This window comes from Kerstersia gyiorum, from assembly GCF_048595715.1.
GTDB lineage: Bacteria > Pseudomonadota > Gammaproteobacteria > Burkholderiales > Burkholderiaceae_B > Kerstersia > Kerstersia gyiorum.
In genome coordinates this window covers 747559-805229 of sequence record NZ_CP169556.1, presented here as the reverse complement: position 1 = coordinate 805229, position 57671 = coordinate 747559, and the positions used below count along the sequence as shown (strand labels likewise).

At 62.4% G+C, this 57671-nt stretch carries 46 protein-coding genes, 2 tRNA genes and 3 rRNA genes (1 of these 51 running past the window's edge); 15 read left to right on the top strand and 36 right to left on the bottom strand.

All coding sequences use genetic code 11. The features are described 5' to 3' along the window. From ACEW7X_RS03540 to ACEW7X_RS03525, 4 genes are all read right to left on the bottom strand, one after another. On the bottom strand, positions 1–1984 hold the 5' portion of the coding sequence (locus ACEW7X_RS03540) for a PKD domain-containing protein (protein ID WP_420177609.1). The gene continues 647 nt to the left of window position 1, outside the view; only the first 1984 of its 2631 coding nucleotides appear in the window; it begins with the start codon at positions 1982–1984; its stop codon lies beyond the left edge, outside the window. A gap of 34 nt (positions 1985–2018) precedes the next feature. Beyond that, positions 2019–4802 carry a TonB-dependent receptor gene (locus ACEW7X_RS03535; RefSeq protein WP_134838088.1) on the bottom strand — a complete coding sequence of 928 codons (2784 nt, stop codon included), beginning with the start codon at positions 4800–4802 and terminating at the stop codon, positions 2019–2021. Positions 4803–5002: 200 nt separating this feature from the next. Then, positions 5003–5980 (bottom strand): DUF4880 domain-containing protein, encoded by a 978-nt coding sequence (locus ACEW7X_RS03530; RefSeq protein ID WP_134838087.1) that lies wholly within the window; start codon positions 5978–5980, stop codon positions 5003–5005. Between the two features lie 27 nt (positions 5981–6007). Further along, on the bottom strand, positions 6008–6517 hold the full coding sequence (locus ACEW7X_RS03525) for a sigma-70 family RNA polymerase sigma factor (RefSeq protein WP_134838086.1): 510 nt from the start codon (positions 6515–6517) through the stop codon (positions 6008–6010). A gap of 337 nt (positions 6518–6854) precedes the next feature. Between ACEW7X_RS03525 and ACEW7X_RS03520 the strand changes: the two genes are divergently transcribed. From ACEW7X_RS03520 to ACEW7X_RS03510, 3 genes are all read left to right on the top strand, one after another. Next, positions 6855–7142: a co-chaperone GroES gene (locus ACEW7X_RS03520; RefSeq protein WP_068374980.1), complete on the top strand. Its 288-nt coding sequence runs from the start codon at positions 6855–6857 to the stop codon at positions 7140–7142. A gap of 53 nt (positions 7143–7195) precedes the next feature. Further along, on the top strand, positions 7196–8833 hold the full coding sequence (groL, locus tag ACEW7X_RS03515; protein WP_068374984.1) for a chaperonin GroEL: 1638 nt from the start codon (positions 7196–7198) through the stop codon (positions 8831–8833). Between the two features lie 203 nt (positions 8834–9036). Further along, the gene (locus tag ACEW7X_RS03510) at positions 9037–10146 is read left to right on the top strand and encodes a class II histone deacetylase (RefSeq protein WP_130487314.1); all 1110 of its coding nucleotides are present in this window, start codon (positions 9037–9039) and stop codon (positions 10144–10146) included. Between the two features lie 52 nt (positions 10147–10198). Here ACEW7X_RS03510 and ACEW7X_RS03505 read toward each other — a convergent pair whose 3' ends face one another. Continuing rightward, complete coding sequence (locus ACEW7X_RS03505) at positions 10199–11161, bottom strand: helix-turn-helix transcriptional regulator (RefSeq protein ID WP_130487315.1); 963 nt, start codon at positions 11159–11161, stop codon at positions 10199–10201. 246 nt (positions 11162–11407) lie between these two features. Here ACEW7X_RS03505 and ACEW7X_RS03500 point away from each other — a divergent pair, with 246 nt between their 5' ends. The 3 genes from ACEW7X_RS03500 to pyrF all read left to right on the top strand — a co-directional run bounded on the left by ACEW7X_RS03500 (position 11408) and on the right by pyrF (position 14117). Beyond that, the gene (locus tag ACEW7X_RS03500) at positions 11408–11815 is read left to right on the top strand and encodes a diacylglycerol kinase (protein WP_068374990.1); all 408 of its coding nucleotides are present in this window, start codon (positions 11408–11410) and stop codon (positions 11813–11815) included. A gap of 84 nt (positions 11816–11899) precedes the next feature. Beyond that, on the top strand, positions 11900–13225 hold the full coding sequence (locus tag ACEW7X_RS03495) for an NAD(P)/FAD-dependent oxidoreductase (protein ID WP_068374994.1): 1326 nt from the start codon (positions 11900–11902) through the stop codon (positions 13223–13225). Positions 13226–13298: 73 nt separating this feature from the next. Next, positions 13299–14117, top strand: a complete 819-nt coding sequence (gene pyrF / locus ACEW7X_RS03490; RefSeq protein WP_130487316.1) for an orotidine-5'-phosphate decarboxylase — start codon at positions 13299–13301, stop codon at positions 14115–14117. A 21-nt stretch (positions 14118–14138) separates the two neighbouring features. Here pyrF and ACEW7X_RS03485 read toward each other — a convergent pair whose 3' ends face one another. The 9 genes from ACEW7X_RS03485 to ribBA form a co-directional block, all read right to left on the bottom strand. Further along, positions 14139–14765: a response regulator transcription factor gene (locus ACEW7X_RS03485; protein WP_068374998.1), complete on the bottom strand. Its 627-nt coding sequence runs from the start codon at positions 14763–14765 to the stop codon at positions 14139–14141. Then, a complete protein-coding gene (locus tag ACEW7X_RS03480) occupies positions 14765–15853 on the bottom strand; it encodes a sensor histidine kinase (protein ID WP_130487317.1) in 1089 nt (362 codons plus the stop codon). Before ACEW7X_RS03480 ends, ACEW7X_RS03485 begins: the two co-directional genes overlap by 1 nt. A 285-nt stretch (positions 15854–16138) precedes the next feature. Next, positions 16139–16396: a hypothetical protein gene (locus tag ACEW7X_RS03475; RefSeq protein WP_068375000.1), complete on the bottom strand. Its 258-nt coding sequence runs from the start codon at positions 16394–16396 to the stop codon at positions 16139–16141. 396 nt (positions 16397–16792) lie between these two features. Next, positions 16793–17320 carry a CinA family protein gene (locus ACEW7X_RS03470; RefSeq protein ID WP_238591446.1) on the bottom strand — a complete coding sequence of 176 codons (528 nt, stop codon included), beginning with the start codon at positions 17318–17320 and terminating at the stop codon, positions 16793–16795. A gap of 82 nt (positions 17321–17402) precedes the next feature. Next, a complete protein-coding gene (locus ACEW7X_RS03465) occupies positions 17403–17921 on the bottom strand; it encodes a phosphatidylglycerophosphatase A (protein ID WP_068375010.1) in 519 nt (172 codons plus the stop codon). Next, positions 17918–18883: a thiamine-phosphate kinase gene (gene thiL / locus ACEW7X_RS03460; RefSeq protein ID WP_127773244.1), complete on the bottom strand. Its 966-nt coding sequence runs from the start codon at positions 18881–18883 to the stop codon at positions 17918–17920. Before thiL ends, ACEW7X_RS03465 begins: the two co-directional genes overlap by 4 nt. Before the next feature lie 105 nt (positions 18884–18988). Next, positions 18989–19489: a transcription antitermination factor NusB gene (nusB, locus tag ACEW7X_RS03455; protein ID WP_068375015.1), complete on the bottom strand. Its 501-nt coding sequence runs from the start codon at positions 19487–19489 to the stop codon at positions 18989–18991. Beyond that, positions 19446–19964, bottom strand: a complete 519-nt coding sequence (ribH, locus tag ACEW7X_RS03450) for a 6,7-dimethyl-8-ribityllumazine synthase (RefSeq protein ID WP_068375017.1) — start codon at positions 19962–19964, stop codon at positions 19446–19448. The genes nusB and ribH overlap by 44 nt, the downstream gene beginning before the upstream one ends. A 4-nt stretch (positions 19965–19968) precedes the next feature. Continuing rightward, positions 19969–21165, bottom strand: a complete 1197-nt coding sequence (gene ribBA, locus ACEW7X_RS03445) for a bifunctional 3,4-dihydroxy-2-butanone-4-phosphate synthase/GTP cyclohydrolase II (RefSeq protein WP_127773243.1) — start codon at positions 21163–21165, stop codon at positions 19969–19971. Positions 21166–21446: 281 nt separating this feature from the next. Here ribBA and ACEW7X_RS03440 point away from each other — a divergent pair, with 281 nt between their 5' ends. Continuing rightward, complete coding sequence (locus ACEW7X_RS03440) at positions 21447–23066, top strand: CYTH and CHAD domain-containing protein (protein ID WP_068375019.1); 1620 nt, start codon at positions 21447–21449, stop codon at positions 23064–23066. Positions 23067–23265: 199 nt separating this feature from the next. Here ACEW7X_RS03440 and ftsY read toward each other — a convergent pair whose 3' ends face one another. Next, positions 23266–24531 carry a signal recognition particle-docking protein FtsY gene (gene ftsY, locus ACEW7X_RS03435; protein WP_420177906.1) on the bottom strand — a complete coding sequence of 422 codons (1266 nt, stop codon included), beginning with the start codon at positions 24529–24531 and terminating at the stop codon, positions 23266–23268. A gap of 598 nt (positions 24532–25129) precedes the next feature. Here ftsY and rsmD point away from each other — a divergent pair. The 3 genes from rsmD to ACEW7X_RS03420 all read left to right on the top strand — a co-directional run bounded on the left by rsmD (position 25130) and on the right by ACEW7X_RS03420 (position 26715). Continuing rightward, entirely contained in the window at positions 25130–25693 is a 564-nt protein-coding gene (rsmD, locus tag ACEW7X_RS03430; protein WP_068375022.1) for a 16S rRNA (guanine(966)-N(2))-methyltransferase RsmD, read from the top strand. Between the two features lie 78 nt (positions 25694–25771). Next, the gene (gene coaD, locus ACEW7X_RS03425; protein ID WP_068375024.1) at positions 25772–26272 is read left to right on the top strand and encodes a pantetheine-phosphate adenylyltransferase; all 501 of its coding nucleotides are present in this window, start codon (positions 25772–25774) and stop codon (positions 26270–26272) included. A 173-nt stretch (positions 26273–26445) separates the two neighbouring features. Continuing rightward, entirely contained in the window at positions 26446–26715 is a 270-nt protein-coding gene (locus tag ACEW7X_RS03420; RefSeq protein WP_068375027.1) for a YfhL family 4Fe-4S dicluster ferredoxin, read from the top strand. 86 nt (positions 26716–26801) lie between these two features. Here the strand turns inward: ACEW7X_RS03420 and ACEW7X_RS03415 are convergent, their stop codons facing one another. From ACEW7X_RS03415 to trpB, 6 genes are all read right to left on the bottom strand, one after another. Then, positions 26802–29285 (bottom strand): AsmA family protein, encoded by a 2484-nt coding sequence (locus tag ACEW7X_RS03415; RefSeq protein ID WP_420177608.1) that lies wholly within the window; start codon positions 29283–29285, stop codon positions 26802–26804. Positions 29286–29473: 188 nt separating this feature from the next. Further along, the gene (locus ACEW7X_RS03410) at positions 29474–30958 is read right to left on the bottom strand and encodes an NAD(P)H-hydrate dehydratase (RefSeq protein WP_130487319.1); all 1485 of its coding nucleotides are present in this window, start codon (positions 30956–30958) and stop codon (positions 29474–29476) included. A 45-nt stretch (positions 30959–31003) separates the two neighbouring features. After that, positions 31004–31903 carry a ChaN family lipoprotein gene (locus ACEW7X_RS03405; RefSeq protein ID WP_240733284.1) on the bottom strand — a complete coding sequence of 300 codons (900 nt, stop codon included), beginning with the start codon at positions 31901–31903 and terminating at the stop codon, positions 31004–31006. Positions 31904–31991: 88 nt separating this feature from the next. Continuing rightward, positions 31992–33122 (bottom strand): TIGR03364 family FAD-dependent oxidoreductase, encoded by a 1131-nt coding sequence (locus ACEW7X_RS03400; protein ID WP_420177607.1) that lies wholly within the window; start codon positions 33120–33122, stop codon positions 31992–31994. Between the two features lie 199 nt (positions 33123–33321). Beyond that, positions 33322–33906, bottom strand: coding sequence for a GNAT family N-acetyltransferase (locus ACEW7X_RS03395; RefSeq protein ID WP_253103218.1), 585 nt, complete (start codon positions 33904–33906; stop codon positions 33322–33324). 9 nt (positions 33907–33915) lie between these two features. Next, positions 33916–35127 (bottom strand): tryptophan synthase subunit beta, encoded by a 1212-nt coding sequence (gene trpB, locus ACEW7X_RS03390; RefSeq protein ID WP_068375121.1) that lies wholly within the window; start codon positions 35125–35127, stop codon positions 33916–33918. A gap of 465 nt (positions 35128–35592) precedes the next feature. Between trpB and ssuD the strand changes: the two genes are divergently transcribed. Further along, positions 35593–36750 carry an FMNH2-dependent alkanesulfonate monooxygenase gene (ssuD, locus tag ACEW7X_RS03385; RefSeq protein ID WP_127773238.1) on the top strand — a complete coding sequence of 386 codons (1158 nt, stop codon included), beginning with the start codon at positions 35593–35595 and terminating at the stop codon, positions 36748–36750. Next, positions 36747–37607 carry an amidohydrolase family protein gene (locus ACEW7X_RS03380; RefSeq protein WP_420177606.1) on the top strand — a complete coding sequence of 287 codons (861 nt, stop codon included), beginning with the start codon at positions 36747–36749 and terminating at the stop codon, positions 37605–37607. The genes ssuD and ACEW7X_RS03380 overlap by 4 nt, the downstream gene beginning before the upstream one ends. 65 nt (positions 37608–37672) lie before the next feature. On the opposite strand, the gene ACEW7X_RS03375 is transcribed toward ACEW7X_RS03380, so the two are convergent. The 9 genes from ACEW7X_RS03375 to ACEW7X_RS03335 all read right to left on the bottom strand — a co-directional run bounded on the left by ACEW7X_RS03375 (position 37673) and on the right by ACEW7X_RS03335 (position 47203). Continuing rightward, positions 37673–38488, bottom strand: coding sequence for a MetQ/NlpA family ABC transporter substrate-binding protein (locus ACEW7X_RS03375; protein ID WP_242611477.1), 816 nt, complete (start codon positions 38486–38488; stop codon positions 37673–37675). A 20-nt stretch (positions 38489–38508) separates the two neighbouring features. Beyond that, complete coding sequence (locus ACEW7X_RS03370) at positions 38509–39504, bottom strand: MetQ/NlpA family ABC transporter substrate-binding protein (protein ID WP_130487324.1); 996 nt, start codon at positions 39502–39504, stop codon at positions 38509–38511. Continuing rightward, a complete protein-coding gene (locus tag ACEW7X_RS03365; protein WP_130487325.1) occupies positions 39501–40916 on the bottom strand; it encodes an LLM class flavin-dependent oxidoreductase in 1416 nt (471 codons plus the stop codon). Before ACEW7X_RS03365 ends, ACEW7X_RS03370 begins: the two co-directional genes overlap by 4 nt. 8 nt (positions 40917–40924) lie before the next feature. Then, on the bottom strand, positions 40925–41737 hold the full coding sequence (locus ACEW7X_RS03360) for a MetQ/NlpA family ABC transporter substrate-binding protein (RefSeq protein ID WP_127775531.1): 813 nt from the start codon (positions 41735–41737) through the stop codon (positions 40925–40927). 18 nt (positions 41738–41755) lie between these two features. Further along, positions 41756–43018: an SfnB family sulfur acquisition oxidoreductase gene (locus tag ACEW7X_RS03355; protein ID WP_083969763.1), complete on the bottom strand. Its 1263-nt coding sequence runs from the start codon at positions 43016–43018 to the stop codon at positions 41756–41758. Positions 43019–43162: 144 nt separating this feature from the next. Next, positions 43163–44437, bottom strand: a complete 1275-nt coding sequence (locus tag ACEW7X_RS03350; RefSeq protein ID WP_127773232.1) for an SfnB family sulfur acquisition oxidoreductase — start codon at positions 44435–44437, stop codon at positions 43163–43165. 37 nt (positions 44438–44474) lie between these two features. Continuing rightward, a complete protein-coding gene (locus tag ACEW7X_RS03345) occupies positions 44475–45137 on the bottom strand; it encodes a methionine ABC transporter permease (protein WP_068375064.1) in 663 nt (220 codons plus the stop codon). After that, the gene (locus tag ACEW7X_RS03340) at positions 45109–46311 is read right to left on the bottom strand and encodes a methionine ABC transporter ATP-binding protein (RefSeq protein ID WP_083969764.1); all 1203 of its coding nucleotides are present in this window, start codon (positions 46309–46311) and stop codon (positions 45109–45111) included. Before ACEW7X_RS03340 ends, ACEW7X_RS03345 begins: the two co-directional genes overlap by 29 nt. Positions 46312–46390: 79 nt before the next feature. Continuing rightward, entirely contained in the window at positions 46391–47203 is an 813-nt protein-coding gene (locus ACEW7X_RS03335) for a MetQ/NlpA family ABC transporter substrate-binding protein (protein ID WP_068375067.1), read from the bottom strand. Positions 47204–47745: 542 nt separating this feature from the next. Between ACEW7X_RS03335 and ACEW7X_RS03330 the strand changes: the two genes are divergently transcribed. The 3 genes from ACEW7X_RS03330 to ACEW7X_RS03320 all read left to right on the top strand — a co-directional run bounded on the left by ACEW7X_RS03330 (position 47746) and on the right by ACEW7X_RS03320 (position 50776). Continuing rightward, positions 47746–48699: an acetaldehyde dehydrogenase (acetylating) gene (locus ACEW7X_RS03330; RefSeq protein WP_420177905.1), complete on the top strand. Its 954-nt coding sequence runs from the start codon at positions 47746–47748 to the stop codon at positions 48697–48699. A gap of 14 nt (positions 48700–48713) precedes the next feature. Further along, positions 48714–49739, top strand: a complete 1026-nt coding sequence (gene dmpG / locus ACEW7X_RS03325) for a 4-hydroxy-2-oxovalerate aldolase (RefSeq protein WP_420177605.1) — start codon at positions 48714–48716, stop codon at positions 49737–49739. Positions 49740–50008: 269 nt separating this feature from the next. Beyond that, the gene (locus ACEW7X_RS03320) at positions 50009–50776 is read left to right on the top strand and encodes an IclR family transcriptional regulator (RefSeq protein WP_068375072.1); all 768 of its coding nucleotides are present in this window, start codon (positions 50009–50011) and stop codon (positions 50774–50776) included. A 194-nt stretch (positions 50777–50970) separates the two neighbouring features. Here the strand turns inward: ACEW7X_RS03320 and ACEW7X_RS03315 are convergent, their stop codons facing one another. From ACEW7X_RS03315 to ACEW7X_RS03290, 6 genes are all read right to left on the bottom strand, one after another. Then, complete coding sequence (locus ACEW7X_RS03315) at positions 50971–51156, bottom strand: transposase (RefSeq protein ID WP_372726478.1); 186 nt, start codon at positions 51154–51156, stop codon at positions 50971–50973. Between the two features lie 143 nt (positions 51157–51299). Beyond that, positions 51300–51412, bottom strand: a 5S ribosomal RNA gene (gene rrf / locus ACEW7X_RS03310). A 199-nt stretch (positions 51413–51611) separates the two neighbouring features. Next, positions 51612–54494: ribosomal RNA gene (locus ACEW7X_RS03305) — 23S ribosomal RNA — on the bottom strand. Between the two features lie 292 nt (positions 54495–54786). Next, positions 54787–54862, bottom strand: a tRNA-Ala gene (locus ACEW7X_RS03300). A 31-nt stretch (positions 54863–54893) separates the two neighbouring features. Beyond that, a tRNA-Ile gene (locus tag ACEW7X_RS03295) sits at positions 54894–54970 on the bottom strand. A gap of 125 nt (positions 54971–55095) precedes the next feature. Beyond that, positions 55096–56630, bottom strand: a 16S ribosomal RNA gene (locus ACEW7X_RS03290). Together the 16S, 23S and 5S rRNA genes with 2 tRNA genes alongside form the textbook arrangement of a ribosomal RNA operon. Between the last annotated feature and the right edge of the window lie 1041 nt (positions 56631–57671).

The following is a 57671-nucleotide window of genomic DNA, read 5'->3' as shown; positions in this document are numbered from 1 at the left end:
TCCGAAAATCGCACAATTGCACACCAATATTGCCGCTGGCACCGACCTGGCCGGTATAGGAACGCTGAAAATCGCTGCCGGCCGGCTGCTCCAGGGTAAGGTCGTAAAACAGCGTGTCGCCGTCAGGATCGTGGGCCCGCGCCGAGACCGTGAAGTTGTCGAAACTGCCGCGCCGCGAAGCATCCATGGTCTGGCATGAACCGGTAGAGTCCTTGCCCAGCGTGTAGACATACAAGCCGGTTTCGCTATCCAGGCCTGGCGAAGTACCAGTCAGAACGTTGTAATTCACGCCCAGGAAACGCACAACCGGCTTGTTGTTGGTCTTTTTCGCCATGATGGTGCCGGTCACCGGCATGGCGCTCCATTCGGATTCCTTGCTCGGCGTCCCGTCATTGTCCGTGACGATCAATTCAGCCGTGAAGGCGCCGGCCACGTCCGGCACGAAGCTCGTGCGCGCGGCAGTCGGCGCGCTGAATTCCGCAGTGCTGCCCTTTGGCCGGGTAACCCAACGCCACTGGTATTTCAGGCCCAGCGTGCCGTCGTTGGGGTCAGAGCTGGTCGAACCGTCGAACCAGGCCTCGCTGCCCACCATGACTGCCGGGAAATCAGTCTTGACCGAGGCCGTCGGCCGCTTATTGGCCCCCGTGCGCACATGAATGGTCTGGGTCACACGCTGGCTGTCCATCTGACCGTCATTGACGGTCAGGTAAATCGTGTAATACCCCTCCACCGGTGTGCCGGTGGCCTTGCCATCGGCCGTCGGAATGAAGGAAACGCTGGCGCTGTTCGCCCGACCGCTGAGATCGGTCTTGTTGAAGCCGACAGGCGTTTCGCCCCATTCCCACTTGTAGCTCAGCTTGTCATCATCCAGGTCGTAGGAATCGCTGTAGAAATAGGCATAGCCCCAGACACTCATTTCAGCTTCGTTGAGCGGATAGTATTCACGCAGGTGTGCGACTGGCGGAGTGTTCTCCGCCCCTTCCGGCTTGGTGAGCGTGACCGTCGCGGTTCTCGCCTGGCTGCGCGCCACGCCATCAAACACGTGCAGCTGCACGGAATAGATCCCTGCACGGTCCGCATGGAAGGTCGGCGTGGCCGAATCCGCATTTTCCAGGCGCGCATTGGAGTACGGCATGTATTTGCCGTTGTTGATATCCGGATATGGCACCAGGGTCCAGGTGTAGCTCAGCGCATCGCCATCCGCATCCGAACTCTGCGATCCATCCAGCTGCACGCCCTGGCCCCGCACTCCGGCATACTTGCCGTTCTCACCGCCCACATGGGACACGGGTTGAGTATTGGCCTTGGTTACGTCGACGGAGATAACGAACTCGCTGCTGGAGCGGGCGCCATACAGCACGACCAGCTTGGCCAGGTACAGGCCATCGGTGGCAGGAATGAAGCCGGGCCGCGCGGACTTGCTGTCGAACAACTGAACTGCCGCGCCCTTGGGGTCGGTGACATTCCACTGATAGACCAGGCCGCTCGGATCGCCGCCAGCCGGCGGCTGGCTGTAACTGGCATCCAGCTGCACCCAGCCGTCCACCAGTTCGTTCATCAGGGTCGTCGGGCCATCCGCGATCGGGTCCTTGTTGCCCGCCATGACCACCACCCGGGCGTGATCGCTGCTGGCACTGCCATTGCTGACAACCAGATCCGCCTCGTAGCGGCCAACCTTGTCGGCCACGAAGCTCGGACGCGCGCTGGTCGCACCCTGCAGTTCGGCCGTGCTTTCGGCCGGCTTGTCCACCAGCGTCCACTGGTAGCCCAACGTGCCGGAAGGCGTGGTGCTCAAGCTGCCATCCAGCGTCACCGTGCTGCCTGCCGCCACGCTTTGCGTGGTCCCGGCGTTGGCCACGGGACGGCCCTGGCCCGAGTTGCCGTTGCCGCCCGTCTCCAGGCCGCCAGCATGATCGCCGCCGCAAGCGGCGACCAGCAGCGCAGACCCCAGGCCTGCAAACAGATTTCTCAATGAAATTTTCATGACATGTAGTTCCTTTTCCGCCCGACCTGAGGCGTCAGAATTGCAGGGTTCCGCTCAATCTGGCAGTGCGCCCGGGGGCAGGCACCAGGCCCAGGCTGAGCGCATCCAGGTAATAGCGATCCGTAAAGTTGTCGATATTGAAGTCCAGGCTGAAATGGTCGTTGACGCGCCAGCTCGCGAAGAAATCGAACACCTTGTATTCGTGCCACATCACCGGACGCAGGAATCCGTTCTTGGTGTCGTCATGGAAAGTGCCCATGTTGCGCTGGCCCATGAAGGTGCCGCGAACCCCCATCGTCAGGCGCCGGTCGAACAGCCGCGTACCCACCTTGGCCGACGCGTGCCAGCGCGGCGGAATCATGTTGTTGAAATAACTGTTGGCCACCCCGTAATTGGTGCAGTCGTAGCGGCGCAGGCTGCCGTGGTGGCACACCTCGATCTTCTGGTACTTGGTGCCGCCCAGCTCCATGAAATACGGGCCGGTGTCGTACTCCAACAGCAATTCCGTGCCATGCACGCTGACACTGTCGATATTGCGCAGGCGGAAGAAGTCGTTGCTGTTGCCGGAAGGCTGCTCCCAAAGATTGACCGAGGTACGAGTGAGGTAATCCTTGGTGTGATTGCGGAAGTACGCCAGCTTCACCCGGAACTTGTCCTTGTCGGTCAGCAGACCGTCATGCAGGATGTTCAGCCCGATTTCCCGATTTTTGGCATGTTCGGGCTGCAGTTCGATATCCAGCGTTGGCGACACCGACAGGCCCTGGGTGCTTTCGAACAGGCTAGGCATACGGAAGGCCTCGGCATAGCGAGCGTACAGTTGCAAGCCGTCCAGCGGTTCCCAGGTCAGGCTGGCCAGCGGCGCCGTGCCATGGTTGCGCGACCGGTTGTAGACCGGATCGCACTGGCCGTCGCCGTTCGTGTCCACGCACAAGGGGTTATCCTGCTTGAGCGCCTGCGGCTTGTGGTCTTCTGCCTTGTAGCGGGTATGCCGCAAACCCGCATCCATCGTCACCTGCGGCAGCACCTTCCATTTGAACGCGACGAAGGCGCTGTACTCGTGCCGCTCCCCGTCTCGTACATCCTCAGGGCGGGTATTGGTCCAACCACCTGAAGAATTGCCTACCGGTTTAACATCCTCGCGCTGCAAAGAAAAACCGTAGCGCAATTCTGGCTCACCCCAGGCGGCAAAACGCGAGGTATTGGTAAGATCCAGGCCGGTACGCTTGTACAGCTCTGCAACGTCGCTGCTGCCTTCGGTGTAGCTCTGGTCGCCAATTTCGAAGTAGTAGAAGGTATTGGCGCTGTTGGTACGGGTATGCCAGAGATTGGCGCGCAGGTCGATGAGCGCATTGTCGACCGGCTGCCAGCGGTAGCGCGTGGTATAGGTATTGGCCGTCACATGGCTGTTATCGGTCTGGCGCACGCTGCCGAACCAAAGTAATTGCGACGGCATCAATTCACCGTAATCGCTCTGGTAGCGCATCCAGCTCATTTCCAGTTCCTGGTCTGCCGGCAGAAAGACCTTGGCCTTCACCAGCGCAGAGCGGCTGTCATAGTTGCTGTTGACGATGCGTTCGCCCGCCCGAAACCGGGTGGCGCCCTCGCGCGAGGGCCGGACTTCGGTATAGAACGGTTTCTTGACCGTGTCCGACAGGTCCATATAGGGCGTGGGGCCATGGGTGCCCGCGTAGTAATTGCCCTGGGTACGCTTGGCGACTGCCGCCACGAGGTCCACCTTGTCGAAACGCTGGGCGATGGCCAGGCTGCCCGCCCAGCTTTTCGGCATGTACCAGGATGGCCGGTTCATGCCGACATCCGGCGCAAAGCTGTCCGGCAGCTCATAGGTACGAGGCTGACCGGGATGCTGCTGGCTGCAGATATCGGGCCGGGCGCAATCCGTGCGGTAAACGCCATCGTCACCGAAATTCCCCAGGTGATAGCCGGCAGGCGTGCCCGGCGGTGGCGCCGAACCGCTGTTGTTGCCGATGGCCTGGCCCCGCACACGGATACCAAAGCTGTTGTCATCCATGACAATATCGTCGGCATTGATGGTCCGCATGCTCACCAGCCCACCAATTGCGCCAGTGCCGCCAGCGTCCATCGTCGGCCCCTTGTCTATCTGGATGCCACCGATGAGGTCGGGGTCGATATAGGTGCGTGACGAGACCCCGGCATAGCCCCGGTACACCGTGGTTTCCTGGCGCGAACCGTCCAGCAGCACCGGTACGCGGCCCTGCCCCTGCATCCCGCGGATATTGATGTCCAGGCCGCCTGAGTTGCGGTTTTCCCCGACCAGCACGCCGGGAATGCCCTGGAAAATATCGCCTACCGAAGTGCCACGGAACAGTTCGATATCTTCACGCGTCAGGTAATTGACCGAACCAGCCGTGCGATACACCTCATCCTTGGGCGAAGGCGCATCAGCGGTCACTTCCACGGTATCGAGGACGACTGGCCGGCTCGCTGAGGTTGGAACCGGTTCCAGCAACCAGCCGCCGCGTTCCAGCCGCCTGGCCTGCAAGCCGGTGCCGCGCAGCAATTGCGCCAGCCCCCGCTCCAAGCTGTAGCTGCCTTGCAGACCGGAAGTACTTTTCCCTGCAGCCAGCCTGGCATCGTAGGAAATCAAGCCGCCGGAAATGCGGCCGAAAGTTGCCAGCGCCTGATCCAGCGGCCCGGCGCCAATCTGGAAATCATGCAGACTGTCCGCCTGCGCGGCAGCTGCGGGCTGTGCGCTGGCGCCTGCGCTGTGCCCCAGCGCAGCGGCGCAGCACAACAGCGTGGCAAGCACCACGCCCGGGCGCATTGCTGGCGCTGGCATTTGTCTGAAACTCCGTTTTTTCATGCTGCAACGGGACAGGCCCGCCCCTGGAAAGTGTCGTATTACCTAACCTGACACGCGACACGAAAAAACAGCTCACTTTTTTATCCCAGGCCCGCTACCACCGGAGCCGGCCAGGACATCCCGCCTGGCCTGCGTCTGGCGGCCACATCCAGCCTTGGCAACACCGCGCCTGACGTTCAGCGGGCTTCGACGGTAACCCAGTAATCCGTACGTTTTTTCACGACAACGGGTAACGCCCGGACCAGCGCCGCCAGCGCGCGCTCGGTATCTGCCACAGGGTAGGAGCCGGAAATTCGCCAGTCGGCGATCTCCGGCGCGCAGCGCAGAATGCCATGGCGATAACGGCCCAGCTCGGCCAGGAAACGTGACAAGGGCATATCCACTGCAATCAGCATGCCGTCGGTCCAGGCACTGGCATGAGGCGGCAAGGCCTCCAGACCGGCCGCCGCCGCCCTGGAAAAACGAGTCTGCTGCCCAGCCTGCACCAGATAGCTCGCCTGCAGGTCATCGGCCGGACTGATCTCCACACTGCCCGTGAGCACGCCGGCCCGGCAGGCTGTCGATTCATCCCGGACAAGAAAACTCGCCGCTGGGGTACGCAGGGCTCCGTAGGCCGTACGCAACCTGAAGGGCGCCACGAGGCCCGCCGCAGTGGTAATCATGATTTCCCCACGGCGCAGCACCAGGATATAGCCCTGCTCATCGGCCAACAGGTCCACCGCAGAATCGGTATTGAGCAGCAGGCGCGAACCATCAGGCAGCGTCGCAGCCTGCAGCTCGCCGATGCCACTGATATAGGCGCCGCCGAAACGCCAGTTGAAAATCTCGCGCCCGCCCAGCGCCACCAGGCCCAGCCCCGCCATGCCACCCAGCAACTTGAGGTTGCGGCGCCTGACACGCCCGGAAGCATCCAGGGCATGCATGGCAACCGGTGCAGAATCCAGCACACCCAGCCGGCGGTTGACCTGTTCAATACGCTGCCAGGCGGATTCATGCGTCGGGCTGGCGGCGCGCCAGCGTTGCCATGCCAGCCGCTGGCGTGCAGGAAAATCACCGGACTGCATGCGCAGCAGCCAGTTCAAGGCCTCGCGCGCGGCCCCCGGAGTGACCTGCCCGGCGGTTTCGCTTTCATTCAGTATCTGTTTTTCCGCCATGCCCGCTCCCTTGCCTCGTACCGAATGTCAGTCCAGCAGGTCCGCAAAATAGCAGCGCTGCGCAGCAACCAGAATGCGGCGTTTTACTGTCGCAATCGAAATATCCAGGGCTTGCGCAATTTCGGCGTGCGTCATGCCATCAACCTGGGCCATCAGGAAAGCCTGGCGCGCCTGGCGCGGCACGCCGGCCAGCAGCCTGTCCACCTCCTGCAGGGTTTCGAGCGCGATGGCGCGGGTTTCGACTGAGGGCGCCATGGCTTCCGGCAGGCTGGCCAGGGCTTCCAGATATGCCCTTTCCAGAGCCTGGCGGCGGAAATAATTGGCCAGCAGGTTCTGCGCGATGGTTGTGAGGTAGGCCCGCGGTTCCTTGATCCTGTCCAGTTCGCGCGATGTCAGCACCTGCACGAACGTGTTCTGCACCAGATCTGCCGCCTCTTCGTTATTGCCCAGCTTATTGCGCAGGCGCACCAGCAGCCAGCGGTGATGCGCCACATACATGGTTTCGGCGATGGCCGCCGCGTCCGCCGGTTGACTCATGAAGCACGCTCCAAGCGCATAGACTGAAAATCAGGATTGAGAATTATACTCATCCATATTTTCCAATGCAGCCGGAATCCACTTGCTCTTGGGGTTGGCACTGCATTCTGTTGCATCAATGCAATCGAGGGCGAGAAGCACAAAACGTCTGCGCCCCCAGCGCATGCCGTCCGGTGGCGCCGGGCAGACCTCGGATCATTCCCCCTTGAAAAATGCAAAGCCGTCCTTATAATTAGCACTCAAGGCCGTCGAGTGCTAACAAGCCTTTCGGCCCCTGCATTACCAAATTGGTTTTGTTACCTCATTCAAACCTTAGCTAGATATACAGGAGTTCTTCATGGCCCTGCGTCCCCTGCATGATCGTGTGATCATCAAGCGTCTGGACAACGAACGCAAGACTGCCTCCGGCATCGTTATCCCCGAAAGCGCCGCTGAGAAGCCCGACCAAGGCGAAGTCCTGGCCGTCGGCCCCGGCAAGAAGACCGAAGACGGCAAGGTGCTGCCGGTCGACCTGAAGGTCGGCGACAAGGTGCTGTTCGGCAAGTATGCCGGCCAGGCCGTCAAGGTCGATGGCGAAGAGCTGCTGGTCATCCGCGAGGACGAAGTCCTTGCCGTGATTCAGTAAGCTGATTCCAAGCCTGATCCACCCTACACAGATCTCTAGTAAGGAATAACACAATGGCTGCCAAGCAAGTTCTGTTCGGTGATGACGCCCGCGTGCGCATCGTCCGTGGCGTCAATATCCTCGCCAACGCCGTTAAGACCACCCTGGGCCCGAAAGGCCGCAACGTTGTGCTGGAACGCTCCTTCGGCGCCCCGCTGGTGACCAAGGACGGCGTTTCCGTCGCCAAGGAAATCGAACTGAAGGACAAGTTCGAAAACATCGGCGCACAGCTCGTCAAAGATGTCGCTTCGCGTACCAACGACAACGCCGGTGACGGCACCACCACCGCCACCGTGCTGGCCCAGGCCGTCGTTCAAGAAGGCCTGAAGTACGTTGCCGCCGGCTTCAACCCCATCGACCTGAAGCGCGGTATCGACAAGGCTGTTGTCGCCATCGTCGAGCAACTGAAGAGCCAGAGCAAGGCCATCACGACCAGCAAGGAAATTGCCCAGGTCGGTTCCATCTCGGCCAACAGCGACGCTTCCGTCGGTCAGATCATTGCTGACGCCATGGACAAGGTCGGCAAGGAAGGCGTCATCACCGTCGAAGACGGCAAGTCGCTGGAAAACGAGCTGGACGTCGTCGAAGGCATGCAATTCGACCGCGGCTACCTGTCGCCCTACTTCATCAACAACCAGGAAAAGCAAGTTGCCGCCCTGGATGACCCCTTCATCCTGATCTACGACAAGAAGATCAGCAACATCCGTGACCTGCTGCCGGTGCTGGAGCAAGTTGCCAAATCCAGCCGTCCGCTGCTGATCATCGCCGAAGACGTCGAAGGCGAAGCCCTGGCGACCCTGGTGGTCAACAACATCCGTGGCATCCTGAAGACCACCGCCGTCAAGGCGCCTGGCTTCGGCGACCGCCGCAAGGCCATGCTGGAAGACATCGCCATCCTGACGGGCGGCACGGTGATCTCCGAAGAAACCGGCATGTCGCTGGAAAAGGCCACGCTGGAAGAGCTGGGCCAGGCCAAGCGCATCGAAGTGGGCAAGGAAAACACCACCATCATCGACGGCGCCGGTGCTGCTGCCAGCATCGAAGCCCGCGTCAAGCAAATCCGCCTGCAAGTCGAGGAAGCTTCCTCCGACTACGACCGCGAGAAGCTGCAAGAGCGCGTCGCCAAGCTGGCTGGTGGTGTGGCCGTGATCCGCGTCGGTGCTGCCACCGAAGTGGAAATGAAGGAAAAGAAGGCCCGCGTTGAAGACGCCCTGCACGCTACCCGCGCTGCTGTGGAAGAAGGCGTGGTGGCTGGCGGCGGCGTGGCGCTGCTGCGTGCCAAGCAAGCGGTTGCCGACCTGAAGGGCGATACGCCTGACCAGAACGCCGGTATCCAGCTGATCCTGCGCGCTATCGAAGCGCCGCTGCGCACCATCGTCGAAAACGCTGGCGAAGAGTCCAGCGTGGTCGTCAACACCGTGCTGAACAGCAAGGGCAACTACGGCTACAACGCTGCCACCGGCGAGTACGCCGACCTGGTCGAGCAAGGCGTGCTGGATCCCACCAAGGTGACCCGCAATGCCCTGCAAAACGCTGCTTCCATCGCCAGCCTGCTGCTGACCGCTGAAGCCGCTGTCGTCGAAATCGTCGAAGACAAGCCGGCCGCGCCGGCCATGCCCGACATGGGCGGCATGGGCGGCATGGGCTTCTAAGCCTACGCCTGCCTCTGCCGGGGAGAGCCTCACCCTCCCCGGCCGTTGCGACAAACGCCCCGCCAGGAGTCATCCTGGCGGGGCGTTTCACGTGATGCCCCCAGGCAAACCCTGGCCTGCGGCTCCGCAAATCTACGGAGGCGCATTCAAGCCATCCTGCCTACCATGAGCCTGCCATCCCCAACGACAACAAGGAGACACGCATGGCCATCGGATACGTCTGGAACACGCTTTACGGCTGGGTCGATACTGGCACCGGCAGCCTCGCGGCAGCCAATCTGGCCGCACGCATGCAACCCATCAGCCATCACCTGGCGCACCCTGATACCAAGCGTCGTTTCCATGAGCTGGTGTGCGCTTCCGGCCAGATAGAGCACCTGACGCCGGTTGCTGCGATAGAAGCCAGCGATGCCGACATCCTGCGCGCCCACAGCGCCGCGCATCTGGAAAACATGAAGCGCGTCAGCAACCTGCCCACTGGCGGCGATACGGGCGATGGCATCACCATGATGGGCAATGGCGGCCTGGAGATCGCCCGCCTGTCTGCTGGCGGCGCCATTGAACTGACCCGTAAGGTAGCCAGCGGCGACCTGTCCTCGGGCTATGCACTGGTCAATCCGCCCGGCCACCACGCCCCCCACGATGCGGCCATGGGCTTCTGCATCTTCAACAACACTTCGGTCGCGGCCGGCTACGCCCGCGAGGTACTGGGCATGGACAGGGTCGCCATCCTCGACTGGGACGTACACCACGGCAACGGCACACAGGACATCTGGTGGCGCGACGCTTCCGTGCTGACTATTTCGCTGCACCAGCATCTATGCTTCCCCGCCGATTCCGGCTATCGCTCCGAACGCGGCGAAGGCCCTGGCCACGGCTACAACATCAATGTCCCGCTGCCGCCCGGTGGCGGCAACGCCGCCTATCTGTACGCCATGGATCAGGTGGTGCTGCCGGCGCTGCGCACCTACCGGCCGCAACTCATCATCGTCGGCGCCGGATTCGATGCCAGCATGCTTGACCCGCTGGCGCGCATGATGGTCACCGCCACTGGTTTCCGGCAAATGGCGCGCCGGGCCATAGATTGCGCCACGGAGATCTGCGACGGACGCATCGTGTTTGTCCAGGAAGGCGGTTACAGCCCTCACTACCTGCCTTTCTGCGGCCTGGCCGTCATCGAGGAACTGACCGGCGTACGCTCGCTGGCCGATCCTTACGGAGACTTCCTGGCCGGCATGGGTGGCGACACCCTGCAACCCGCCGAGCGCGCCGCCGTCGATGAAGTCGTTCCGCTGCTGTCCGATATCCGCTAGCGCACCGGTCGGGCGGCGCCTGCCTTGCTGCTGCCCGGCAGCACTTCACCGTTCAGGAGCCTGAAGCCCCCAATGTCCCCAACGCCGCCAGTATCCGGCCTTGCCGGTCCGGCAAATACCAACCGTTCACGGCTGCCTGCACAGCTGCCTGAACACGCCGTTCCAGCCCCAGCTTGACCAGCAGCCCGGCCACATGCGTATGCACGGTACGCTCGCCCACGCCCATGCAAGCCGCGATTTCCCGGTCCGGCAGACCGGCCATCAGCCAACTCAGAACTTGCAGTTCACGCAGACTGATCCCATGCGGCGGCAGTGCAGGATACAGGCTGGCAAGCACCCCACCCTGTTGCAACCACCTGGCGGCAAGCCGCATGCTGCGCCGGCCCATCAGCCAGAAGCAATGCAAGGGCTGCGCCGCAGTCGGCCATGCCTGCAGAACCTGAGCCAACGCTTGCGCATCCAGCTCCGCCGGAACCCTGCCCGCCAAGGCCAGCGCACCGCCCTCCCCTGGCTCGAAACGCAGCAACAGGGTTTCCTGCTGCCCGGCCACTGGCGGCAGATGCTCGCGCACTGAATTTTCCAGCAGGCCCTGCACGCCGCGCGCCTGCTCCCGCGCACGACGGTCGAAGATTCCCGCCTTGCGTGAGGAAAAATGCGCCAGGCCGCAGTAGCCGCCCTGAATGCCCAGTTCCAGCGTCATGCCATCCTCGAAACCATAGGCATGCAGCGCACCGGTATAAAGCCGCGTGGTCCGAAAAGGTGGATACATGCCTTCGGAAGACTCTGAAATGGATGGCGGCAAGAGTTCCACCGGCGAGAAGCGACGGGTGAAGCCTGGCGGGTACAGGCGCGGGAAATCCACCGCCAGCGCCGTCGCACACAGCGTGTTGTAGCCATGCCGCCATACCTCGACATGCCTGTCGCTACCCGGCGCATGGGCCAGCAGTTGCACGGCGTCGAATTCGAACAGGCCGCGCAGCGCGGCAATGCGCTCATGCAGGTTCAGTGTATTCATCAGCGGCACAGGATTTGAAGGCCCATGGTGCGCCAGACGCACCGTACCCGTTCATGCTAATGCCGGGTACCGGCCCCGGCATAGCCGGACTATCACCTAGAAAGCCACGAGTCACAGGGTTCACGTAAAATCACGTCCGCACAGGGACATGCCCCGCCTGGCTGACGCATGCTTCCCGGCAGGCCAGCCGGGCGCCACCGCTGCGCTCCCCGCCTGTTCTCCGCCACCTGATGAGGCCGCCACACCGTGACGCAAACTCCCCCCTCCCCCCAGCAGCATTCGCCGTTCAAAAGCCGTGGCGGACTGCGCCGCATTTTCAATGCGCTGCGCTACTCGCTGCAGGGCTTCGGCGCCGCGATCAAATACGAAGCCGCTTTCCGCCAAGAGCTGGCGCTGGCCATCCTGCTGATTCCCGCCGCCTTCTTCCTGGGCCGCAATACCGGCGAAGTCTTCATGCTGATCGGTGTGGTACTGCTCGTCCTGGTCGTCGAGCTGCTGAATTCGGCCATCGAAGCGCTGGCCGATGCGCTCAGTGTGGAACGCCACCCCTTGCTGGGGCGCGCCAAGGACCTGGGCAGTGCGGCGGTCATGCTGAGCCTGATCTTCACCGCCGTGGTTTGGCTGACCATCCTGGCAGCGCGCTTCCTGCAATAAGCGTGCCCGGCCGATGCCGCGCCGCCCGCCCAGTCCGGCCCCCGCATGCCTTAGAATTACCCTTTCACCTACACGCCACGCACCATGACAGCACATCGCCACAGTGCCACTTCCCCCACTCCCCGCGTTGTCATCGTCGGCGGCGGCGCGGGCGGACTGGAACTGGCCGCCCGCCTGGGACGGCGTCACGGCCCTCAAGCCGTCACGCTGATCGACTCGCTGCCCTATCACATCTGGAAGCCCTCGCTGCATGAAGTGGCAGCCGGCACGCTGGATATCCACCAGGAAGGCCTGTCCTATCTGGTGCTGGCGCACATCTGCCATTTTTCCTTCATTCTTGGCCCGATGCTGGACATCGACCGCGAACGCAAGGTACTGAAAATCGGCGCCATTGCCGGCCCCGGCAACCGTGAGCTGATCCCGCCACGCGAGGTGCCCTACGACATCCTCGTCATGGCAATCGGCAGCAAGGCCAACTTCTTCGGCACGCCTGGCGCGCAGGAGCACGCCGTCACACTGGATAACGTCGAGGCTGCCGAGGCCTTTCGGCTGCAGATCCTCGAAGCCATGCTGCGCGTCGACCAAGCCAAGGCCACCGATCCGGAAGCGCGCCTGCACCTGGTTATCGTCGGCGGCGGCGCCACCGGCGTGGAGCTGGCCGTGGAGTTGCGCGAAGCCAGCCACGTAGTGAGCGCCTACAGCCTGTCCGCCTTCAACCCCAGGCTGGACCTGGCTATCACCCTGATCGAAGGCGCACCACGCATCCTGGCCGCCTTGCCGGAACGCATTTCCAAGGCTGCCCAGGACCGCCTGGAAAGCCTGGATATCCGCGTCGAAACCGGTTGCGCGGTTGCCAGTGTCACGGAAGACCACGTCACGACCCGCGACGGCCGCCGCTTCCATGCCGACATGTGCCTGTGGGCAGCCGGCATCAGCGCGCCCGACCTGCTGCAAAAGCTTGAGCTGCCGCTGCATCGCAATGGCCAGGTGATGGTCGACGAGCAATTGCGCACGCCCGACCCCGACATCTATGCCATGGGCGACTGCGCTGCCGCCCCCTGGACCGAAGGACGCCTGGTGCCTGCGCGCGCCCAGGCGGCACACCAGCAGGCCAGCTACCTGGCGCGCCAGTTGGGCGCCCGCCTGAAAGGCGAAGCCCCGGAAGACAAGCCCTATGTCTATGAAGACCATGGTTCGCTGGTATCGCTGGGCCAGGATGCCGGCGTCGGCAGCCTCATGGGCAAGCTGACCGGTCGCGGCCTGTTCCTGAGCGGCATGCTGGCACGCATGATGTACATGAGCCTGCACCTGATGCACCACCGCGCCATCCTTGGCGTCAGCCGTACGGCCTCGCTGGCGCTGGCCCGCCTGCTGGTGCGGCGCACCCACTCGCGCGTCAAGCTGCACTGACGCGCCCTGCGCGGCAGTCCGGCTGCTTGCCGCGCGGCTGCTTCTTCAACCCTAACGGATTTCTACGCCTGATATGTCTTTCATCCAGAAACTGGAAAAAGCCTGGACCAGCTCCAACTCCCTGCTGATGGTCGGACTGGACCCCCTGCCCGAGCGCTTCCCGGATTCCCTGGGCGCCCAGCCCGACGCCATTTTCCGTTTCTGCCGGGATATTGCCGACGCGGTCGCCCCCTATGTCTGTGGTTTCAAGCCGCAGATTGCGCACTTCGCCGCACATGGCGCCGAAACCCAGCTCGAAGCCTTGTGCGCGCACCTGCGCAGCCATCATCCCGATAAGGTGCTGGTCCTGGATGCCAAGCGCGGCGATATCGGCTCCACCGCCGAGCACTACGCGCTGGAAGCTTTCGAACGTTACCAGGCCGATGCCGTGACGGTCAGCCCGTACATGGGTTCGGATTCAGTCGAGCCCTACCTGCGCTGGAAGGATCGCGGCATCATCGTGCTGTGCCGCACTTCCAATTCCGGTGGCGCGGACTTCCAGGAACTGCTGATCGGCGACGGCGACCCGCTTTACCTGCGTGTTGCAGATGTCGTCCGCCAGCAATGGAACCAGGACAAGCAATGCGGCCTGGTGGTCGGTGCAACCCGGCCCGAAGAACTGGCACGCGTCCGCCAACGCATTGGCGACGACATCCCCCTGCTGGTGCCCGGCATCGGCGCCCAGGGCGGCGATATTCCCAAGACAGTCAGGGCAGGCATCAACAGCCGCGGCACCGGCATGATGATCAATTCCTCGCGTGCGGTACTATACGCCAGCAGCGATGAAGACTGGCGTGAAGCCGCCGCCCGTGCGGCGCAGGAAACCCGCGACGCCATCAACGCCTGCCGCTGAAAGATGGCCCCCGGCTGAAGGCTACGGCGCCAGCCGGTCCGCCATGCGTATCAGGTCCGCCAGGGTGCGGGCCTGCATTTTCTTCATCACGTTGCCGCGCCGGACCTTGACCGTCACTTCGCTCAGGCCCAGTTCGTCGGCAATCTGCTTGTTCAGCAAGCCACGCGCCACGCCCTGCATCACGGCCTGCTCTCCGACCGTCAGTGTGTCCCAGTGGCGACGCAACACAGCCATCTCCGCTTCCCGCGCCCGGCGCGCCTGGTCCAGCCCCAGGCCGCGCTGGATCGCATCCAGCAAGTCCTGGTCACGGAAAGGCTTGGGCAGGAATTCGATGGCGCCATTTTTCATGGCCTCCACCCCCATGGCGATATCGCCATGGCCGGTGATGAAAATCACTGGCAGGCGCAGGCCTAGACTTTCCATCTGGCGATGAAAATCCATGCCGCTCTGCCCTGGCATGCGAATGTCCAGGATCATGCAGCCAGGCGCATCCGGCCGTTCGCAGGCCAGGAACGCCGCCACCGAGGCATGGCTGCTGACCTGCAGGCCCACTGAGGCCAGCAGGTCTTCCAGCGCCAGGCGCATGGAGGCGTCGTCATCGACGACGTAAATGATGGGTGACACGCCGGTATCGGATACTCGTTGCACTACACGTTCTCCTGTGGCGCCAACGCCAGGGTAAAACGGCAGACCAGGCCCCCGCCAGGCCGTGCCAGGGCTTCTATGCGGCCGCCATTGGCCTCGACGATAGAACGGCTGATCGCCAGCCCCAGTCCCAGACCGTTTTCCTTGCTGCTCCAGAAAGCATCGAAAATCTGCGCCAGTTCGGCAGGCGCCAGGCCCGGCCCCTGGTCGGCCACGGCAACCTCTGCCTGGCCGTCGGGCGCCAGCCCGGTGCTGAGGGTCACTGCCCCCGCCCGGATACCGGCCTGGTCCATAACCTCGGCAGCATTGAGCAACAGATTGCCGAGCACCTGCTGCACCTGGACCTGGTCTGCCAGGACCGCCGGCATCTCATCGGCCAGCTTCAGGATCAGTTCGACACCATGCCGCTCGAATTCGGCATGCATCAGCAAGGCCGCCTCGATCACGGCAGCATTCAGGTCGAAAGGTTCGCGGGCCGGCGCTTCGCCGCGCGTCAGCGCCCGCACCCGTTCAATGACGGCGCTGGCGCGGTGGGCATCCTCGACGATGCGCCCGGCTGCCTGACGCGCCTTTTCCAGATTGGGTGGCGCCATATCCAGCCAGCGCTGGCAGGCATGGGCGCTGGTGCTGATGGCCGCCAGCGGCTGGTTGACTTCATGGGCGATGGAAGTGGTCAGCTCCCCCATGCTGCTGGAGCGCGCCATACGCTCCAGGCGCGCTTGCGCGGCATGCGCCAGGCGCTGCGCGGAAGCCATTTTCAAGGCCAGCCAGGTGGTAACGCCTATTGCCACAATACTCAGCGCAGAATTGATCAGTCCGATTTCATAGGCGCCGCTGCGCGTCAGCAGAAAGCTCAGGACGGTCAGCACCACGCAGGCCGAAGACAGCGCCACGACGGTGCGGCTGCCATAAATACGCATGGCGGCCAGAATGACTGCACAATAGAACACGGGAAACGCAATGGCGTAATCGGTGACGGTATCTGCGACAAACACCAGGGCCATCGCCAGCAGGAGCAAGGCCGTCCACAACGCCCGGCGCAGGCCCGGCCGCAGACGGGTCTCGCGCGTGATAGACAGCTTGTCCTTCATGTTGCGGGCGGCTCCCTGCCTCTTGCCTGTTCGAAGCGATCTTACCATCGGCCGCCGCAGTCGCCTCATACCTTGAATTCCATCATCAATCGTCCCTTGCGTTCTGCCTGTCACGCAGAAAACAGGGAAGCGCAAATGCCGCCCTGCCTGGCTGTGCCGCCGAACGGCAGCGCAGCCAGGCAGCAGGCTCAGAACATGCGAAACAGGGGATGCCGTGCCGGCACGCGTATCACTTCGCTCACGGTGAATCCGCCGGTTCCAGCCGCGCCATTCCCCGGCACGCTTTCAGGCACCGATTCTGGCATAGGCAGACCGGCGCCTGGGACGCCCCTGGGCGCCATCATCGGCCACCCAACGGCACTCCAGGCCACCAGTGGGGGTAGTACGCCAAACCGCCTTGCGGCCGCCCACACACTTGGCCATGGCCGGATGATTCACAGCCGTGCTGCGCTGCCTGGCAGCGGCAGCACCGGCGGCGTTGGCAAACAGGGTGTGGATGGCAATCTGATGCCGGGACAGGAAAGCCACGTTCAGGAATTTCATTTCTTACCTCTGCGGATCGTCGGAATGACCTGGCCGCCGCGGGCAAGACGAAACCCCGGATCAATCAGTGCGGCGCAGGCGCAATAAGAAGGAACTACAACTGTCTTCTGGCATTTTTTTTGTGGAATCATGGCTGCGCCGGCATGGCGGGCCAATTTTGCAGGACTTCGGCCTGGCGGCCGAAGCATGTTCTCGTCCAGGCGCGGGCCTGGCCTGTGCGCCGGACACCGAGCAGGCCACGGGAAGCCGGGCCGATGCGCCACAGGGATGCGGAACAGTACGGATTATGCGCGCCAGCCGGCGCGCAGGCCAGTGCATCTTTGGGTGGCGCGGCGATACCTTGGTATATGGCAGTGCAGTGGCAGCACAGGCCTGGGCAGCAGGCTGCCCGCCGCATCAGCGGGTAGTGCAGGGCGCGCTGACCAGCGGCAGCGCCGCCCTCAGGGCATACAGCACAGCCGCACGCCGAACGGCGGCGCGATCCCCATCGAACAGGCGGGTCTGGGCGGCAACCACCACGCCGTCATCGCACAGCCGTGCAAACCCAAAGCACACCATGCCGACCGGCTTGCCCGGCGTCGCGCCACCAGGGCCGGCAATACCGGTCGTGGAAATGGCGAACTGCGTTTCCCGCGTGACGGCCAGAACACCAGTCGCCATCTGGCTGGCGACCTGTTCGCTGACCGCACCATGCATGTCCAGGGACACTTCGGCAACGCCCAGCTGGCGAATTTTCTCGGCGTTACTGTAGGTGACGAAACCGCCATGGTACCAATCGCTGGAGCCTGCCACGGCAGTCAGCGCCCCGGCCAACAGGCCGCCCGTGCAGGACTCTGCCGTGCCCAGCCGCCAACCGCGCTGCGTCAATGCGGCCGCCAATGCCTGCACGGCCTCCAGGATTTCCTTATCAGACTCCATTTCCATTGAGCACTCTCCGTTCATTTGCTGCCTGTGCCGCACCATCCCTGCCCCCTTGCGAAGCCCCGCAAGGCGCTCTGCCCAGTCCTCAGCCGAACAGGCCAATCCAGCCCAACAACAGCATGACTATCAAGGTATAACCCGCCGCCAGCAGGTCGTCCAGCATGACGCCAAAGCCATTCTTGAAATGGGCGTCGAGCTGCCGGATGGGGGCAGGTTTCACGATATCGAACAGGCGAAACAGCAGGAAGGCGCACAACTGGGCCCACCAGCCTGCCGGCGACAGCCAGAGCACCAGCCAGAAGGCCACCATTTCATCCCACACCATGGCGCCATGGTCAGGTACGCCCAGATCCATGCCGGTGCGCTGGCAGATCCAGCAGCCATAGATGAAGCACAGCAACAGGATCACGCCGATGCCGATACTCGACGAGCCCAGCGGCACCAGCAGCCACAGCAGCCAGGCCGCAAGCGTGCCCCAGGTTCCCGGAGCCGGCCGCAACAGGCCGCTGCCCAGGCCCACCGCGAGGAACCGCGCAGGCGAACGCAATGCCCAGGCCAGGGTAGGCTGCACCGGCGCGCCATTACCATACTTGCTGCTATTCATGACTGTCCTTCAAAATGATCGAAACCAGCACGCCGCACGTGCAGCGGTGCGCCCTGGTTGTCCAGCAGCAAGCCGGCAGGCCCGGCTTCCAGCACGCCAATACGACTGACCGCAACACCAGCGGCCGCTGCCGCCTGCGCCACCTGCTCCCGCTGTTGCGGCGCTGCCGTAAAACACAGTTGGTAGACGTCGCCGCCCCCCAGCAAGGCATCCAGCAGGATATCCTCATCCATCCCGGCCAGACCGGGATGCGCGGGCAAGGCGCGGACATCCAGCCGCGCCGCGCATGCACTGGCTGCCAGAATATGGCCCAGGTCCTGCAACAACCCGTCGGAGATATCTATCGCCGCGTGCGCAATGCCACGCAAGCGGCGCCCCAGCGCCAGTTGCGGCGCCGGACATTCCAGCGCACCACGCAGCCCAGGCAGCCGCCAGGCTTCCCCGGGCAGTTTGCCTTGCAGCAGTTGCAGGGCGATGTCCGCCCCGCCCAGCGTGCCAGAGACCCAGATATCATCCCCTGGCCGGCCGGCATCCCGGCGCAGCGCCTGAGCTGCCGGGACGGCACCGAAAACCGTCACACTGATGCATACCTGCGGTCCGCGGGTGGTATCCCCGCCGACCAGCGGGCATCCGTACTCCCGCGCCAGCGCCAAGAAGCCGCGCGAAAATCCATCCAGCCAAACGGCATCGACCGCTGGCAGACTCAGCCCCAGCACACACGCCAGCGGCTCCGCCCCCATGGCGGCCAGATCGGAAAGGTTGACGGCCAGCGCCTTGTGCCCCAGCAAAACCGGATCGACATCCGGAAAGAAATGGCGCCCCTCGACCAGCAAGTCCGTACTCACGGCGCAGGTCTGCCCGGCAGGCACGGGAAACAGCGCACAATCGTCGCCCACGCCCAGCATGCCCTGCGGGGCCGGCTGCGTGAAATATTTCCGGATGAGATCGAACTCTGCTGCCATCGTGTTCCCTGGAAAGAAAACGGGCTCGTCACCTTACGGCACGAACCCGCCTACGCACATCAACTATGAACCCGCCGCAGCAATGCCCGGACAGGCAAGCGCTGGTCAGCGACGCGGTGCAGCGCGCAGCTCCTGGGGCCGGACGACGGCGGCCAGCTTGTCGAGCACACCATTGACGAACTTGAAACCATCGGTACCGCCAAAGGACTTGGCCAGCTCCACGGCTTCGTTGATCGCCACTTTGTACGGCACTTCGGGATGACGCGTCAGCTCGAAGGTACCGATCAGCAGGATGCCATGCTCCACCGGCGACAACTCGGCCAGCGGACGGTCGATGAAGGGCTGGAATTTCTCGCGCAGGTCCGCCGCATCGGTAAACACACCGTTGAGCAAAGTACGGTACCAATCGAAATCCGCTTCGCCGAACTCGGGGTCCGAACGCAGGTGGGCGTCGATGGAACCGGTGTCCTTGTCGCCCTGGTCGCCACGAACCAGCCAGGCGTAAATACCCTGCAATGCAAATTCGCGCGCACGGCGGCGCGCACTACGTCCAGACGCCTGCTCAGCCACGATCGTCCTCGGATTCGTCAAAATCTTCTTCCTCATCTTCATCACCTTCCTCGGGCTGCAAGGCCACGAGGAGGTTCACCATTTCCACCGCTGCACGGGCGCAATCACGGCCCTTGTCGGCTGCGCGGACTTCCGCCTGCTCTTCGTTCTCGGTGGTCAGCACGCCATTGGCCACCGGCACGCCGGTTTCCAGGGCAACGCGAGAGATCGCGGCAGCGCTTTCATTGCTGACGATCTCGAAATGGTAGGTTTCACCGCGAATCACGGCACCCAGGGCGATCAGGGCATCGAATTCGCCGGTATCGGCCATCTGCACCAGGACCGGGCCGAGTTCCAGCGCGCCGGGCACGCTGGTGACCATCACGTCGCGCGGATCGACGCCCAGGCTTTCCAGCTCTTCCAGGCAGCTTTCGAGCTCAGCCAGGCCGATGGATTCGTTGAAGCGGGCGCGCACGATACCAATGTGCAGGCCTTCGCCGTTCAGGTCGGGTTCAATGACGTAGGGATTCATGATTTCAGCCTTGTTCAGACTTGGAAGAGGAAGCGGGATCGCTATCGTAGCCCGTGATGTCCAGGCCAAAACCCGCCATCATACTCGGCATCTTGCGCGGGCGTGCCAGCAGGCGCATGCGCGAGACACCAAGGTCGCGCAAAATTCGTGCGCCTATGCCATAGGTGCGCAAATCGAAGCGATCGCCCGAGGGAGCGCTGGGTGCCGTTTCTTCGTCCGACTGCCATGAGGCGGCATGGGCAAAAAAGGCATCGGCGGAATCCGCGCAGTTGAGCAACACGAGCACACCGGCCTTGGCGTGCCGCAAGGTTTCCAGCGCGCTGGGCACCGTCCAGCTGTGCGCGCCGCCCTCGCCGTCGAGCACGTCGAGCACGGAGGCCGGCTCATGCACACGCACCAGGGTTTCGGTACCGGCTTCGATATCGCCATGTACCAGCGCCAGGTGCGGCGCACCGGCTGCCGTATCGCGATAGGCCACTGCGCGGAAGCGCCCCCAGGGGGTACTGACTTCGCGTTCGGCCACGCGCTGTACCACGGACTCATGTTCGTTGCGGTACTGGATCAGATCGGCAATGGTGCCGATCTTCAGGCCATGCTCACGCGCGAATACGGCCAGGTCCGGCAGGCGCGCCATGGTACCGTCGGGCTTGAGAATTTCGCAGATAACTGCGGCCGGCGTCAGGCCGGCCATGGCGGTAAGGTCGCAACCGGCTTCGGTGTGGCCGGCACGCACCAACACACCGCCACGCACCGCGCGCACCGGGAAGATATGGCCGGGCTGCACGAGATCTTCCGGCCGCGCATCGCGCGCCACGGCAGCCTGAATGGTGCGGGCGCGGTCATAGGCGGAAATGCCGGTCTCGACGCCCACGGCCGCTTCAATGGAGACGGTGAAATTGGTGCCGTAACGGGTGCCGTTGCGGCTGGCCATCATCGTCAGGCCCAATTGCTCGCAACGCTCTTCGGTCAGCGTCAGGCAGACCAGGCCACGGCCATGGGTCACCATGAAATTGATGGCTTCCGGGGTCACGAAATCCGCCGCCATGACGAGATCACCCTCGTTTTCGCGGTCTTCTTCGTCCACCAGGATGACGATGCGGCCGGCACGCAGCTCGGCGATAATTTCATTGACGGAAGCGATGGTCACGCCTTCCACGGGCGTACCTTCTGCCGGCGTACCGGCGGCTTGAGTGACTGACATTGATGACTCGCTGGAAATCTGCTTCAACCCTCGTATTCTACGCTGCCGCAGGGCGGGATTGCCGCAATGCCCCCTGCCCGACCGTCCGGCAAGGCCCGCCTTTTCTTCCGGCCGTGCCCGTCGTGCTGGCCGCCATGCGGCCCGGCAGGCCCCTGACAGGCACGGATGCTCGCGGGCGCGCGCCTTTGCGCGCGATCATGACATTGCGATGACTCGTCATCAAATTTCGCGGTGCCTCAGGCTAAGATGAGAGAGTTTGCATACACACAACGGCCGCCATCATGTCCGAACAGGAATTGAAACTGCACGTCCCTGCCAGCGCCCGCGCCGGTGTGGAAAAAGAACTCGCCCGAGGGGCCACCGAAACCATTGCGCTGCACGCGCTCTATTTCGACACCCCCACCCGCGAACTGGCGCAGGCCCGCGTGGCCATCCGCCTGCGGCGCGAGGGCGACCATTGGGTGCAGACGCTCAAGACCCCTGGCGCCCATGCACTGGCCCGACTGGAACTCAACCATGACCGGCCCGGCCCGGTCCTGGATCTATCCGTTTATGCGGACACCCCGGTCGCCGAAGTACTGGCAGGCCTGCAGGGCGAACTGGGCGTGCGCTATGAAACCGACGTCACCCGCCAGCTGCGCCGCGTGCGCACGCGGCAGGGTGTGGTCGAAATCGCCTATGACCAAGGCTGGCTGCGCGCATCCGGCCTGGAACTGCCCATTTCCGAAGTTGAATTCGAACTGGTAACCGGCCACCTCCAGGCCGTTTTCCTGCTGGGCCGCCGCTGGCAGCAAAAACACGGCCTGGTGCTGGACCTGCGCAGCAAATCCGAACGCGGCGACGCGCTGGCGACGACGGCCCTGAAACTCGACGCTGCCGGCCCGGCCGGCGCACCGGAAGCCTGTCAGGCGCGTGCCGATGAAATCAGCCGTTTCTGGGCGCCGCGCCCAATCAAGCCCGTCGTCCTGACAGCCCGTCAATCTCCGGCCCAGGCATTGCGTGCCATTACCCTGGAATGCCTGGAGCAGATCGCCCGCAATGCCGCGGTGCTGACCGAAATCGACACCGCAGGCGTCTACGCAGCCGGACAACCCGGGCATGTCCACCAGCTACGGGTAGGCCTGCGGCGCCTGCGTTCGGCCTGGCGGCTGTTCGATGGCTGGACCAGCCTGCCCCCGGAAGCCCTGCAACAGACCGCCAGGACCGTCTTCGGCCAGTTCGGCGCCAACCGCGATGATGATGTGCTGCGTGATGAAATCCTGCCGCCCCTGATGGCCGCTGGCATGCCAGCGATCACGCTGCCGGAAAGCCATGCGGAACTGGCCGCCTCGGACAGTGCGGGCAGCCGCGTGGTGCAGGGATGGCTGCTGGACATGCTGGCCTGGATACTGGACCTGCCATCGGCCCCGGCCGGCACGCCCCCCCAGCCTGCCCGGGAAAGCACGGACGGCGATGCCCCGGTCAGCGGCCAGGATGTCGCCATCATTCCGCTGGATGCCAGGAATGAGGCAGACCTGCGCCGCCTGCTGATGCAGCGCCTGCGCAAATGGCACCGCAGCGTGGTACGCGATGGCCGCAACTTCAGTACGCTGGATATAGATACGCGCCACGCCTTGCGCAAACGCGCCAAGCGGCTGCGCTATGGCCTGGCCTTCGCCGAATCCCTGCTGCCGCAGGGCCGCCTGCGCGCCTACCGGCGCAAGCTGGCCGCCGTGCAGGATCAGTTGGGTGCCATCAATGATATCTACGTGGCCGATGCCCGCTTTGCGCAATTGAGCGTCGAACAGCCACATGCCTGGTTCGCCCGGGGCTGGTTTGCCGCCAGGTTGACCACGCTGGAGCAATCAGCCCAGGCCACCTTGCGCGACCTGGGCCGCGGCCCGGGTTTCTGGCGCGACTGACGCCACCATCACCGCCCTCGGCCAGGCCTGCATCCGGCCTTGCCAGGGCGCACGCCCCAGCAGGCCAGAACAGGCGTGAAGAACTTCGGCCTAAAGGCCGAAGCTTCTCCGCCACGATATAGGGGCGCCTGCGGCGCCGTATGGATATTGCCTCGCTCGACCCCGGCCTGAAGTCCGGGGCTTGCGCTTAGGCACGTGGTCAATCGCCCAGCAATGCCGTGGCGAATTCGCGTGCGGAAAACGCCTGCAAGTCTTCCAGCCCTTCACCCACGCCGATCCAGTATACGGGCACGGCGCGCACGCCCTGGCTGCCAGCCGCGACCGCCGCCAGCGTGCCGCCCTTGGCCGTGCCGTCCAGCTTGGTGACGACCAGGCCAGTCAGATTCAACGCGGCATCGAACGCCCTGACCTGCGCCAGCACATTCTGGCCGCTGTTGCCATCGACCACCAGCAGCACCTCATGCGGCGCAGAGGCTTCCGCCTTGCCTATCACTCGGCGGATCTTGCGCAACTCATCCATCAGGTGCAACTGCGTGGGCAGACGTCCTGCCGTATCCACCATCACCACATCCGCGCCACGGGCGCGGCCGGCGTTGACCGCATCGAAGGCGACGGCCGCCGGATCGCCACCATCCTGCGCGATCACACTCACGTTGTTGCGCTCGCCCCAGGCGATCAACTGTTCGCGGGCCGCAGCCCGGAACGTATCGCCAGCCGCCAGCAGCACGCTCGCGCCCTGGCGCTGAAAGGCATGTGCCAGCTTGCCGATCGACGTGGTCTTGCCTGCACCATTGACGCCAGCGATCATCACCACCAACGGACGGGTGCCGCCAGCCAGCGGGAACGGTTTTTCCAGTACCTGCAAATGGCGGGTCAGGATGTCGCGCAGGGCCGCCTTGACCTGATTGGCATCGTTCAGGCGTTCCTTGCGCACCTGGGCCCGCAATTCGCCCAGCAGCTTTTCCGTCGCCTCCATGCCCGCATCGGCCATGATAAGAGCCGTTTCCAGCTCTTCGAACAGATTTTCGTCCACCTTGACGCCGACGAACAGGCCGCCCAGGCTCTGGCCGGTGCGTGACAGGCCGCGCTTGAGGCGCTGCAACCAGGAAGTCTTTGCCGGCGCCGCCGATACTTCCGGCGCGGGTTCGGGTTCGGGTTCGGGTTCGGGCACAGTTTCCTGCACTGGCGCCGCGACCGGTGCCTGCGGCTGGGCCACGGCAGCCTGCGTAGCCACCTCGGCTACCGTACATGCGGGCGTTTCAAGCGGCGCGGCAGCCTCTGCCGCAGCAGCATCCACGGCGGCATCCTCCGAGGCCCGGGCAACCGTCCCGGAGATCACGTCCGGAGCAGCGGCCGACACGACTTGCGGCGCTGATTCCGGCACAGTAACAGGCGCGGGCACGGCCGCCGCTGCCGGAGTGACCAATGGCGGCAAGACCGACGACGGTGCTGTGTCTGACGCCACAACGGGCGCCGCCGGCTGTTCTTGCGATGCCGACACCGGTTGCAGCGGTGCCTGCGGTTCCAATGCCTGACTCGCCCCGGGCGCCGCCGCAGCGGGCGGCTGAGGAACAGGTGCATCGGCTACCGGCACCTGCTCCCCGGTGCTGGTTCCAGTCTGAGCCGCCTCGCCGGCATCGGCAGGCACAGATGACGGTACCGCGTCCGGCTGCTCCTGCGCCGCGGCATCGTCATCCGCCGACCCAGCCGCTGCCGCGTCCTGCAAATCGTTGGCTGTTTCCGGCGCGGGGGCCGGTGCTTTCTTTTTTCGCTTGAAGAAACTGAACATAATCAACCGTAGTGTGACACGGAGAAAACCCGTTACTGGCGCCTGTGCCCGGTACCGGACCGAACCTGCGCCCCCAGGCGCCCAGCGGGCGCCAGCCTGCTCGGCACCACCCCATCAGGGCATGCCAGGCAGGCAATGAGAGCTCCCGGCCTCCCGGCCGGCACTCCCTCGAATGCTGGCAAAGCGCACCGGCTGCTAGGCCGGAGTTCTTCGCAGGCGTTATTCTTGCATTTTCCGCGCCTATTTCCGCGGTTCACGGCATAAACCCATCCCCATGCAGAAACATCGCATCCGCATTGTAGGCGGTCAATTCCGACGTACACCGATTCCCGTGGTGGACGCCCCCGGCCTGCGGCCCACGCCCGACCGTGTTCGCGAGACACTGTTCAACTGGCTGAACCATCTCTGGGACAATGAATGGCAGGACAAACAAGTGCTGGATCTGTTCGCCGGCACTGGAGCACTGGGCCTGGAAGCCGCCTCGCGTGGTGCCGGTCATGTCCTGATGGTGGAAAACCATCGTGCCGCCGCGTCGGCCCTGCGTGCACTGCGCGACAAGCTCGGCGCAACCAACCTGCGCATCCACCAAGGCGATGCCTGGCAGGTACTGGAACGGCTGGACGCAACGCGCTACGATCTCGTCCTGCTCGATCCCCCCTTCGGCCTGGGCCTGCTGGAACGCATCTGGCCTGCGTTGCCGGGCATTCTCAATCCCGGCGCCTACGTGTACGCCGAATCCGAAGCCGCGATCGAACTGCCGCAGAATTCCACCGTGATTCGCTCCGGCAAGGCAGGCGCAGTGAACTACTATCTGCTACAGTTTGTTGCACCGCAATAGCGGCAAGAAATATCCCACCGGGCCCAGTCCCGCCGCGCTGCCTGCCGTTGCGCGAGAACCGTGGAAATGGAGACTTGCATGATTACCGCTGTATACCCTGGTACTTTCGACCCCCTGACACGCGGCCACGAAGACCTCGTCCGCCGTGCCGCCGCCATTTTTGACCGCGTGGTGGTCGGCATTGCCCACAGCCGTGGCAAAAACCCCTTCTTCACCATCGAAGAACGCCTGGCCATTGCCCAGGAAGTGCTGGGGCATTACGACAATGTCGAAATCCACAGTTTCGACGGCCTGCTCAAGGATTTCGTGCGCGAGCAGAAAGGGCGCGTCATCGTGCGCGGCCTGCGCGCGGTCTCCGACTTCGAATACGAATTCCAGATGGCCGGCATGAACCGCCACCTGATGCCGGAAGTCGAAACCCTGTTCATGACCCCGTCGGATCAATACCAATTCATCTCCGGCACTTTCGTCCGGGAAATTGCCCTGCTGGGCGGCGATGTCAGCCAGTTCGTGTTCCCTTCGGTGGAACGCTGGCTGCAGGAAAAAGCCCGCAAGCGCCGCGAAGCAGCCGCCGGCTGATCGCCGCAACGCGCTCCTGAAAAAACCGGTTCCGGGCCACGGCGCGACAGCACCGTGGCCGTTTGCCGTGACAGATACCCCTGCCACCAGCGGGGCTGCCCGCCGCTTTGGCAGCCGGAGCGCTACAATGATGGCTCCTGTAACCGCATTCCCCAACGCTGGCGGGTCCTGCCATGGCGCTGCACATCACTGAAGAATGCATCAACTGCGACGTCTGCGAACCGCAGTGTCCCAACGATGCCATTTACATGGGCGCGGAAATCTACGAGATCAATCCCGACGCCTGCACCGAATGTATCGGCCACTATGACGAGCCCCAGTGCCAAGTCATCTGCCCGGTCGAGTGCATAGAAATCCATCCGCAATGGCATGAAAGCCAGGAAACGCTGATGGAGAAATTCCATCGCCTGACCCGCGCCAAAGCCGATCCCACCACCGTATGAAAAAGGGCCGGACGATCTGTCCGGCCCTGAATCCATCCTGCGCATGATGCCTGGCGCCGCCCCGCAGGGCGGCTGACACGCACGGCTTACAGCCCCCGGATCATGCGCTGCAACTGGCCACGTATGGCCGCACCAACAATATTCTCGAACTGCACCGCATACTGGGGATTGGTCCAATCGCCAGTGATATGCACCGGCACCCGCACGCCCTCAAGAATGGCAAGCTGACGGGCATTCGAGTGCTTGCGCAGGCCTTGCATGCGCGCCAGCAAATTCAGGTTCAGGCTGCCATTGACCAGGTTCACCGTCCCCTGCTGGCTTTGCGAAACCTTGATATAGGTGCTGTCGAAATTCAGGCGGCGCAGGCTGGCAACGCCCTTGGCCAAGGTCGCCTGCGCATCGAGCAACGAAAAACGCGTGATGCCCGAACGCCGGATGGCAGGTGCCACGCCACGCTTGAGCCCTTCGCTGAAATCAGCCAGCCATTGTTCCGCATCCAGGCCGTCCAGCATACCGTCGACCACCTTGACCCGTGCCGAGCCACCCAGTGCAGCCAGCCAGTCTGCCGGTTGCTCTCCCTGTGCCGTCAGGTCCAGTGTCACGTCGGCCTTGCCGCTGATCATCGGCTGGACGCCAACATCCTGCAGCAATGCCCCCAGCGCCACGCCATTCAGGTTCAGCTTGAGCCTGGCCTGCTTGTTTTCCTCAGCCAGCGATGCGTTGCCACTCAGCTTGCCCTCGTACAAGCCAGCCTGGACATCACGCAATTGCAGCTTGCCCGAGCCCGCTTCCAGTTGCGCGCTGACATCCTTGGCCTTCAAGCCATGCAATACCAGGTCGCCGATACGGATGTCCCCCTTGACCGCCGTTTTGCTCAGCCAGCGCCATGCGGATGGCTCGGGGGCGACTGGCGCAGGCTCGGCCGCTTCCTGTGCCTCGCCTTCCTGTGCTTCGGCCTGGGGTTCAGCGGCGGCATCGGTTTCACCCTTACGCTCGGCCGGTTCGCCTTCGGCCACGGCCTGGCGGCCAGGCACCAGCTTGTCGAGATCCAGCGTGTCGGCGGCAAGCGAGAACTTCACGCCCTGGCCCGGCTGGGCGTCATATTCCATGCCCAGGTCGAACTTGCCGCCTTCGAGCACGGCATTGATATTGGCCTTGCCGGTATTCTGCGCAAAATTGCCCGACACGCTGCCGATGACAGGGATGGCCAGCGTACCCTTGGGCAAGGCCGGGTCGGTGATCACGATATCGCCCTTGAGCGCCGTCAGGGCCACTTCTTCCTGCAAAGGCCGCAATTCCACCGGTGACGCCAATTGCGTCTTTACGAGACGGCTGCCCTGCCGCACGGCGGCATCCAGCTTCAACTGGCTGAAATCCATATCCGCAGCCGTTCCTTCCAGGCCTTCCAGGCCGAAGGAAATATCCACGGCATCCTCGCCACTCAGGCGCCAACGGCCCGTCAGCGGCTCCCCGGTGGCTTGCGTCGGCGAGACATCCAGCGCAGGCGCATCCACGGCCAGTTCGAAGGGCTGCTGCGCCAGCGCACCCTTGGCGCGGACCGCCATGCGCTCAAGCTGCATGCGCCAGGACGCGGGATAGGCCGCCAGTTTGGCGATCTGCACGTTGGTGTCCACCCCCGTCATCGGTCGCGCGCCATTCACATCGCCCTGGAAAATCAGCTCCAGGCCGGCGACATCCAGGGTGCGCTGGGCACCGTCGAACGCCAGGCTGCTGCCGCGCAGGCTCAAGTTGTTCGCCTGCATGGGACCAAGTTGCCCAGCAAGCTTCATGTCCAGGCGCTGGGCGGCATACTGCCGCATCGCCGGATCAAGCTTGAACATGGCCTGGCCGGACAGGTCGGCCGCCACGGCCGGCTCAGTCCCTGCCATTTTGGCCGTCCAGGCAACATTGAACGACTGCCCGAAGGTCACCCGCCCGGTATTGATATCGAAACTGTACAAACGCACGGCCGCGCCGGAGGCTTCGTCGCTGAAAAGGATTTCGCCATCCTTGAGCGCCAGCCCGGCAATGTCGATCTGCATGTCGCGCCCTTGCGCCGCCGCATCGGCCGAGCTGACCGCCTGCCCCGCGGCCTGGACACCTGCCACCACGCCGCCTGCGACGGCTTCCTCGGGGGATAGTTTGCGGGCCGCCACGCCATTGGCCGGCTGGTCCCCCAGCAGGTCCTGGAAGTTAAAATTGCCCTGGGCGTCGCGTGCGACCCTCGCCTTGAAGCCGTCGATCGCCACGTGATCGACGACCAGGCGGTTGAACAGCAGCGGCCACACGGCAACCGCCAGGCGAGCGCTCTCGACCGAGGCGAACACTTCATCCGAATCCGGTTCAGACAGGGACACCTCGCGCAGGGTCAGGCCAATGCGGGGAAACAGGGAAAAATCCAATGGCCCATTGACGGTCAGCGTGCGGTCATAGCGTTCATGCACCGCTTCCGCCAGCCTGTCCTTGTAGGCATTGGGGTCAAAAGTCAGAAGGAAAATCGCAATGCCAACCACGGCGATCACAATCAGTGACGCCAAAGCGATGACAATGCGTTTGAACCATTGTTTCATTGCATTCCAGGGAAAGCTGGTCGAGCCATCCGGCCTGTCTGGTTCCGGTGAAATTCCGGGCCCGGCCGTAAACCTCCAATGCTAACGCAAGTCGCAGCAGGTGTGCGGCTCCGGCAAGGTCGGTAACATTGCAACGATTTGTCCCTGAATGTGGCCGAGATGTCCGGATTACTGTGGCGACGGATGGTTCAGGTGTTTTTCTTGCGTGCGAACAATGCTGCCAGAACCCCGAGCATCGCAGCGATCAGGTCTTCCGCCACCAGCCCCGGGCCGATCTGTCGCGCCGCCTGCCCATGCAGCCAGACGGCAGCGCAGGCGGCCTCGAATACCGGCATGCCCTGCGCCATCAGCCCGCCAGCCAGACCGGCCAGCACATCGCCCGTCCCACCGCTGGCCAGCCAGGGCGGTGCGCAGCCATTGATCACAGCCCGGCCGTCCGGTGCAGCGATGACGGTGTCCGGCCCCTTGAGCAACACCACGGCACCACTGAGATGCGCCGCCTGGCGCGCACGCGCCAGCTTGCCGCCTTCGACGGCAAACAGCCGGGCAAATTCGCCTTCATGCGGCGTCAGCAGGCACGGCCCCTGGATGTCATCAAACAGCGCTTGCGGCGCGTCCTGGAACACCGTCAGGGCATCCGCATCCAGCACGGTGGCTCGCTGCAACCGCAGAGCGGCCAGCGCGGCCTCGCGGGTGCTGGCGCCCAGGCCGGCACCAGGCCCGATAATGCAGGCGTTGCGACGCTCATCGGCCAGCAGCTTGGCAAACCCCTGAGCGTCATCGAGCGCCGCCACCATCACGCTTTCCAGCGCGGCTGCATAGACCGGCCACACCGCCGCAGGCGCCGCAAGCGTCACCAATCCGGCGCCCACACGCTGCGCGGCACGCGCCGTCAGGCGGCTGGCGCCGGTCATGCTGGCGCCACCCAGGACCAGCGCATGTCCTCGGGTATATTTGTGCCCCAGCTCGCCAGGAAAGGGAAAAACGTCCAGCCAGACAGCCGGATCGTTGAGCCAGGTCTGTATGTCCATGCCCGCCAGCACGGAGGGTGGCATGCCGATGCCGGCCAGGTGCAGCTCGCCACACAGGGCACGGCCGGGATACAGCCAATGGCCCGGCTTGCCACGCTCGAACGTTACTGTCAGGGCGGCCCCGGCAGCCACGCCACGCACGCAGCCCGTGGCGCCATCGACGCCGCTGGGCACATCCACGGCACATACGGGCAACCCGCTGCCGGCCAGGCGTTCGACCAACCGCGCCGCGCTACCATCGAGCTCGCGCGCCAGCCCTGCGCCAAACAAGGCATCCAGAACCAGGTCGTACCCCAGGAAATCCACCTGGTCCGCCGCCATGACCGGGCCTGTCCACAAAGAGGCGGCCCAGGCGGCATCCCCCCGCAGTTGCTCCCGCTCCCCCAACAAGGCAACGCTGACTGGCCACCCCTGGGCCGCCAGGATGCTGGCAGCGACGAAACCGTCGCCGCCATTGTTGCCCGGCCCGCACAGCACCAGCAACCGGCCGCGCGGCCAGCGCCCGGCTATGGCCTCGGCGACCGCCATGCCCGCAGCATGCATCAACACCGAGCCAGGCACACCGGCATCCATGGCGGCGCGGTCCGCCGCAGCCATCTCGGCCGGCGCCAGCAGTTCATACCCTGATCCAGACCGGCTCATGGCAGATATCTCCGCTAAGTTTCCTGTGGTGACCGCCCTGCGGCCTCAATTGCCCCGCTGCACGACCGGGATGCGTACCCTGGCGTCATACTCGCCCGGCTCGTTGATGTCCGACACAAAGCCCACCGCCAGGATGCTGCCATCGGCAGGGTCCAGCCACTGCGCCACGCCGACATCGGCGCGCACGTGGCCATTGCCCGCGATCAGCACCGCCGGCCGGCCATCCGCCCGCTTCAGGCTTTGCGCCATGACAGCATCACGCGCCATCTGCGCACGCGAAAACGGCGCAACCTGTTCCAACGATGCATGGCCGCCATGCAGGCTGGCGAAAATATCGTTGTGCAGGGGCAGGAGCTTCAGCGGAATGGTGCTGTCGAGCTTGAGCGCGCCCAGCTGCTCCGGTGTGAACACTGCGGATACGCCCTGGCGCAGCACCTTGCCGGCTTCGGCGCGCGACAGGTTCGCCGGCACCAGTGGCAGGTCGTAGCGCAGGGCCAGCGCCACGACCGGCCGGTAATACTCCCACTGCCAGCCAGCCTTGGACGGCGCCGCACGCTGAATCACGCAATCCGCATCCTGACCACATTCGGCCTGGGCCCGGGCCAGTTCGCCAGCCTGTTCCTGGTCGAACTGCTCCATGGCAATCACTGGCCGCCAGCCCTGCGCCACGGCCTGGGCCAGGGCTTCGTAGCGCAAGCGGTGCCCCTCGGCGTTGTCATGTTGTTCGCCCAGCAACACATAGCGGTACCGGGGCAGCACCTGCGCAAGGACGGCAGGATCGGTCCAGCCGGTCGCCGGCAATTCCGCCGCAACCGTTGCGGCCGGAAGCGCTGCAGCGGCTTCTGCGGCAGGCGCCGCATCCGGCGTTTGCACAACAGGACCTGTGCTGGCGCAGGCAGCCAGCGCCAGGCTGGTCATGGCGAGGATAGTCAATCGTAAAGTCATAACGGAAGCCAGTAGATCAGGAAAAAAACACTTTCCGTAGCATACCCTCATCTTCCGCCTTCATTGCAACTGCCCGCGCCAGGCCCGATCAGGCCAATGCCAGCGCCAGCAGTTCCTCTGCAAAAGCGAAACCAGTCGATGCGCCGGTGCCGCCAGTCACTATCCCAAGGGCCACACCCGGCGCCGGGCTGGACTTGAACACCACATCGTCTGCCGACGCATACGTGCCGGTCCAGCGCTCCAGCACCTGCAGGCCCGGCATGGGCAGGACCCGCTGCAGCTCCTGCAGAATCAGTTCATCCGTCGCGGCATGGGCGAACGGCGCTTCCGCGCCGTCATACACATGGCTGTCCCCCACCACCAGCGACCCGTCGGCCGATTGCACTGCGATCAGATGCACCCCCTGGCGCAGATGTTCGGGCCGCTCCTGCAACAGGCGGGCATGCAGGGCCTGCGCCTGTGGCAAAGCCGCATAGCCCTCGTAACGCACCAGGCTCAGGTCCGACATGACAGGCGCAGGCAGCGCCAGAGGCTGCACCGGCTTCACACGCAGCATCTGCAAGGTGCACAGTCGCGCCTTCGCCCTGGCCGTTTCCTCGGGGAACAGACTGTTCAGATCATGGCCGGGGCACACAATGCAGTATCGGGCGCGCAAGCGCCCCCGGCTGGTGTCTATGACAGGCAGGTCGATACCCTGCACCGCAGTATTCCAGTAGAACACCACGCCCATGTCTTCCTGCAACCAGCGCGCCAGCAAGGGAATGGCCTCGCGTGACTCGACCCGGCATTCATGCGGGCTGTACAACGCGCCCACGCCCTGGCCCAGGAAAGGATAGCGCTGCGCCGTACCGGCAGCTGTCAGCAATTCGCAGGCCTGCCCCATTTCCGTCGTTGCAAAAGCCTCAAGTACAGCCATGGCCTCCGGCCGCTGCGCCAACACGCACAGGCCATGCTGCAGAACCGCGATACCGGCACGTGGCGCCACTTCACCCCAGACTTCGCGGGTGCGAAGTGCCCGACGCCAGTGCTCGCCCGCACGCTGGCCCGTCACCGTCACAAACCCGAAATTGCGTACCGAAGCGCCGACGCTGCGCGCCTGGCGTTCCACCACCGCAACCCGCAAGCCCTGGCAGCGGGCGGCGTAGGCTGCCGCCAGGCCGACAATGCCGGCACCGACGACGACCAGGTCAAAACCAGTATCCTGCGTGGCGTCACCCATGCACACCCCCATTCAGGTGCTGGTAGCCGCAACGACGCCGCTGATATGCAAAACTGCCCACGAGAAACTCCTTAAGTACCGGTGTATTGCCGGTCTGTTGCCGCTATATCCAGGCGGCACTCTATGGCGTTTTCATGTCAGTTTCTTGACCGGCAACAAAACCGCAACGCAGCGGCGTGGGCGCCGCTGCCCGCACCGGTTAATGCAGCGCCCGCGCAGCAGACGCCTGGACGCTGCGTTCATCCACACCGCGCTCGTCGAGCTGCAGGCGCATGAACAGCAGATCCAGCCAGCGTCCGAACTTGAAGCCCGCCTCGCGCACCAATCCAGACTCCTCAAAGCCCAATTGCCTGTGCAGGGCAATGGAAGGCGTATTGGACGCATCTATGGCCGCCACCATCACATGGCGCCCCTGGACGCGCGCGGCATCCACCAGCGCCGCCAGCATGCGCCGGCCCAGCCCCATGCCACGGCAATCGCCTCGCACGTAGACGGAATGCTCAACCGTATGGCGATAGCCGTCAAAGTTGCGCCAGGGACCGAAACTGCCATACGCCAGCACCGCGCCATCGCCATCCACGGCTACCAGCACCGGAAAACCGTCGCGCCTGCGAGCGGCGATCCATTCCGCACGATTCCCTGCATCGACCTCGACATCGTTCCAGATGGCCGTCGAATGACGCACCGCGTCGTTGTAAATCGAGGCGATGCCCGGCGCATCGGCAGGCACGGCATCGCGCAGGACAACAGGCCCCGCCGACGCATTGCTTGATTCTTCAATCATGGTCAAGCCTCAAAGGTCCAGCAGCTTGGCGACATAATCGGCATCCTTGTCACCCCGGCCCGACAAGTTCACCAGAATGTGCTGGTCAGGCCGCAATTGCGGCGCCTGACGGATGGCCCAGGCCACGGCGTGAGCGCTCTCCAGCGCTGGGATGATGCCTTCGACACGCGACAGCCGCATGAAGGCATCCAGCGTTTCCTTGTCGCTGGCAGTTTCATAGCGCACCCGCCCCTGCTCCTTCAGGTAGCTGTGCTGGGGGCCGACGCCGGGGTAATCCAGCCCGGAAGCAATCGAATGCACCGCTGCCGGATTGCCCGCCTCATCTTCCAACACATAGCAGGCCATGCCATGCAGCTGGCCCGGCTTGCCCTTGCTCAGGGTGGCCGAATGGCGGCCCGGTTTGTCCAGGCCTTCGCCCGAAGGCTCCACGCCGACCAGCGCCACCTCCGCATCCCCCAGGAAAGCCGTGAACATGCCGATGGCGTTGGAACCGCCACCGACGCAAGCAGCGACATAATCCGGCAGGCGGCCATGGCGTGCCTGGAACTGGCCACGCGCCTCGCGGCCGATGATGGACTGGAAGTCACGCACCATTTTGGGGAAGGGATGCGGGCCGACTACCGAGCCAATCGCATAGAAAAAGGCCTGCGGGTCCTTGAGATATTCCTCAAATGCGCTGTCGACCGCTTCCTTCAGCGTGGCCGCGCCACGCGTCACCGGCACCAGCGTACATCCGAGGATGCGCATCTTGATGACATTGGGATGCTCTTTTTCAATGTCCACCTGCCCCATGTGGATTTCGCAGGGGATGCCCACCAGGGCGCAGGCCGTCGCCAGCGCCACGCCATGCTGGCCCGCGCCGGTTTCGGCAATGACCTTTTTCTTGCCCATGAAACGCGCCAGCAGCGCTTCGCCCAGGCAGTGATTGATCTTGTGGGCGCCGGTATGGTTGAGGTCTTCGCGCTTGAGATGGATCTGCGCGCCGCCCAGCTGCTGCGACAGGCGGCGTGCATGGAAAATCGGGCTGGGCCGGCCGACGTAGTCAGCGAAAAGATCAGCCAGCTCCTGCTGGAAGTCCTCGCGCTGGCGGATGGTTTCGTAGGCCTGGTCGATGTCATCCATGACCTGCTTCAAGGCGGGAGGCACGATCTGGCCGCCGAAGGGACCGAAGAAGCCCTGGGCATCGGGCATGGGAGCAAACGAAGGATTCGAGGAATTCATGACGGGTAGGCGTAGCGACGAGGACGAAAAGAGGAAACCTGGAATGGCAACGGAAAACAGACAGGAAACCGGCGGCATAGAGACAGCCTGCAGACGGCGTTCGTGGCACCGCGGCAGCGTGAGCAGGAATAAAACCGGCATGTCGCCGGCCGACGGAGATTATATGTTTTGCCTCCCGCCCCCGGGCAAGCCGCTGCCAGCCGTCCACCAGGCCTTGCGTGCCGTCGTTTTCTCAAGCACCCAATAAACTAATGCCATAAATTTCGTTGGCCCATGCCCGGCCGGGTTCTTTAATGAGGTTCTGCGGCAGCACTTTCCCGGCAGCTTTACGCCATCGCACCTGGCTCATGAGCCGCCGCATGGCGCCACGGCGCCATGCCATGGCACGACGAACCATACGACCATGGGCCTGACGGCCAGGATGCTGCCTCGCATCCCCTGCACCCCGTCACAGGAAACCACCGTATGAGTGCCAATTTCGAGGTTCCACCAGAAATTTTCTGGTTTCTCCCGACGTCGGGCGACACCCGCTACCTGGGCAAGTCGGATTTCGGGCGCGCGCCCACTGTCGAATACCTGCGCAGCATCGCCACCACCAGCGAGAACCTGGGCTATGACGGGCTGCTGATTCCTACCGGCAGTTCCTGCCTGGACCCCTGGGTAGTCGCCGCCAGCCTCGTGCCCGTCACGCAGCGCATCAAACTGCTGGTGGCGCTGCGCACCTCGCTGGGCGCGCCGGTCTCCAACGCGCGCCAGGCCGCCACGCTTGACCAGGCCCTGCACGGACGTCTGCTGCTCAATGTCGTACCGGGCGGCGACGCCACCGAACTGGCCGCCGACGGGGTGTTTCTCGACCACGATGCCCGCTACGATTATGCGGCGGAATTCCTGACTATCTGGCGCCGCCTGTTGTCGGGCGAAAGCGTCGACTTCGAAGGCAAATATTTCACCGTCAAACAAGGCCGGAATTATTTTCCGCCGGTGCAGCAACCCTACCCGCCGCTGTACTTCGGCGGTTCATCCGACGCCGCGCACGAACTGGCGGCCAGCCAGCTGGACGCCTATCTCACCTGGGGTGAACCGCCAGAAGCTGTGGCGGAGAAATTCGCCGACATCCGCCGCCGCGCCGCACGCCACGGCCGCAAGCTCAAGCTGGGCGTGCGCCTGCACGTCATCGTGCGCGAAACCAATGACGAGGCCTGGGCCGAGGCCGATCGCCTCATCAGCAAATTGACTGACGAAGATATCGCGCTGGCCCAGCAGAACTACGCTCGCATGGACTCAGTCGGCCAGGCCCGCATGGCGGCCCTGCATGGCGGGCGCCGCGACCGCCTGGAAGTCGCTCCCAATCTTTGGGCCGGCGTCGGCCTGGTGCGCGGCGGCGCGGGCACCGCACTGGTCGGCGATGCCGCCACCGTGGCGGAACGGCTCAAGGAATATGCCGACCTGGGCGCCGATACCTTCGTCCTGTCGGGCTATCCGCATCTGGAGGAGTCCATCCGCTTCGCCGAACTGGTGTTTCCGCTGCTGGGCAAGCGCCCGGTCACCCTCATCGACCAGGCCCAGACCGGCGGCGCCTTCGACATCCGCGCCACCCGTGCGCTCAAGGAATCCGCATCATGAGCCGCAAAATCATCGACATGCGCTGTCGTCCGGCATTCCTGCACGATTTTTTCGGTGCCACCCCCGAATCGCCAGAACACGCCACGGCACGTTGGCTGAACCGGCGCGTCGGTACGCGCGGCAGCGACACCCATTTCGAAAAATCGCTGACCCAGGACGGCTTCCTGCAGGAAGTCCGTGATGCCGGCCTGAGCAAGGCCGTCGTCGTGGGCCGCCACACACCCAGCCAGCATCTGCCCAACGACACGATCCACCAGATCGTGCACGGCCACGATGAACTGCTGGGCATTGCCGGTGTCGACCCGGTTCTGCAGGGCGAACAGGCCGCGCTGGCGGAAATCGAGCGCGCCATCAAGACACTGGGCCTGTCCGGCATCGACCTGGAGCCCGGCTTTGGTGAACCGGCACGGCACCCCGACGATCCGGTCTATTGGCCTGTCTATGAACTCGCGCGCAGCCTGGGCGTGCCAGTGTTCCTGATGAGCGGACCGACCACGCCAGACCCGCGTTTCAACGACCCGGCCGGACTGGCCCGCGTGGCTCAGGCGTTCCCGGACCTGCCGCTGGTGGTCTATCACGGCTACTGGCCGAACGTGCAGCAAGCTATCGGCCTGGCGTTCCGCCACGAGAACGTCCACCTGGTGCCGGATATGTATCTGTTCCAGCCCGGCAGCGAGCACTATGTGCAGGCGGCCAACAGTTTCCTGGCCGACCAGCTGTTGTTCGGGTCGTCCTATACATTCCGGCCCATCCGCCAGAGTGTGGAAGATTTCCTGCAGCTGGGTTTCCGCGAGGATGCCCTGGACCGGCTGCTGTATGGCAATGCGGCACGGCTGTTCCAGCTCGCCGACCGCTGACAAAACGCCCCGGCGCCTGCTGCATCGCAGGGACCGGGGCGCTGGCCTGATGATATTGACCTGCCTTAGCGCGGCGGCTTCTCCAGCCAGGGCAAGGTGTAGAGTTTTTCATCCTTGCCCAGCGACTCATGGATCTGCGCGCGTACCACCGGTGAATCCTGATAGATACGGATCACCTGTTGCAGGCGCGGGTCTGCCGGTTCGCCATCACGGACCACGAAATGGATTGCATATTTTTCATCCTCCGCCCCGGAGTACGCCAGGCCGCTTGAAGCGACATCGCTGCGTCCTGCCGCCACGAAAAACAAGGGCGCGCCCACCGCGAGGTCTACGTCATCCAGCGCACGCGCCAGTTGCGGGCCTGGAATTTCCACGAATTTCAGCTTGCGCGGATTCTCGGTAATGTCATACACGGTGCTGAAAGAATCCTCAGGATTTTTCAGCTTGATCAGCCCCAGTTTCTGCAGGAACAGCAACTGGCGCCCCTGATTCGTGACGTCATCGTAGACCGACACCGTTGCGCCATCCGGCACCGCGTCCAGCGAACGAATCGACTTGGAAAACACGCCGACGTTCATCAGGAAACCGACATCCGCCACCTTAAAGCGATAGCCTCGCACCTTGACGGCGTTTTCCAGGAACGGCAGATGCTGGAAATAGTTGGCGTCCAGGTCTCCCGACGCCAGGGCTTCGTTGGGGGTGGTCCAGTCGCTGAACTCGATGACCTCCACATCGAGCCCTTGCTTCCTGGCCTCTGCCGCCGTCGCCTCCAGCGATGGCGCGGTCACAGCCGACACCCCGATTTTCAAGGGAGCCGCCTGCGCGGCCACGGCCAGAGTCAGGCCGGCGGCCCCGAGCGCCAGCCACAGTTTCTTCTTCACATGTTGAATCATTTCGGTCTCTATTTCACTTCGGCGACCGGCTGTGCCGGCGACGCGGCCAGCCAGGTCAGGCTGTAGAACTTTTCTTCCCCAGCATAGGAGTCATGCACGCGCTGCCGGACCGCAGCGGAAGACTGGTAGATGCTGACGAACTGGCGGACGCGGGGGTCGTTGGCGTTATCGGCCCGCGTCACGAACTGGATGCCCCAGAACGTGTCCGTACCCGTGCTGTAGAACAGCCCCTGGTGCGCGACTTCGTTCTGCCCTGCCTGCACCAGGCTGCCGGGCGTGACAACGACCAGATCGGCATCATCAAGCGCGCGGGGCAGTTGCGGACCGGCCAGCTCGATGAAACTCAGCTTCTTGGGGTTTTCGGCGATATCGTCCAGTTGCGCCAACCGGGGAGCATCCGGCCGCAAGCGGATCAGTCCGGCTTCCTGCAAGGTTTCCAGCGCCCGGGTCTGGTTGGATGTGTCGTTGGCCAGCGCAACCCGCGCGCCTTGCGGCAAGGATGCCAGCGTGGTGTAACGCCGTGAGAACAGGCCGATATTGCCTCGTACTCCTGGCCCCACGCTGCGCAGGTCCTGACGATTTTCCCGGTTGAATGTATCCAGGAACGCCTGGTGCTGGTAATAGTTCAGATCCAGGTCGCCATTGACCAGGGCTGTATTGGGCAAGGTCCAATCGGTGAACTCGACAATCTGCACCTCCAGCCCGGCCGCCCTGGCCTCATCTGCGGCAATCTGCGCTGAATCCGCCAGCGCCCCCGGCGTCACCCCGACTTTCAGCGTTTGGGCACCGGCCGCGCCCAGGCACAATGCCAGCAGCCCGAACGTCCGGCATGCATGCAGGCCCAGCCACCGCAAGCGCCGTCCGTTTTTCCCCTGCGTGAAGAACGCCGGCCCGAGGGCCGGCGCTTCTCCGCCGCCATACGGGGGCGCCTGCGGCGCCGTATGGAGAATGCCTCGCTTGACCTCGGCCTTCAGGCCGAGGCTTGTGCTTTGGCCCGTGGTCATGATTGCACCTCCACCGGTATTTCCGCAGCAGGCGCCGGCTGCATACCGGCGCGCACACGCCAGCGTGCGGCCGGGTGACTCTCGGGCAGGCGATCCCCCTGGCCGAACAGCTTCTGGCGGAAGCTGCCCGGTTCGTAGGCCGTGCGGTAGCGCCCGCGGTTCTGCAACTCAGGCACGACGATATTGGCAAAGTCCTCCCAGGTTTCCGGCACCACGATGCGTGTCAGGTTGAAACCGTCTATCTCCCCTTCGTCTATCCAGCGTTCCAGCTCATCCGCCACCTGCGCCGCATCCCCCACGATCGTGTTGTAGCGACTGCCCAGCCGGAACTGTTCCAGCAGCTGGCGGCGCGTGGTCCAGCCCTGTTGCTGCGCCGCCTGGGCCGCGGACTGGATGGCATTGCTTTTGCCGTACTGGATGGGTTCGTCCAGGTCATAGCGTGAGAAATCAATACCGGTGCTGGCGGAAAAATGCGCCAGCCCGCCCTCTGCGCTGGCATGGCTCAGGTAATCCGCATACTTCTCCCGGGCTTCGGCCTCGGTCCGCCCCGCCACGACCGCGACGCCAGCATAGATCTTGAGCGCAGCCGGGTCCCGCCCCGCGTCTGCCGCCGCCTGACGCAGGCGCCGCGACGTTTCACGGGCGGCGGCCGGCGTGGCTGCACCGATGAAGATACCTTCGGCATGCTGACCGGCAAAACTGCGCCCGCGAGCGGATGTTCCCGCCTGGAACAGCACTGGCGTGCGCTGCGGCGAAGGCGCGCTCATGTGAATGGCATTGGCACGATAGAACGGACCTTCGTGCTGAATGGCGTGCACTTTTTCCGGCAGTGCATGGATGCGCCGCGCGCGGTCCGCGATCACGGCGCCGTCCTCCCAGCTGCCTTCCCAGAGCTTGTAGGCCAGCGTCAGGAAATCCTCGGCCCGGTCATAACGCACATCATGCTCGGCCAGCCCGTCCTGGCCCAGCCCGCGAGCACCGCTATCCACATAGCCGGTCACGATATTCCAGCCGATGCGGCCGTTGCTGAGCTGGTCCAGCGTGGAAACGTCGCGTGCGAAGGTATAGGGGTTGAGCGCCCCCACCGTCGCCGTCACACCGAAGCCGATATGCTCGGTTACCGCCGCCATGGCGGACACCAGCAACCAGGGGTTGTTTACCGGCAGTTGCACGGCCTCACGCAAGGTCAGATCGACATTGCCCTGGTAAACATCGTAGTACCCCACCACATCGGCAATGAACAGGCCGTCGAACAAACCGCGCTCCAGCGTCCTGGCAATATCCGTCCAGTATTTCAGCGTGTGGTATTCGGTGGACCGGTCACGTGGATGCGTCCACAGGCCATGATGAATATGCCCGACGCAGTTCATATTGAACGCGTTGACGTGGATCTGCTTTTTCTGTCCCGACATGGCGATCCTCACTTGTCCAGCCAGGCCAGGCGATAGAGCCTGGACTCGTTCTGGTAGAACTGCTCGATGGTCTGGCGCACGGCCGGCGAATTCTTGTAGACCTCAAGAAAAGCGGCAATGCGCGGGTCTGCCGCGCGGTCCTGGCGGGCCACGAACTGGATGGCCCAGGAGTCATCCTCGTAACGCGTCAGTGCCAGCGCCTTGGTCGCGTCGAAAGCCTTGGACGCCAGAATGAAATAGGGAAAGCCTTGCGCCAGGTCCACGTCCTGCGTGGCGCGAGCCAATTGCGGCCCTTCCACTTCGACGAACTTCAGCTTCTTCGGGTTGGACTGGATATCTTCCAGCGTCCCCAGCAGGCCAGTGTCCGGGCGCAGTGTGATCAGGCCCGCATGTTGCAGCAGGCGCAAGCCGCGGCCGACATTGACCGCATCGCTGGCGATCGCTACCGTGGCGCCATCAGGAATGGCGTCCAGCGAATCGTGCTTGAGCGAATACAGCCCCAGGTAGGACAGGATGCCTGCCTGCACGCTGGTGAATCGGAACCCCTTGTCACGCATGGCGTTGGCCAGGTAGTTACTGTTCTGGTAGTAGTTCAGGTCGATATCGCCGGCATCTAGCGCGACATTGGGCGTGGCCCAATCGGTGAACTCGACTACCTGCACTTCCAGGCCCTGCTTGCGAGCCTCGGTGGCGGCAACCTCGACCGAATCCGCAAAAATGCCAGGCACCACGCCGATCTTGAGCGGTGCGGCGCTGGCGATGCCACCCAGCAGGCTGGCTGCGGCCAGCACCACCAATGTTTTCAGGAAAGTCTGCTTCATCATGGATTCCATGGGAAATCAAAGTGCGCCGTGACGCGGCGGACGCACGCCGTTGAGCGCGTAGTTGCCGATGGCGTGATACTTCCAGCGCACCGGGTCATGCAGGGTGTGTACGCGCGCATTGCGCCAGAAACGGTCCAGCCCAAGACCGTCCAGGGTGGCGCCGGTACCGGACAGCTCGAACAGCTTGTTGCCCGCCAACAGGCTGGCGCTGGTACTCAGCGCCTTGGCCTGCGCCACGGCGATGGATGCCTGCGCGACGCTCTCCTCGTCCGGCGCCTGCTGCGCAGCATCGACCAGCCGCGCAGCACGGGCGATCAGGGCATCTGCAGCGCGCAAGCGCAGGTGCACGTTGCCCAGCTGTTCCAGCAGCAGGGGATCGTCGCTGGCGCGTTCGACACCGGCATCTATCCAGGGGCGCGCATGTTCGCGCACGAAAGGCAGGGTCGCAGCCAGGGCACCATGGCCGATACCGGCATCAAGCGCGGCATGGATGATCTGCGCGAATGGCCCGATGGTCGTCGGCCTGTCGAAAGAGGTCTGGAACGGCACCACCCAGGCCGGATCGACACGCACACGCCGGAAGCGCACCGAGCCGCTGCCCGTCACGCGCTGGCCGAAACCATCCCAGTCATCGGTGATTTCCACCCCATCGGCTTCACGCGGCACGAACACCAGATACTGGCGTTCGCCATCGGGGTCCTGCGCACTCACCAGGGTCGGAATCCAGTGCGCGAAAATCGCCCCGGTGCAATAGAACTTGCTGCCCTCCACATACCAGCCATCGGGCTCACGCAATAAATGCGTGCGGCGCTTGAAATCCTTGTGACCGATCTCCGCCAGCGCATTGCCCAGGCGCTCGCCGCGCAGCACGCGATCATAGAAAAAAGCCTTCTGCTCTTCTGAACCGCCCACGCGCAACACTTCCAGCGAATAGAAATGGTTCTGCGGAATATGGCCGAAATTGCCATCTGCCGCCGCAATAGTGGCGACCACCTGCGCCAGCACACCGGCCGACACCTCGGCCCCGCCATAGGCCTTGGGAATCGTGATACCCCACAGGCCGCTCTGGCTGAACGCCTCGACTTCACGCCACGGCAGAATGCGATCACGGTCCCGGCGCACGGCCCCCACCGCCAGTTCGTCAGCCAGGCGACGTGCCACCTGCAAGGCTTCGTGTTCATCGCGGATCACTGCCGCCGGCTGCGCGGCGCGGGGCGCCAGCGGCAAGGCCGCCTCATCGTTCTCCAGCAACGCTGCCGCATCGTCATATCGTGTCATTGCCCTTCCTCCCTGCCAACCTGGCGCCTGCCGGCCCGGCCACCAGGGCCGGTCTGCCTGCACCGTCATTCAACGAGCCCTCGGCTCCGGATAAAACCGCCAGGCAAGGCCATGCATGGCGGCACTTGCGCGTGTCCTGCCGGATCAATTCCACTGGTGGCGGCCAGGCAGCGCACCATTGAGCAGATAGTTACCCAGCAGGTGATACTTCCAGCGCACCGGATCATGCAGCGTGTGGACCCGCGCATTGCGCCAGTGGCGGTCCAGGTTGTGCGCAGCGCGCGTGGACGACGAACCGGCCAGCGCGAACAATTGCTCGCTAGCGGCCAGTGCGGCTTCCGTCGTCAGTATCTTGGCTTCGGCAACGGCCACCGATGCCCTGGCGGACACGGCTTCATCCACCCTGCCAGCAGCCAGCTCATCCAGCGTTCTGGCGCTTTCCAGCAGGACGGCCTGGGCGGCATCCACATCAACCTGCAGCTGGCCGACCTCCTGGATCAAGTGCGGGTCCAGGTTGGCGCTGGCGACACCCGAGTCCACCCAGGGGCGGCTTTTTTCGCGCACGAACGCCAGGCCATCGGCCAGCGCGCCACGAGCGATGCCGGCATCTATGGCGGCCTGGATCAGTTGCGATACTGGCCCGGAAAGATTGGGAATTCCCGCATGGCGCCACACGGCCACCACATCGGCCTCATCGACCGCAACCGCATCGAAGACCACGCTGCCACTGGCGGTCGTCCGCTGCCCGAAAGAACTCCAATCATCAATGACCTGCACGCCCGGTGCATCGCGCCTGACCCACACTTGCACCGGCCGCTCGGCTTCGTCCACGGCGCGGAACGGAATCCAGTGGGCGAAGATCGCCCCTGTCGAATAAAAGCGCGTGCCGCTCACTCGCAAGCCTCCTTGCGCATCGCGGTGCAGCCGCGCCGTCGCCTGGTACAAATGCCCGGCTTTGGCCTTGCGCTCAGGACCGGCATTGCCGAAACGATGGCCCTCGAGCACGGCACGAAACCAGCGCGCTTGCTGCGCCGGCGTACCGGTGTCCTTGAGGTTCTGGATCAACGCGAAATGGTTCTGGGGAATCTGACCCAATGAAGGATCGGCGGCGCAGATGGTCTCGAACACCCGGGCCAGCGTTTCATAGGAAGCGCCAAGGCCGCCATGCTCCCTGGGCACCGTGATGGCGCCCAGGCCACTCGCGGTGTAGCGTTCGATTTCATCCCAGGGCAGACGGCGTTCGCGGTCGCGCTGGGCCGCCGACTGGCGGAACTCTTCGGCCAGGGCGGAAGCAATTTCCAGCGCTTCCGCCTCGCTGGCGATCCGATGCGGCACACGGGGCGGCAACGGCAGCCGGCCGGCCTCGGCGGTGGGTTGGGTATGAGGCAGGCTTTCCTGGCCCGTGGCGTTCTTGCTCATCAGTGCTTCTTCCCTTGTCTGCATTGAAAACAGCCGATCAACGGCTGCGCAACCAACGCACATAGGCGTCTCCCCCGGCCTGCACCACCGACACCAGAGCGATCAACACCGCAATCACGATCAACATGACCTGCGTGTCGAAGCGCTGGTATCCGTAGCGAATCGCCAGGTCCCCCAGGCCGCCGGCGCCCACGGCGCCAGCCATGGCGGACGAACTGATCAGTGCCACCAAAGTGATGGTGAATCCCCCGACGATGCCAGGCAGGGCTTCCGGCAGATAGACGTGCCGCACGATGCTCCACTTCTTGCAGCCCATGGCCTGGGCGGCTTCGATCAGCCCCGGGTCGACTTCACGCAGGCTGACTTCGGCAATCCGCGCAAAGAACGGCGTCGCACTGATAGCCAGCGGCACAATGGCGGCCCAGACACCGATGGTGGTTCCCGCCACCAGACGGGTAAAGGGAATCAGGGCAACCAGCAGCACGATGAAAGGCGTGGCGCGAAAACCGTTGACCACGCTGCCGATGATGCGGTTGACGCGTGGCGACTCCAGGAAGCCGCCGGGCGCGGTGACAATCAGCAGGATCGCCAGCGGAATGCCTGCGGCGAAGGCGATGACACCGGACACCCCGACCATCATCAAGGTGTCGGATAGGGCCTGCCAGTAGCGATCAGCGGGAATGGACAGCGTCAGCGACATAACCGATTACCTCTATGTGATGCGCGATAGCCTCCGGGCCTCGCGTTAGTCGATTGAAATCCGGCAGCAGGGTTTTGCCATCGAGCGCCAGCAACAGGCGCCCGTGCGCATGCCCCTGGATGCGATCCACGCCGCCATGGATCAGGCGCTGGTCGCCCGGCAGAGCCTGGGCGATACGCTGGAAATCCGGCTCCAGGCCGCTTTCGCCGCTATAGCCCAGCGCCAGGATCTGCTCGTAGCGGCCACTGGCCGGCGGGCGCTGCAACAGCCGCGCCTGCAAGTCTTCGGGCAAGCCATGCTGCAGTGGGGCCAGCAACGCGCGCGTGGCCGCGTGCTGCGGCGCGCCGAAGACTTTCCAGACCTCGCCCTGCTCGACAATGCGCCCTTGCTCCAGCACCAGGACTTGGTCGGCAATTTCCCGGATCACGCTCATTTCGTGCGTGATCAGGATGACGGTAATGCCCAGTCGGCGATTGATATCCCGCAGCAGGGCCAGGATCGAATGCGTGGTTTCGGGGTCCAGCGCCGAAGTAGCTTCATCGCACAGCAGGATCTCGGGATGGGTGGCAAGCGCCCGTGCAATGCCCACGCGCTGCTTCTGCCCGCCCGACAGACGGCCCGGGTAGGTATCCTGCTTGTCCTGCAGCCCTACCAGAGCCAGCAGTTCGTTCACGCGTTGCGTGATTTTCTGGCGCGGCACGCCTGCGACGGTCAGCGGCAGCGCCACGTTGTCGAACACCGTTTTGGCGGACAGCAGGTTGAAATGCTGGAAGATCATGCCGATCCGGCGGCGCAACCGTACCAGTTCGCTCTCGTTGAGCTGGCCGATATCCACGCCATCGACCAGCACCTGGCCGCTGGTCGGTTGCTCCAGGCGGTTGATGGTACGCAGGAGGCTGGACTTGCCCGCGCCGCTGCGGCCAATGATGCCGAAAACACTGCCTGCAGGGATATCCAGGTTGATATCTTCCAGCGCCGGCACCTCACCCGCCGATGAGCGGTAGATCTTGCCCACCTGCCGGAAGGATACCGACCCGGCGCCGGCCGTGGCCGTCAGCGCCTGTTCGGCATCCCCTTCTACCTGCTCCTGCACGGCGTCTTCACCGATCGCGTAGCCGCCATCGAAAACGTCACCTTGTACGAGACTGCGCCGCAAGGCGGTCGTAAGTGTCATGATTCTCTCCTTCGTCCGCGCTGCCTGCGGGCAACGCATAAAGATCCGTATTGGCGTCCCATGCTGTGCAGCAGACCCCTTACTTGCGCACCCAGGCAAGGGTGTAGAGCCGATCATCGTCATTGAACGACTGGCGCGTCACTGCCTTGACCTCGGGCGACTGCTGGTAGATGTCGATGAACTTGCGGATGACGGGGTCTTTTTCGCGGCCTTCCTTGACGACGAACTGGATCGCAAATTGCGCGTCTTCAATGCCCGAGTAGGCCAGCCCGCTGGAGGGGTCGAAGGCCTTGGCCGCAACGATGAAATGGGGATAGCCCTGGGCGATGTCCACATCCCCGGTGATGCGCACCAGTTGCGGCCCTTCGACTTCGACAAAGCTCAGAGTCCTGGGGTTTTCAACGATATCGTCCAGCGTGCCCAGGTAACCGACCTCGGGCTTCAGCTTGATCAGCCCGACCTTCTGCAACAGCAGCAGGCCTCGGCCCTGGTTCACCGGATCGTTGGCGATGCCGACCTTGCCGTTCTGCGGCACGTCATCGACGCTCTTGTGCTTGAGCGAATACAGCCCGACATTGGCCAGAATGCCGGTATCGGCGCTCACCAGCTTGAAACCCTGCTTGGCATTGGCGTTATTCAGGAATGGCTGGTGCTGGAAATAATTGATGTCGATATCGCCGTTATTCACTGCGACATTCGGCGTCGTCCAATCAGTGAATTCAATCACCTCGACTTCAATACCCTGTTTCCTGGCTTCCTGGGCAGCGGCATTGATGGAATCAGCATAGGCGCCCGGCACCACGCCGATACGCAATTTATCTGCTGCGAACGAAGGCGTCACCGCCAGCGCAATGGCGCTGGCCAGCAGGAACCGCTTGATATTGCTCAACATAGTGCGACCTTTTCTAAGGGATTCATTCATTGCCGTCGCTGGCAGCCTGCCAGGCAGCTTTCTATTCGATCGGGTGACGGCGCCCCGCTATGTGCAATTCCGCCATCCAAAATTGAATTGAACCCGCAATGGCCCTGGTCGCACCACTACTCTTTTTTTATTTCCTTATATGACCCCGCTGCGCGGCCGGCATTTAATCAATAACCAATATCTATATGCTCATGACGATTCCCTGAAATTGAAATAGCCAATGGAAATTAGCACCCATTGATTTATGCATTAAGAAAAATGCAATTCCGCCCGCCATCGTGACGCCATGATGGCATCCTGCCTACCACCGCCATGCCCTGGCACGCTCACCTGTTCCAGGCCAGCTATAAATCTCAATATATGAGAACAAATCTTATATGTTGAAAATTAAGGTCAAGCACGTTAATCTTTCCGGGAACCTCGCGTCCTCGACGACGAGGTCAGAGGCAGCGGCCGTCATCCGGGCAGCCGCGGAACATACAAGAAGGCCGGGCATGCAGCGCGGCCTGGTGATGGAGACTGACGTGGCAGAGAAAAAACTCAAGGCCGCGATCATCGGTTCCGGCAATATCGGCACGGACCTGATGATCAAGATACTGCGGCACGGCAAAAACCTGGAAATGGGCGCAATGGTCGGCATCGACCCTGCCTCCGACGGCCTGGCGCGTGCTGCGCGCCTCGGTGTCGCAACGACGCACGAAGGCGTCGAAGGGCTGATCAAGCTGCCGGTTTTCGCTGATATCGACTTCGTTTTCGACGCCACCAGCGCTGGTGCACACGTCAAGAACGACAAGCGCCTGCGCGAAGCCAAGCCGGGCATCCGTGTCATCGACCTGACGCCTGCTGCCATTGGCCCGTATTGCGTGCCTGTCGTGAACCTGAGCGAGCACATCAACGAAGCCAACGTGAACATGGTCACCTGCGGCGGCCAGGCAACCATCCCCATGGTTGCTGCCGTATCCCGCGTGGCCAAAGTGCATTATGCGGAAATCGTGGCCTCCATCGCCAGCAAATCGGCCGGCCCCGGCACGCGAGCCAACATCGACGAATTCACTGAGACCACCTCGCGCGCCATCGAACAGGTGGGCTGCGCAGCCAAGGGCAAGGCCATCATCGTTCTGAACCCGGCCGAGCCGCCGCTCATCATGCGCGACACGGTCTATGTGCTGAGCGAAGCCGCCGACCAGGCCAAGGTGGAGCAATCCATTGAAGAAATGGCCGCTGCCGTCCATGCCTACGTGCCGGGCTATCGCCTCAAGCAGAAAGTGCAGTTCGACGTCATTCCGCCGGAAGCGCCCCTGAACATCCCCGGCCTGGGCAAATTCAGCGGCCTGAAAACCTCGGTATTCCTGGAGGTCGAAGGCGCGGCGCACTATCTGCCCGCCTACGCCGGCAACCTGGACATCATGACCTCCGCCGCGCTGGCCACTGCCGAAAGCATGGCCGAGTCGATCATCAACGCCTGAGGGGGAGACTTATCATGCCCTTCAATCCCGGCAAGAAACTCTATATTTCCGACGTCACGCTGCGTGATGGCAGCCACGCCATCCGCCACCAGTACTCCATTCAGAACGTCAAGGACATTGCCCGCGCACTGGACAAGGCCAAAGTCGATTCCATCGAAGTGGCCCACGGTGACGGCCTGCAAGGCTCCAGCTTCAACTACGGCTTCGGCGCGCATACCGATCTGGAATGGATCGAAGCCGTCGCCGGCGAACTGAGCCACTCGAAGATCGCCACGCTGCTGCTGCCCGGCATCGGTACCATCCATGACCTGGAAAACGCCCACAAGGCCGGCGCAAGCATCGTCCGCGTCGCCACCCACTGCACGGAAGCCGACGTTTCCAAGCAGCACATCGAACGCGCCCGCGAACTGGGCATGGACACGGTCGGCTTCCTGATGATGAGCCACATGACCACGCCGGAAAACCTGGCGATCGAAGCCAAGAAGATGGAAAGCTACGGCGCCACCACCATCTATGTGGTGGATTCCGGCGGCGCACTGGGCATGCAGGATGTGCGTGACCGCTTCCGCGCGCTGAAAGCCGTGCTCAAGCCCGAAACCACCACCGGCATGCACGCCCACCACAACCTGTCGCTGGGTGTCGCCAACTCCATCGTCGCCGTGGAAGAAGGCTGCGATCGCATCGACGCCAGCCTGGCAGGCATGGGCGCAGGTGCCGGTAATGCGCCGCTGGAAGTCTTCATCGCCGCCGCCGAACGCCTGGGCTGGAACCACGGCACCGACCTCTACACGCTGATGGATGCCGCCGACGACATCGTGCGCCCCCTGCAGGATCGTCCGGTGCGTGTGGACCGTGAAACCCTGGCGCTGGGCTACGCTGGCGTGTACTCCAGCTTCCTGCGCCATGCGGAAGTGGCTGCCAAGAAATACGGCATCAGCACGGTCGATATCCTGGTCGAGCTGGGCAAGCGTCGCATGGTCGGCGGCCAGGAAGACATGATCGTCGATGTAGCGCTGGATCTGCTGAAAAAATCGGCCTGATACCAAATACCAAGCTCTTACCGGCAGCCCGGAGCGGTGTGTTGCACCGGCACGGGCTGCCAATAAGCAAAAGCCGGCGCAGGAATGCGCCGGCTTTTGCTTTGGCCTTTGCTTTGGCTTGGGCTATTTCACCCACCGACTGGCAAGCCTGCCGAAATCAGCCCAGGGGCCGGATCAGCGCACGCCGGTCTTCCCGGCTCCGTACGGCCCTTTATCCTTGCCAGACTCCCTGCGCCAACGCCCTGCCCACGGGTAGAATAGCCTCCATTATGTCAACGACCGATCCTGCTCCTCGTGCCCTGGCCAGCCAGACCTTGTTTCGCGGCCTGGACATCATAGATGCCGTCGCCGATGGCTGCATTACCGTGCAGGCGATTGCCGCCCGTACCGGTGTCAGCTTCAGCACCACGCACCGGCTGGCCTCCGCCTTGGTACAGGCACGCTATCTGCATTTCGAACCTCGCCGGGGCTACCGCCTGGGCAACCGTTTGCTGGAGCTGGGCTTTGCCGCATACCGGGAGTCCACGCTCACCAGTTGCGCCCGGCCACATCTTGAGCGACTGGCCGAAGAAACCCAGGATACCGTGCATCTGGCGTCGCTGGATGGCAACGGCATCATCTATCTGGACAAGATTGGCGGCCAGCGCCCGGTACAGGTCAACACCCGCATCGGCGGGCGCAAACCGATCTGCGGCACTGGTGTCGGCAAATCACTGATCCTCGACGAAACCCCTGAGCAATGGCTGCAACGCTACGAGCATGATGCCAGCCGGGGCGACATCCAGATTCCTCGCGATGCGTGGATGGAAATGATGGCGCGCTATGCCCAGGGCGGCTACAGCATGGATCTCGAAGAAAATGCTGCTGGCATACGCTGCGTGGCAGCGCCCGTGCGCGACATCAGTAACCGCATCATCGCCGCAATCAGCGTGACCGGCACGGCCCCCTATACCGACGAAGCACGCATGCGTGCGCTAATTCCGGTTGTGCAACTGGCGGCACGCCAGATCAGCGAAGCGCTGGGCAGCCACGTCTGAGCCAAATGGCGGCGCCTGGGCAGGCAAACCCTGTTCCTGTCCTGTTCCAGTGATCCCAAGGTACGTTCCTACGGTTTTTACCGTCATCTGGGCTGGGTGCATGACGGCGGCACCGATGAAGCCGGGGATCACATTCTGGTGCTGAAGCCCGCAGGCTGAGGCAGGCTGGCGCCCCGATGACGTGGGCGCTGCATTCAGGCTGTCTTTATGTACTCCCCGACCCAACGTCGTAGCAGATTGGCGTTCAATCCGTGGGCCAACGCGATCGAGGCAATCGACACATGCGACTGCAGACACTGTATCGCCAAGTCACTTTTGTATTCCGCCGTGTACCGCCGACGGCGTCTCGGGCCAGCCCCGATCTGTTCCGCAGAGTGCATACTGCTCCGCCGGCACAAGGTGGGTTCGCCGGACGGCTACTCTGGAGACACACGCCACCCGATGTTCGCTGCGATGGAGAATTCCGGTTCCCCAAAGACAAAACCCCTCTCTGCGTGTGCAGAGAGGGGTTCTGAGGATAAGAGCTTGACGATGACCTACTTTCACAGACGTCCGTCCACTATCATCGGCGCGAAGGCGTTTCACTGTCCTGTTCGGGATGGGAAGGAGTGGTACCACCTTGCTATGGTCGTCAAGCGTAACTGTTTGGCTGGGATGGGATTTAGCCATCCTGGCCCAATTCGGAAGAAACACACGGTGCGAGAGTATAACTCATCGCACACTTGAGGTTGTAATTTATTTCGTTGGCCTGGCTGCTGACGGAGCAGCCAGGTTTTGAGTTTTGAACGGCACTTGTCATACAGACGTTAGCAGGTTTATTAACCGCCATCGTTATAGGATCAAGCCGCACGGGCAATTAGTACTGGTTAGCTTAATGCATTACTGCACTTCCACACCCAGCCTATCAACGTCCTGGTCTCGAACGACCCTTCAGGGGGGTCAAGCCCCCGGGATACCTTATCTTCAGACGAGTTTCCCGCTTAGATGCTTTCAGCGGTTATCTCTTCCGTACTTAGCTACCCGGCAATGCCATTGGCATGACAACCGGTACACCAGAGGTACGTCCACTCCGGTCCTCTCGTACTAGGAGCAGGCTCCGTCAAGTATCCAACGCCCACGGCAGATAGGGACCAAACTGTCTCACGACGTTTTAAACCCAGCTCACGTACCACTTTAAATGGCGAACAGCCATACCCTTGGGACCGGCTACAGCCCCAGGATGTGATGAGCCGACATCGAGGTGCCAAACACCGCCGTCGATATGAACTCTTGGGCGGTATCAGCCTGTTATCCCCAGAGTACCTTTTATCCGTTGAGCGATGGCCCTTCCATTCAGAACCACCGGATCACTATGTCCTGCTTTCGCACCTGCTCGACTTGTCAGTCTCGCAGTTAAGCACGCTTATGCCATTGCACTATCAAGACGATTTCCGACCGTCTCTAGCGTACCTTCGAACTCCTCCGTTACACTTTGGGAGGAGACCGCCCCAGTCAAACTGCCCACCATGCACTGTCCCCGACCCGGATAACGGGCCAAGGTTAGAACCGCAAACAAACCAGGGTGGTATTTCAAGGTTGGCTCCGGCGAATCTGGCGACTCGCTTTCAACGCCTCCCACCTATCCTACACAGATTTGTTCACAGTCCAATGCAAAGCTACAGTAAAGGTTCATGGGGTCTTTCCGTCTAGCCGCGGGTAGATTGCATCATCACAACCACTTCAACTTCGCTGAGTCTCGGGATGAGACAGTGTGGCCATCGTTACGCCATTCGTGCAGGTCGGAACTTACCCGACAAGGAATTTCGCTACCTTAGGACCGTTATAGTTACGGCCGCCGTTTACCGGGGCTTCGATCAAGAGCTTGCACCCCATCACTTAACCTTCCGGCACCGGGCAGGCGTCACACCCTATACGTCCACTTTCGTGTTTGCAGAGTGCTGTGTTTTTAATAAACAGTCGCAGCCACCGATTCTCTGAGACCCCTTCACGCTTTGCACGCAGGTGCATCACGCTACAAGGGCATACCTTCTCCCGAAGTTACGGTATCAATTTGCCGAGTTCCTTATCCCGAGTTCTCTCAAGCGCCTTGGAATATTCATCCCGTCCACCTGTGTCGGTTTGCGGTACGGTCTCGTATAGCTGAAGCTTAGAGGCTTTTCTTGGAACCACTTCCAATCACTTCGTGAAACAAGTTTCACTCGATCCACACCCTTGAATTACGCGCCCGGATTTGCCTAAGCGCCTTCTTCGATGCAGAAACAGGGACTTCCAACACCCTGATGACCTTCCGCGATCCGTCCCCCCATCGCACTATACGACGGTACTGGAATATTAACCAGTTTCCCATCAGCTACGCATCTCTGCCTCGCCTTAGGGGCCGACTCACCCTGCGCCGATGAACGTTGCGCAGGAAACCTTGGACTTACGGCGAGGGGGCTTTTCACCCCCTTTATCGCTACTCATGTCAGCATTCGCACTTCTGATACCTCCAGCAGCCTTTACAAGCCACCTTCGCAGGCTTACAGAACGCTCTCCTACCGCGTATATCTAAGATATACACCCGCAGCTTCGGTTTATTGCTTAGCCCCGTTACATCTTCCGCGCAGGACGACTCGATCAGTGAGCTATTACGCTTTCTTTAAAGGGTGGCTGCTTCTAAGCCAACCTCCTGACTGTCTATGCCTTCCCACTTCGTTTCCCACTTAGCAATAATTCGGGACCTTAGCTGGCGGTCTGGGTTGTTTCCCTCTTGAGTCCGGACGTTAGCACCCGGTGCTCTGTCTCCCGCGCTGTACTTGCCGGTATTCGGAGTTTGCCATGGTTTGGTAAGTCGCCATGACCCCCTAGCCATAACAGTGCTCTACCCCCGGCAGTAATACGCGAGGCACTACCTAAATAGTTTTCGGAGAGAACCAGCTATTTCCAAGTTTGTTTAGCCTTTCACCCCTATCCACAGCTCATCCCCTAATTTTTCAACATTAGTGGGTTCGGTCCTCCAGTACCTGTTACGGTACCTTCAACCTGGCCATGGATAGATCACTTGGTTTCGGGTCTACACCCAGCGACTGAACGCCCTATTCGGACTCGCTTTCGCTACGCCTCCCCTATTCGGTTAAGCTTGCCACTGAATGTAAGTCGCTGACCCATTATACAAAAGGTACGCAGTCACCCCACAAGGAGGCTCCTACTGTTTGTATGCACACGGTTTCAGGATCTATTTCACTCCCCTTCCGGGGTTCTTTTCGCCTTTCCCTCACGGTACTGGTTCACTATCGGTCGATTACGAGTATTTAGCCTTGGAGGATGGTCCCCCCATCTTCAGACAGGATTTCACGTGTCCCGCCCTACTTGTCGTACGCTTAGTTCCACAGTATTGATTTCGTGTACAGGGCTATCACCTGCTACGGCTGGAGTTTCCAATCCATTCCACTATCATTACCGCTAAATCGTACAGGCTCTTCCGATTTCGCTCGCCGCTACTTTCGGAATCTCGGTTGATTTCTTTTCCTCGAGCTACTGAGATGTTTCAGTTCACCCGGTTCGCTTCTCTGCACCTATGTATTCAGTGCAGGATACTCCTTGCGGAGTGGGTTTCCCCATTCGGACATCTACGGATCAATGCTTGTTTGCCAGCTCCCCGTAGCTTTTCGCAGGCTACCACGTCCTTCATCGCCTGTAATCGCCAAGGCATCCACCATGTGCACTTAGTCGCTTGATCCTATAACCATGTCGGCTATAGGCTATGCTGTATGCGATTGTGCCGTTCATTCAAAGCAACTTCGATTTCTCGAAGTCTTGAGAATTGAACTTTTCGATTTTGCAATCACAACCCGTATCTAAAATTTCATCGCTTGCGCGATTCCATGTTAAACACTTCTCGTTGTGCTTCTTCCAAATTGTTAAAGAACAAAACAGCCGTCAGGTCTAAACCCAACGATCAACACACTCGCGTGCGCTCACCGTTGAACTCAAATCCGATAAGTTTGTTGTTTCCAGGGCAAACCAAGGTTTGGTGGAGGATGACGGGATCGAACCGACGACCCCCTGCTTGCAAAGCAGGTGCTCTCCCAGCTGAGCTAATCCCCCAATCCACAGCATCTTCATACTGCAAAACCGTTGGTGGGTCTGGTTGGATTCGAACCAACGACCCCCGCCTTATCAAGACGGTGCTCTAACCGACTGAGCTACAGACCCTAAACCTTAGAGTCTGTACCGGAGCAGAACCAGGAAGGTGACTTCCCATTCCTCTCCTGCTACCGACTCATCCTAAACAACAACCGATAAGCGTGGACGCTTTCGCTTCGTGTACATATGCTCTTAAAGGAGGTGATCCAGCCGCACCTTCCGATACGGCTACCTTGTTACGACTTCACCCCAGTCATGAATCCTACCGTGGTAATCGCCCTCCTTGCGGTTAGGCTAACTACTTCTGGTAGAACCCACTCCCATGGTGTGACGGGCGGTGTGTACAAGACCCGGGAACGTATTCACCGCGACATTCTGATCCGCGATTACTAGCGATTCCGACTTCATGTAGTCGAGTTGCAGACTACAATCCGGACTACGATCGGGTTTCTGAGATTAGCTCCACCTCGCGGTTTGGCAACCCTCTGTCCCGACCATTGTATGACGTGTGAAGCCCTACCCATAAGGGCCATGAGGACTTGACGTCATCCCCACCTTCCTCCGGTTTGTCACCGGCAGTCTCATTAGAGTGCCCTTTCGTAGCAACTAATGACAAGGGTTGCGCTCGTTGCGGGACTTAACCCAACATCTCACGACACGAGCTGACGACAGCCATGCAGCACCTGTGTTCCGGTTCTCTTGCGAGCACTCCCAAATCTCTTCGGGATTCCAGACATGTCAAGGGTAGGTAAGGTTTTTCGCGTTGCATCGAATTAATCCACATCATCCACCGCTTGTGCGGGTCCCCGTCAATTCCTTTGAGTTTTAATCTTGCGACCGTACTCCCCAGGCGGTCAACTTCACGCGTTAGCTGCGCTACTAAGGCCCGAAGGCCCCAACAGCTAGTTGACATCGTTTAGGGCGTGGACTACCAGGGTATCTAATCCTGTTTGCTCCCCACGCTTTCGTGCATGAGCGTCAGTGTTATCCCAGGGGGCTGCCTTCGCCATCGGTGTTCCTCCGCATATCTACGCATTTCACTGCTACACGCGGAATTCCACCCCCCTCTGACACACTCTAGCCCGGTAGTTAAAAATGCAGTTCCAAGGTTAAGCCCTGGGATTTCACATCTTTCTTTCCGAACCGCCTGCGCACGCTTTACGCCCAGTAATTCCGATTAACGCTTGCACCCTACGTATTACCGCGGCTGCTGGCACGTAGTTAGCCGGTGCTTATTCTTCAGGTACCGTCATCCACCCGAGGTATTATCCCGGGCGATTTCTTTCCTGACAAAAGTGCTTTACAACCCGAAGGCCTTCATCGCACACGCGGGATGGCTGGATCAGGGTTTCCCCCATTGTCCAAAATTCCCCACTGCTGCCTCCCGTAGGAGTCTGGGCCGTGTCTCAGTCCCAGTGTGGCTGGTCGTCCTCTCAAACCAGCTACGGATCGTCGCCTTGGTAGGCCTTTACCCCACCAACTAGCTAATCCGATATCGGCCACTCCAATAGTGCAAGGCCCGAAGGTCCCCTGCTTTCTCCCGTAGGACGTATGCGGTATTAGCCACTCTTTCGAGTAGTTATCCCCCGCTACTGGGCATGTTCCGATATATTACTCACCCGTTCGCCACTCGCCACCAAGGAGCAAGCTCCTCGTGCTGCCGTTCGACTTGCATGTGTAAAGCATCCCGCTAGCGTTCAATCTGAGCCAGGATCAAACTCTTCAGTTCAATCTCTGTTGTTTACATATACCTTCCCGTTTCCGGGACGGAAATATGTCGCTTTGCTTTCAAAGGAAGTGAGGTATAAAACCTTACTTCTTTCGTAGGCACTTGATAATTTTGGCATTCCCATTGCTGGGATCGCACACTCATTCCAAGCGCCCACACTTATCGGCTGTTAAGTTGTTAAAGAGCAGTTACTGCAAATTCGGTACTGAACTACTGAACTTCCTACTGCATCGCTTTCGCGTTTCGCTGATTTGCATCAGCAGAGAAACGAGATTATGAAGCAGTTTTTCAGGTTTGTCAACTCAGTTTCGTTTGCCACTTAGCGGCTATCCACTGAATCCCTACTTGAAAAACGCCGCCTGGGTAAACCCACCAGACCTCGTTTCCAGTTGCCTATCAGAACCGCCCCTTTCGGGTTAACCCTGAGTTACTAAGCAACCGAGTCAGAAACTATAACATGGGATTTTGAAGTTTGTCAACACTTACTGAACCGCTTCACTTCCCTGCCGAATTCGTTTCCTAGCGCCGCCTGGCCGTCCCTTAGGGATCAAACCGCTGCGCCTGAAAACAAACTCCGTTTCCGGCCCCGTTGAACTTTACTTCGCCCCTTTCGCTGGGAAAGGTTTGCTGTGCTGCTCAACAGAAAATGAAATATAGCACGCTTTTCATCGCCGTGTAAACTTTTCGAAGAAAATCTTTTTTTCCCAAAAAACCGCCCGACGGGCCGTCAGCCAGCCTGACGACGCCTTCCCTGGCGCCTTTCCGGGCCAGGGTGCCTCCTCGCCCTGGTGCCGCCCACGCCGGCAGCGGCGCGTCCCGCCCCCGGCCGCCCCAACGCCCGCCACGAGCCGCCATCTCCCTACTACCGAGACTCCGGAAAAAGGCCCGCCCGCAGCCCTATATACAGAGCGCCCTCTATCTATATATAGACACGGCTACAGCCCGCTCCGCTCAACGACCCTTCCTTTCCCTCCTGACAGCCGCCCCGGCGCCATCCATCACGCCAGGGTGCTGACAGGCAAAGAGGATAGAATGATTCCG

Bases quoted from the DNA above. Each gene is read 5' to 3' on its own strand.
- ACEW7X_RS03535 (WP_134838088.1), bottom strand. From the start codon at position 4,802: ATGCCAGCGCCAGCAATGCGCCCGGGCGTGGTGCTTGCCACGCTGTTG.
- ACEW7X_RS03530 (WP_134838087.1), bottom strand. From the start codon at position 5,980: ATGGCGGAAAAACAGATACTGAATGAAAGCGAAACCGCCGGGCAGGTC.
- ACEW7X_RS03525 (WP_134838086.1), bottom strand. From the start codon at position 6,517: ATGAGTCAACCGGCGGACGCGGCGGCCATCGCCGAAACCATGTATGTG.
- ACEW7X_RS03520 (WP_068374980.1), top strand. From the start codon at position 6,855: ATGGCCCTGCGTCCCCTGCATGATCGTGTGATCATCAAGCGTCTGGAC.
- groL (WP_068374984.1), top strand. From the start codon at position 7,196: ATGGCTGCCAAGCAAGTTCTGTTCGGTGATGACGCCCGCGTGCGCATC.
- ACEW7X_RS03510 (WP_130487314.1), top strand. From the start codon at position 9,037: ATGGCCATCGGATACGTCTGGAACACGCTTTACGGCTGGGTCGATACT.
- ACEW7X_RS03505 (WP_130487315.1), bottom strand. From the start codon at position 11,161: ATGAATACACTGAACCTGCATGAGCGCATTGCCGCGCTGCGCGGCCTG.
- ACEW7X_RS03495 (WP_068374994.1), top strand. From the start codon at position 11,900: ATGACAGCACATCGCCACAGTGCCACTTCCCCCACTCCCCGCGTTGTC.
- pyrF (WP_130487316.1), top strand. From the start codon at position 13,299: ATGTCTTTCATCCAGAAACTGGAAAAAGCCTGGACCAGCTCCAACTCC.
- ACEW7X_RS03480 (WP_130487317.1), bottom strand. From the start codon at position 15,853: ATGAAGGACAAGCTGTCTATCACGCGCGAGACCCGTCTGCGGCCGGGC.
- ACEW7X_RS03475 (WP_068375000.1), bottom strand. From the start codon at position 16,396: ATGAAATTCCTGAACGTGGCTTTCCTGTCCCGGCATCAGATTGCCATC.
- ACEW7X_RS03470 (WP_238591446.1), bottom strand. From the start codon at position 17,320: ATGGAAATGGAGTCTGATAAGGAAATCCTGGAGGCCGTGCAGGCATTG.
- ACEW7X_RS03465 (WP_068375010.1), bottom strand. From the start codon at position 17,921: ATGAATAGCAGCAAGTATGGTAATGGCGCGCCGGTGCAGCCTACCCTG.
- thiL (WP_127773244.1), bottom strand. From the start codon at position 18,883: ATGGCAGCAGAGTTCGATCTCATCCGGAAATATTTCACGCAGCCGGCC.
- nusB (WP_068375015.1), bottom strand. From the start codon at position 19,489: ATGAGGAAGAAGATTTTGACGAATCCGAGGACGATCGTGGCTGAGCAG.
- ribH (WP_068375017.1), bottom strand. From the start codon at position 19,964: ATGAATCCCTACGTCATTGAACCCGACCTGAACGGCGAAGGCCTGCAC.
- ribBA (WP_127773243.1), bottom strand. From the start codon at position 21,165: ATGTCAGTCACTCAAGCCGCCGGTACGCCGGCAGAAGGTACGCCCGTG.
- ACEW7X_RS03440 (WP_068375019.1), top strand. From the start codon at position 21,447: ATGTCCGAACAGGAATTGAAACTGCACGTCCCTGCCAGCGCCCGCGCC.
- rsmD (WP_068375022.1), top strand. From the start codon at position 25,130: ATGCAGAAACATCGCATCCGCATTGTAGGCGGTCAATTCCGACGTACA.
- coaD (WP_068375024.1), top strand. From the start codon at position 25,772: ATGATTACCGCTGTATACCCTGGTACTTTCGACCCCCTGACACGCGGC.
- ACEW7X_RS03420 (WP_068375027.1), top strand. From the start codon at position 26,446: ATGGCGCTGCACATCACTGAAGAATGCATCAACTGCGACGTCTGCGAA.
- ACEW7X_RS03415 (WP_420177608.1), bottom strand. From the start codon at position 29,285: ATGAAACAATGGTTCAAACGCATTGTCATCGCTTTGGCGTCACTGATT.
- ACEW7X_RS03410 (WP_130487319.1), bottom strand. From the start codon at position 30,958: ATGAGCCGGTCTGGATCAGGGTATGAACTGCTGGCGCCGGCCGAGATG.
- ACEW7X_RS03405 (WP_240733284.1), bottom strand. From the start codon at position 31,903: ATGACTTTACGATTGACTATCCTCGCCATGACCAGCCTGGCGCTGGCT.
- ACEW7X_RS03400 (WP_420177607.1), bottom strand. From the start codon at position 33,122: ATGGGTGACGCCACGCAGGATACTGGTTTTGACCTGGTCGTCGTCGGT.
- ACEW7X_RS03395 (WP_253103218.1), bottom strand. From the start codon at position 33,906: ATGATTGAAGAATCAAGCAATGCGTCGGCGGGGCCTGTTGTCCTGCGC.
- trpB (WP_068375121.1), bottom strand. From the start codon at position 35,127: ATGAATTCCTCGAATCCTTCGTTTGCTCCCATGCCCGATGCCCAGGGC.
- ssuD (WP_127773238.1), top strand. From the start codon at position 35,593: ATGAGTGCCAATTTCGAGGTTCCACCAGAAATTTTCTGGTTTCTCCCG.
- ACEW7X_RS03380 (WP_420177606.1), top strand. From the start codon at position 36,747: ATGAGCCGCAAAATCATCGACATGCGCTGTCGTCCGGCATTCCTGCAC.
- ACEW7X_RS03370 (WP_130487324.1), bottom strand. From the start codon at position 39,504: ATGACCACGGGCCAAAGCACAAGCCTCGGCCTGAAGGCCGAGGTCAAG.
- ACEW7X_RS03365 (WP_130487325.1), bottom strand. From the start codon at position 40,916: ATGTCGGGACAGAAAAAGCAGATCCACGTCAACGCGTTCAATATGAAC.
- ACEW7X_RS03360 (WP_127775531.1), bottom strand. From the start codon at position 41,737: ATGAAGCAGACTTTCCTGAAAACATTGGTGGTGCTGGCCGCAGCCAGC.
- ACEW7X_RS03355 (WP_083969763.1), bottom strand. From the start codon at position 43,018: ATGACACGATATGACGATGCGGCAGCGTTGCTGGAGAACGATGAGGCG.
- ACEW7X_RS03350 (WP_127773232.1), bottom strand. From the start codon at position 44,437: ATGAGCAAGAACGCCACGGGCCAGGAAAGCCTGCCTCATACCCAACCC.
- ACEW7X_RS03345 (WP_068375064.1), bottom strand. From the start codon at position 45,137: ATGTCGCTGACGCTGTCCATTCCCGCTGATCGCTACTGGCAGGCCCTA.
- ACEW7X_RS03340 (WP_083969764.1), bottom strand. From the start codon at position 46,311: ATGACACTTACGACCGCCTTGCGGCGCAGTCTCGTACAAGGTGACGTT.
- ACEW7X_RS03335 (WP_068375067.1), bottom strand. From the start codon at position 47,203: ATGTTGAGCAATATCAAGCGGTTCCTGCTGGCCAGCGCCATTGCGCTG.
- ACEW7X_RS03330 (WP_420177905.1), top strand. From the start codon at position 47,746: ATGGAGACTGACGTGGCAGAGAAAAAACTCAAGGCCGCGATCATCGGT.
- dmpG (WP_420177605.1), top strand. From the start codon at position 48,714: ATGCCCTTCAATCCCGGCAAGAAACTCTATATTTCCGACGTCACGCTG.
- ACEW7X_RS03320 (WP_068375072.1), top strand. From the start codon at position 50,009: ATGTCAACGACCGATCCTGCTCCTCGTGCCCTGGCCAGCCAGACCTTG.
- ACEW7X_RS03315 (WP_372726478.1), bottom strand. From the start codon at position 51,156: ATGCACTCTGCGGAACAGATCGGGGCTGGCCCGAGACGCCGTCGGCGG.